This window comes from Polaromonas sp., assembly GCF_039930745.1.
In the GTDB taxonomy this organism is placed as follows: Bacteria; Pseudomonadota; Gammaproteobacteria; order Burkholderiales; family Burkholderiaceae_C; genus Polaromonas.
Map to the genome: position 1 here is coordinate 57672 of NZ_JBDTTH010000001.1, position 56040 is coordinate 113711.

The following is a 56040-nucleotide window of genomic DNA, read 5'->3' on the forward strand; positions in this document are numbered from 1 at the left end:
TCGCGATATCGTTCTGGCGTCCAAAGGCGTCCTTGCCACCCAGCCGGACGATGAAATTCAGCGACTTATTGGCCACCTGGGGGAAAGGATGGGAAGGGTCCAGCCCGACGGGAATAAGCAGCGGGCGAACTTCGCGTTCGAAATAGGCCTTGGCCCAGCGGCGCTGCGCCGCATCCCGGTCGCCGTGCGAAACAATCCGTATGCCGTGCTTGGCAAACTCGGGCATCAGCTCGTCGTTGTACAGCGCATACTGGCGCGCCACCATGTCGTGCGCGGCTGCCGACAGCGCCGTGAACGACTCTGCGGAGTAAGGTTCCTTCTGCTCCCGGTTCATCGCCGCCGTCAGGTGCAAGGCCGCGCGCACTTCAAAAAACTCGTCTAGGTTCGAAGAAACAATACACAGAAACCGCAGCCGCTCCAGCAACGGCACATCGGGCCGCTTGGCCCAGTCCAGCACCCGCTCATTGAAGGCCAGGATGCTGTGGTCCCGATCCAGGAACTGGACCAGGGGCGTGGCGAACGGTGACGGCGGCAAGGCGGATGGATTGGACATGCGGAATCTTTATTTTTATTGTCATTGATCTGACTTGTCAGTGTGCGCAGGTTTGATGACAAATGCGTGACAACACCATGACAACCATTTCATGCGTGGGCCTGTGCGGCCACCAGCGTGCTGTCGGCCGTCCTGCGTACCGGCACCAGATGCCTCTCAAACAGCTGCGCCGCGTGCAGCCAGCTGAAATCCAGCGCGCGGGCGCGGGCTTCGTGGCGCGGCACCGCCATCGCGCTGTAACAGGCGTGTTTCAAGTCTTCGTGCATCACACCGCCGTGGCAACTTCCGTCGGGCTTGCCCAGCACCTCCAGCGGACCATCCACCGGGTAGGCTGCCACCGGCGTCCCGCTGGCCATGGCCTCCAGCATCACCAGCCCAAAAGTTTCGGACCGACTGGGGAAAACAAACACATCGGCAGCTGCATACACCCTGGCCAGCTCGTCCCGCGGCAGCACACCCAGCCAGCGCGCCTGGGGGTAACGCTCCTTGAGCGAAGCTTCCAGCGGCCCGACACCGCAAATCACCTTGGTGCCTGGAATGTCCAGCGCCAGGAAAGCCTCGATGTTCTTCTCGTACGACACCCGGCCCACAAACAGCGACACCGGCCGCACCAACGTTCCCATGCGGGGATAAAGCCGCGCCTCGGGCTGGAATGAAAACAGCTGGGTGTCCACACCATGCGTCCAGCTGCGCAGCTTGTGAAAACCGCGCTGCTCCAGCATGCGCAACACGCCCTGTGTGGGAACCAGAACGCCGGACGAAGCCTTGTGGAAATGGCGGAAAAGCGCGTAGCCCCAGGACAGAGGAATCTTCAGCGCGGCATGCAGGATCTCCGGAAACTTGGTATGAAAAGCGGTGGTAAAACGCAGCCCCCGTTTCAGGCAATAGCTGCGTGCCGCCCAGCCGAGCGGGCCTTCAGTGGCAATGTGGATGGCTTCCGGCTCAAACGCATCCAGCTTGCCGGCCAGCAGGGCTTTCGGTCGCACGGCCAGGTCAATGCCGGCATAACCCGGGCAAGGGCGCGTCTTGAACAGGCCCGGGTGGATCACCTCCACATGGTGCCCCAGTGCTTCCAGCTCACGAACCAGTTCCACCAGGGTGGTGACCACGCCATTGACCTGCGGCTGCCAGGCGTCGGTAACAAGTGCGATCTTCATGCGGCCACCGTGGCAGTTGCATGGTCGCGGCCGCGGGTTTCATGGGTCGGTGCCCAGTGCAGCAGCGCCAGTGTGCCGTCGTAGTGCTCGACCAGCGCGGTGCGGCTTTCGACCCAGTCGCCATCGTTGCAGTAAAGCACACCGTCGATGTCTCGCATCTCGGCCCGGTGGATGTGGCCGCAAACCACGCCCTGGTGGCCGCGCCGGCGCGCCTCGCTGGCGACAGCCACTTCAAAGTCGGTGACATAGTTCAGTGCGCTCTTGACCTTGTGCTTGAGGTAGGCCGAGAGCGACCAGTAAGGCAGGCCCATCCGCGCGCGCAGGCTGTTCAGGTGGCGGTTGAGCTTGAGCGTGAATTCATAGAGGTTGTCGCCCACGTAGGCCAGCCATTTGGCGCACTGCACGACGGCGTCAAAGTAGTCGCCGTGAACAATCCACAGGTGGCGGCCATCGACTGTGGTGTGCACGGCTTCCTCGACCACTTCAATGCCGCCGAACTGGTGGCCTATAAATTCACGCGCAAACTCATCATGGTTGCCCGGCACATAGACCACACGGCAGCCCTTGCGCGCGCGGCGCAGCAACTTTTGCACCACGTCGTTATGCGACTGCGGCCAATACCATTTGCGCCGCAGTTGCCAGCCGTCCACGATGTCGCCCACCAGGTAGAGATAGTCGCTCGGGTGCGCCTTGAGGAAGTCCAGCAGCGCCGTGGCCTGGCACCCGGGCGTCCCCAGGTGCAGGTCAGAAATGAAGATGCTGCGGTAACGCTTGCGCAGCTCGACGTCGTCAAGCTCATCGCCCTCGTCCGGCACGTGGCCCTGGTTCAAGGGCCCGAGTTTGTCAAACAGCGTGCGCATCAGTCCCCCTTGCCGGAAAAGTGCTTGCGGTAACGCGGCGGCAAATCGGCGATGCGCATCATCATGGGCAGGTCGGCCGAATTGAAATCAGGATCCCAGGCCGGCGCCCCCAGCACCTTGGCGCCCAGGCGCAGGTAGCCCTTGATCAGCGCCGGTGGCTCAACCTCCAGCGAATCGTCGAGCTGTTCGACCGGCAGCGGCAGGCGCGGTGTGACGTGGTATTCAATCGGCGCCAGATGCGTCTGCCGAACCTGCCGCCAGATGCTGGCCGCTGCCTGCCCCATGGAGGCGCCGCTGTGATGCATCGGGATGCTTGCGCAGCCGATCATGGTATCGAGCTGGTTGCGTGCCATGAACTCAGCCAGCGCACCCCACAGCGCGAGGATCACGCCGCCATGGCGGTGATCAGCATGCACACAGCTGCGGCCCAGCTCGACCATGCGTGGCCGCAGAAATCGCAGGCGTGTCAGGTCGAACTCGGTGTCGCTGTAGGTGCTGCCCACGCGTTTGGCCTGAGTCGGTGTGAGCACGCGATAGGTACCAATGACCTCCTGGCTGGCGTCGTCGCGCACCAGCAGGTGCTCGCAGAAGTCGTCAAACAGGTCAATGTCATGGCCAGGCAAGGTGTTGGGCAGGGTCGCGCCCATCTCGAGTGCGAAAACCTGGTATCTCAGACGCTGCGCCTGCCGGACCTCATCCTGGTGCCTGGCCCAGCTGACCTGGATTTTCCCCAGGGCAGGCCTTTGAACAGCGGCACCGACAGCATGAGAGCTTTGATGAAGTGACCCCCGTGGCATGGCGACTGGCGACAATGCAAAGGTGGGGTTGGGCAGTTCTTTCATGATGGACTCCTGGTTGTCTTTCGCCAATGACGGGCGACTCTCAAACGCCGAAAAAAAGCCCCGTCGCCGGGGCTGTCGATAGTCATGTCCCGACGATGCCGCCATCCTTGCGGCGGATCACCACAGTGGCCGAACGCGGCCGGCCGCCCGTGGGGCCGTCGGGCCAGCTGCTCACGGCTTTCGGCTGGGTCGGGTCGCTGCGTTCACTGGCGGTTTCACCCGGGTGTTGGATGTTGATGAAAATCGCGCGGCGGTCCGGGGTGAAGCTCACCCCGGTGATCTCGCAACCCGCCGGGCCGGTCAGGAAACGTTTCGTCTCGCCGGTCACCGGGTCGGCACACAACATCATGTTGTTGCCCATGCCTTTGTAGGCACCCTGGTGCATAGCCGAGGTTGAAATGTCGGTCTGTATCCAGAGCAGGCCGCCGGCATCGAACTGCAGGCCGTCGGGGCTGCCGTACATGTCGCCCTTGATGGTGCCGCGGTATTCGGCCTTGTCGGCATTCGGGTCGCCTGCCAGCGCAAAATGCATCCAGCGGAATTCGGTGGCGCTGGCGTCGCCGTCCAGGCGGTTCGCGAACGCACCCTGCCCCTTGCCTTCGCGCCAGCGGATGATGTGGCCCATGATGTTGTCATTGCGCGGGTTGGCTGCGCCGACCAGACGGCCGTCTTTACCGCGGTTGCTGTTGTTGGTCAGCGTGACAAACACCTCGCCGGTGTTGGGGTGCACCGCCACCCATTCGGGGCGGTCCATTTTGGTGGCCCCCACGAGGTCGGCGGCCTGGCGGCACCTGATCACCACATCGGCCTGGCTGGAAAATCCATTGGCGACAGTGAGACCATCTTCGCCATGCACCAGCGGCAGCCAGCGGCCGTAGCCCTGCTCGTCAAAACGCGTCACATACAGCGTGCCGTGGTCCAGAATGTTCTTGTTGGCACGGTAGCCACCCGGCTTGACCCTGTCACGGCTGACAAACTTGTAGATGTATTCAAACCGCTCGTCGTCACCCATGTAGACCACCGCGCGGCCGTCGCGGCTCAGGGTCGTGGTAGCGCCCTCGTGTTTGATGCGGCCCAGTGCCGTGCGCTTGATCGGGGTTTGTGTCGGGTCCTGCGGATCGATCTCGACCACCCAGCCAAAACGATGCGGCTCGTTCGGGTGTTTCACCGCGTCAAAACGCTCGTCAAATTCGTGCCAGCGATAGCCAAAGCCCTTGGCACGCAGGCCGTAACGCGCCTCGTCGGGGTTCGGCTTGTCCTGCGCCGAGAAGTAGCCGTTCCAGTTTTCCTCGCAGGTCAGGAAGGTGCCCCAGGGCGTCTGGCCTGCAGCGCAGTTGTTCAGCGTGCCCAGCGGCCGCATGCCTTCGGGGTCGGCTGCGGTTTTCAGCAGCGCATGCCCTGCCGCCGGGCCGCTGAACTGCATGGGTGTGTTGCTGGTGATGCGGCGCGCATAGCGCGAATTGGGCAGCACACGCCAGACGCCGGCACGTTCCACAACCTCGATCACGCTGACGCCGTGCGCCGCCTGCGACTTGCGCACCTTGTCGGCCGTCCAGGTCTTCATGCCGTCGCTGTGCAGCAGACCGTCGTCGGTGTATTCGTGGTTGATGGCCAGCAGGCCGTGCCGCGGGTTTTTGTCGAGCGGGAAAAACTCCATGCCGTCGTGGTGCATGCCCGACTGCAGCAGTTGCTCCTGCCAGCTGTTCGATGCATCTGCGGTGAAGGCCGGCGCCGCAGCTCCGGCAACGCCTGTCGCGTCGCCCCAACGGTACAGCACCTGAGCCTCATATTCCGACGGCACCACCAACGTGTCGGCACTGGAAACCGGCACGCCGGTAAAACCGAGCGGTTTGCCTTTGGCGAGCGGCGCGGCGCTGGCCGTGAGCGTGTGCGAGCCCATCAGCAGCGCTACCGCCGCCGTCGTGCAGCGCAGCACATGGCGGCGTTCGCTGTCTACTTCGTGAATGAACGGATTGGACGTCGTGTTGACGCCTTCGCCCTGCTCGTAATCCTTACCGAATCCCTGACCCATGAATCACTCTCCATCGTGTTTTTGACTGATGAATGGATTCTGGAAGTCGAGAGTGACGTGTTCATGTCACTTTGATGGCGGTTTGATGACAGCCGGCGGCGCTCACCGATAGCTATTAAATCAGTAGCTGCCTGCGCTTGTTGGATAAGGGCTAGAGGCCGAATCGAGCACTCGATCCGGCATCCACCCACCACGGATAGCGCACCTCCGCGGTTCCCGTTTGCCAGGGCGGCTACCAGAGGGCGGAGTCGCGCAAGCTTTCGATTTGCTCGCGCTCGCGCCCGAGCCGGCGCCGGCGCCACCACTCCAGAAGCACCACGATAGCTGCAGTCACAACAAACGTTTCCCAGAGACTGAGGAGGCGGCCAATAAAGACGGGTGCCACCACCCAGAGCAAAGCGCCCAGCAAGACTGCAAGGACAAAGGTGCCGATAGGCGTGAAGAGCAAGGTTCGAATAGCCACACGCCCATTTTCCACGCAGGAAGCGTCAAATCGTTGGGGAAAACTCTGTTCGTGGCCTGGGCACAACGCCAATGGGCAGATGTATCCAAAAGTTTTTTCAACCAACTTACGCTACGCGTGAATTCTCCATCAGGCAAAGGATTCGACTATCGGGCCGATGCGCTGTTCAGCGCCGCGGCAGCGCTTATGAGCGCCTTCAACGCCTTTTCATCCATCTTGTCGCCTTCATGAAAATCAATGGCGCGCCGGGTGTTGCCTTCGAGGCTGGCGTTGAAAAGGCCTGAAGGGTCTTCCAGCGAGGCGCCTTTGGCGAAAGTCATCTTCACGGCAGTCTTGTACGTCTCACCGGTGCAGATGATTCCGGCGTGCGACCAAACCGGTACCCCTCTCCACTTCAACTCCTCGACCACGTCAGGGACGGCTTGCTTGACGAGCGTTCGGACGCGGGCCAGCGTCTCGCCGCGCCAGTCACCCAGTTCCCTGATTTTTTCGTCTATCAGCTGGGAGGCAGAGGCGCCTTCCTTTTCTTTCGTCACGCCGCTCTTGTTGATGCTCTTGCTCTTGTCCATGTTTGCTGCTCCTTTCTTCGTAGTTGTTTTCGCATACGCTCACATCCGTTCACCGGGCAACTGGCTGGCCTGCTTCACCCAGGCGGCGAGCTGCGCTTCGTCAAACGGGTCGTCCTCGTGGATGTCGAGGTAGCGCACTTCCTTTTGTTTGGACTCGCCGGGAGGAACAGGACGCAGTGACGTACCGCGAAAGAACGCCACTTTGACGTACTTTGTGAAGACATGGATGCTGAGGAACCAGCTCTCGTCCTCGACACCATACAGCGGCGAGTTCCATTTGACCGCCTTGCGCACACCCGGGACGGTGCGCACGATGAGCGCGTCGAGGCGGCGCCCGACCTCGCTCTTCCAGCCAGGCATGGCCGCGATGTAGGCCTGCACAGGGGCGTCGCCGTAGCCCTTCGCAATCTGGGGGTTGCCGCCTGAGAGGAGGGCCGGCTTTGCAGCCTCCGCCGACGTCTTGGTCGTACTTTTAGCCATTGCGTTCACTCCACGATGTGGCTTTAAATGGGGCGCCAAGTTTCAATCTACCCGCGCCAATACCTGCTCCAGCTTGCCAAAGAACTGCTGCCAGCCGTGCTTCGCACCCTGGAAGGCCTGCTGCTGATCCGACCTGAAACCCGACTGCTCCATGCGCAGGCGCGTGCCCGCGTCCGTCGGGGTGAGCGTCCAGGTGACGACGCTCTCGAGACCATAAGCGGCCCAGGTGTAAGACAGCGTCTTGTTCGGCTCGATGGCCTGGACCTGGCAGTCAACAGCGCCCCAATCCGCCCGAAGACTGAAACCGTGGCCCACGACAGGCTTGAAGTCATTCTTCATGAGCCACTCTTCGATCAGTTGCGGCTGCGTGAGCGCGCGCCAGATTTTTTCCGGCGGATAAGGTATTTCCCGTTCGACAACGACGGAGCGTATTTCGGTTGAAGTCGTGGTCATTGGTCCATCCTTTTCAAAAGTATTTCAAGGTTATCGAGGCGGTCGTTCCAGAACGCGCCATAAAGGCTCATCCAGTCGCGTAGGGGCGCCAGGGCCAGCGGTTGGGCGCTGTAATGCGTTTCGCGCCCATCGCGTCTGTCGTTGACCAGCTTCGCCTGCTTCAGAAGGCGAAGGTGTTTGGACACCGCAGGCTGCGACACGCCAGCAAGCTCAGTCAATGCGCGCACAGTCTGCGCCCCATCACGGGCCAGGCGTTCAAAAATCGCCCGACGTGTCGGGTCGGCCAGGGCCTTGAAAACCTCGTTCGCGACTGCTTGCATGACAGAAGCATAACCCGATGGTTATTCGTTTGTCAACTTCCAGTCCCGCGCTTTTCACCGGAAGCCGCGTGGGCCTGCAGTGCTTGCTGGCCGTTGGAAACACGCTATTGGCGCCGCGCAATGCCCGGATGTTTGGCTGGAAGAAATCGAGGGAACCGCGTTTTTCAGCTCCGGGTCACCGGATGCAGGCGGGAACGGGCCCATCTCACCCTCATCGAAAAATGCTGGTTCGGTGGAGCGGAGTATTTATTTAACTAGGCCCGAACCACGTTTGCAGTGGTGAAAAAAGGCGCAGCCACGCGCTACCAATTCAATAGCTGGCTTCGCCCGCCACCAAAGGGCTAGAGGTCGATTTGGCTCATTATTGATGGTTTCGCAATTCATCATGACGAACAACGTGCTGCCACCCAGAACAGGCGGCTCAGCCCGAACGGTGTGCTGTCATGACTTGGGGAAGTCGCCATCATTTCCCAATTCCGCCTCAAAGCGCGCCAGCTCTTCGTCCAGTGTCCCGCGGCTACGGAAATGGCGGCCGGCCTTGCCGTACCAATATTCGGCGTCCTCCAGATCGCCCTCCTGAATGTGCAGGATGCCGTGCAGCCATGCGCCCAGAAGAGATTCATCGCTTTGCACAAGATTATGTGCCTCGCGCCAGTTGCCTGAGCGCATGTGAACCAGCACCTGCTGGAGTATGTTCATCGCGGTATCTCCTTCTGCAACCATCACCCCCGCTCAGACCGAAGCGATCTGACTGAGCAGGCTGTCAAAACTGCCATAGAGCGCGTTGCCGCGCAGCAGCCGGCTGCCCCGGCCATCCGTGATCACCAGGGCCGGCACACCCTGTGCGCCCAGGGTCTGCATCAGCCCCAGCGACTTCCGGATGCGCGCAGCGTTGGCTGCCATCAGCGCTGCGTCGCCAGCGGCCAGGCGGTCTGCGGCGGCACTCCGCCCCGCGTCGCGCAACAGTTTCTCCACCACGGGCACGGCAGTGGTATCCAGTGCCTGCACATAGCGGGCTTCCTGCAAGATCTTCAAGGTGTCCAGCTCGTGTTGCGGCTCTGTCAGAGCGACGGCCGTCAACGCAAGCGTAGTAGCGGCGGAGTCAAACAGGCTGCCAGACTTGCCCAGCACCTGCGTGCGATAGGCCTCGGTGAAGCGCTGGCCGGTGAGCTTTTCAATGCGCATGTCGTTGGACCACGCGTAGTCTGCAAATGCCGCATCCATGGCGCGCGCGCCGCTACCCGAAAACAGCCCCGTGGGGGCGATCTTCAGCTGGATGGTGTTTTCATGCCCCAGGCGCTGGATCGCGGGCGATGCGCCGTAGCACCAGCCGCATAGCGGGTCAAAAAGATAAGTGACTGTGGTTTTCTGAAAGGTGTTCTGCATGGTTGTGTTGCCTTGGTGATTCGAATCGCCTTGCTTCAGCTCATCGCCTGCGCCACGAGCAAGGTGTCGGTGAACTGCTCGAACTGCACAATTTTTCCGGCTTCCAGTCGCCAGACATGCGCCACGCGCGCCTGCATGGATTTTCCGGTTTTAGCGTAGGTGCCGTGGTACAGGCCAAGCGCGATGACCCGGTCACCGGCGTCTATCAACTCCTGCAGTTCAAACCGGTAGCTGCTCCATTCGGCGCCCAGGGCGTGGAAGACCTGTTTGGTGACCTGTTCCGGCCCGACCCAGGTGCCCGCACACGGAAAGCCGGCCATCTCGGTCCACCGCACGTCCGGGGCCACATCGGCCATCATGGCGGCCATGTCCTGGCGTGTCGATGCGGCGTAATGGTCCGCGATGATGTTCAGGTTGGTACGCATGTTCTGTTCTCTTTCCAATCAATGACTCTGCACCCGGCAAAGTTCACCGGATGCAGAGGAATGCCGACGGACTGTCCAGGCTTTGCGGGGCCTGGTCAGCCTTGTTGAATTACCACTTCATTTCGCCCTTGTTGACCTTGGCGCCGATGTCCAGCGACATGGCGCCGTCCGTTACCTGCGGGTAGGCCTGCTTCATGGCATTGACCAGCTCTGCGCCGGTCTTGCTGGCGGCCAGGTTTTTCTCGAAAGTCTGCAGGTAGTCTTTGGTGAAAGCAATGGCGCTCGCGTCCACCTTGGTACCGGACTTCATGTGGCCAGGAATCACCAGTTCGGGCTTCAGCGCCGCCATCTCGTCCAGCTGCGCCACCCATGCGGCACGTTCGGCGGCGGTTTGTGTATCTGCAGTCCACACATGCATGTTGCCGAACACGCCGATATTGCCCACGATGGTCTTGATCGACGGAATCCAGGCATACGGCCGGTGCGCGAGCGGGCCCTGGGTGCCGCGGATCTCGATGGTCTGGCCTTCCAGCGTCAGGGTGTTGCCTTGCAGCGCGCGGGGTGTCACTGGCTTGCGCGGTGCGTTGGCACCCATTTTGGGGCCCCAGAACGCGACCTTGCCCGCCATCTTGGCCGTCAGTTTTTCCAGCACGGCGGCGCTGCTCACCACCTCCGCCTGGGGAAAAATTTCTTTCAAGGTTTCAACGCCAAAGTAGTAGTCGGGGTCGGCCTGGCTCACATAAATGGTGGTCAGCTGTTTACCGCTGTCCAGCACGTTGGCAGCAATGCGCAACGCGTCGGCGCGCGTGAAGCCGGCATCGATCACGATGGCTTCTTTTTCGCCATAGACCAATGTGGAGTTGACATTGAAGCTGTTGCCGTCGGCGTTGTAGACCTTGACGGTCAGTGGCTGGGCGGCTTGGGCGCTGGTGAAAGCAATGGCCAGAGATGCGGCGATAACGGTCGTGCGGATCATGGTGAACTCCTGGTTTTGGGTGGTAGAAAAAGACGCCTTGCAGCGTTGAAATGAACTGTAGTTTCAATAAACGATCAGATAAACCCCATAATCTACGCATTACTGTTTCAATATTCGAGCAATTCATGGACCGATTGACCGCGATGCAGGTCTTTGCCGAAGTGGCGCTCAGCGGCAGCTTCAGCGCCACTGCAGACAAACTCGACATGTCCCGAGCCATGGTCACGCGTTATGTGGCAGAGCTGGAGCAATGGCTGGGCACGCGCCTTCTGCAGCGCACCACCCGCAGCGTCACGCTCACCGACGCGGGTGAAAATTGCCTGCGGCGCAGCCAGCAGATGCTGGCCTTGATGGAAAACGTGGAAGAAGAAACCAGCAGCCAGGGTGGCGCCTTGCGCGGGCAACTGCGCATCACCTGCAGCATGTCGTTTGCTTACGCGCAGATGGCGGCGGCCGTGACAGATTTTTTGAAGCTGCAACCGCAGCTCAAGATCGACCTGAATGCCAGCGAAGGCGCGCTGAACCTGGTGGAGGCGCGCATCGACCTGGCCATTCGCATCAGCGCGCAACCTGACCCTGCGCTCATAGGCCGTGTGCTGGCGCCCTGCGCCTCGGTGCTGGTTGCCTCACCCGCCTACATCAGCGCGCATGGCATGCCACAGGTTCCTGCCGACCTGGCCACGCACCGCTGCTTGAGCCATGCCAACTTCGGCAAAAGCGTGTGGAGTTTCAGCCGGGGCGATGAACATGCCGATGTCAGCGTAGGGAGCCACTTCAGCGCCAACGAAGCAACAGCCCTGTTACAAGCTGCTTTGGCAGGAGGCGGAATCGCCCTGCAACCGACCTACCTGGCCAACCCGCATCTGGTTGACGGCAGCCTGCAACTGCTGCTGCCGGAGTGGAAGCCGTCCGACATGGCGATTTACGCGCTGTACCCGTCACGCAAGCATCTGTCACCCGCCGTGCGTGCGTTTCTGGATTTTCTGGTGGAGCGGTTTGCTGGAGTGCCCTGGTAGTTGGCAGCTAAACCGTTTCGTCTTCGGTGACGCGAATGCGCTGGCTTGAGGCATTCAGTCGCGCTACTAATTCAATAGCTGTTCGCGCTCACCCAGAAAGGGCCTCTGCCCCGCAAAGATACCTATGCATTATTTGTGGGGGTGGCCGGAAAACTGCTTCGCATCATCGCAGATGCTGTACCAGTTTGGCTTCTCGCTCACAAACTCGTGGAACAGGTTTGTTGTAGGGATTTCTTCGTCAAAGCAATTGGCCGCAACAGGAAAAGACTCGTCGGGTGAATTGATCTCGCCAAGCGCTGTGCCGCACTTGCTGCAAAAACATCGCTTGAATTTGTAAGGTGACTCGGGAGCGTAGGTGGCAACACACTCCGCTCCGGCATCCAGCGTGAAAGCCTCTCGTTTAACAAACACAAAGGTGCTGGCCCCTACCTTTCGGCACCGGGTGCAGTGGCAAGTGCCCATCATGGTGGGTGGGACCATCAGAGTGAAGCGTATGGCGCCGCAGCAGCAACTTCCTTTGAACATTTGTTTCCTCGTTTGTAATTCCAGGGACAACAGTGCACCCAGTCACGATACTGTATATAACTACAGTTATCCGTGCAAACTGCTGCTGCACTAGCGCAAACGGTCTTTGCCAATGTTGGGAAGATCGTCAAGCGCCGACAACACGCTCCCCCTTGTCGTTGATAACCTGCTCGCCGTCTTCCTTGGTGAAGGCGCCCTGCTGCGGCGCTGGCAGGATGTCGAGCACGGCTTCGGACGGCCGGCACAGGCGGGTGCCCAGTGGCGTCACCACGATGGGGCGATTCATCAGGATGGGGTGGGCGAGCATGGCGGCTAGCAGTTGCTCGTCGCTGAGTGCGGGGTCGCTGAGCTTCAGTTCTTCGTAGGGCGTGCCCTTTTGCCTGAGTAGCTTACGCACGGGAATGCCCATGTCTGCCACGAGCTGCTTCAGGGTTTCACGGTCGGGCGGCGTCTTCAGGTATTCGATCACTTCGGGCTCCTCACCGCTGTTGCGGATCAGCGCCAGGGTGTTGCGGGAGGTGCCGCACTGGGGGTTGTGGTAAATCTTGATGTCGGCCATGCTTTTTTTCCTTGTTTGCTTGTTTCAATTTAATAATTCAATTATATTTGAATTATGAAAACAAAATCTCTGGACGAAACCGCTGCAGTAAAAGCCCTGGCCGCGCTGGCCCAGGCCCAGCGCCTGCGCACTTTCCGCGCGCTGGTGGTCGCCGGGCAGGACGGACTGACGCCGGGTGTCATTGCCGAGCAGCTGGAGGTGGCACCCAGCGCGCTGTCTTTTCACCTCAAGGAACTGGCAAATTCCGGCCTGGTCAGCAGCGAGCCGCGCGGCCGCAACCTGATTTACCGCGCCAACTTCGGCCACATGGTGGCGCTCATGAACTACATGACGGAGCATTGCTGCCAGGGCGAGGCCTGCGAAGTGGCCGACAGCGCTTCCTGCGCTGCCTGCTGACCGGGGCGCGTCATGAACCTCGCCGAAACATTGAACCTGGGCTGCCTGTGCCGCACCCTGAGCCCCGACCGCCTGCGCAAGCAGCTGGAAACCGACCCCTGCCTGCAAGGCATGCTGGACGGGCTGGCCACCACCCACCCGCACCTGTTTTCTGAAACCGCGGTGTTTGTGGACCCTGGCATGCGCGCCACCCTGGGCCAGACGATTGCGGCCATCGAACGCGTGGTCGCCCTGCCCGCCTACCAGCAGCTCGCGCTGGCCCATGCCCCCGAAACCGCCCAACACGACTTCGGGCCCACGGGCGTTTTCATGGGCTACGACTTTCACCTGGGTGAAGACGGCCCGCGGCTGATCGAGATCAACACTAACGCGGGCGGCGCGCTGCTTAACGCTGCACTGGCGCGCGCCCACCGCGAATGCTGCGAGCCGATGCAGGGCCTGATGGATGCGTCCGGCGACCTGCCGCAAATCAACCAGACCTTCGTGGACATGTTCCGCGCCGAGTGGCGGGCGCAACGTGGCACGCAGCCACTGCGCACCGTATTGATCACCGACGACGCGCCGGAAGCGCAATACATGGCGCCTGAATTTGCACTGGCCCGGCAATTGTTCATCGCGCATGGCATCACGGCTGCTGTGGGCGACGCACGCGATCTGCAATGGAAAGACGGCGAGCTGTGGCACCCGGCCCTGCCGGGCATCGCGGTCGATCTGGTCTACAACCGCCTGACGGACTTCAGCCTTTCCGATGCAAGCCACGCGGCCCTGCGCAGCGCCTATGTGGCCGGCGCGGCCGTGGTGACGCCGCACCCGCGTGCACACGCGCTGTTTGCCGACAAACGCAATCTCATCACTCTGGGCAACGATGCGCTGCTGGCCTCGTGGGGCATCAGCGACGAAGACCGACGCATCCTGCAAGCCGTGGTGCCGCACACCGAACTGGCAACCGCAGAGCATGCCGATGAACTGTGGGCCCGGCGGCGCCAGCTCTTCTTCAAGCCGGTGGCGGGTTACGGCGCCAAGGCCGCCTACCGCGGCGACAAGCTCACACGCGGCGTGTGGGCCGACATCCTCGCCGGCGGCTTTATTGCGCAGGCCCTGGTGCCACCCAGTGAACGCCTGGTCGATGTGGATGGCGTGCCGACCCGCCTGAAACTGGACCTGCGTGCCTACACCTTCCGCGGCCAGGTGCAGTTGCTGGCCGCGCGCACCTATACCGGCCAGACCACCAATTTCCGCACGGCCGGTGGCGGCTTTTCGCCGGTAGTGGTGTTGCCTGCACCGCCAACGGTCGTGCCGGGCGGCGCAGGCCCCCGCGCCATGCCAGCTGGTGCAGTTTGCTAAACCCCAGGGCGGGCCATGTACGCACGGACACCGCGCGACCATGAAAAGACCGCTCATGCTTGCCATGACGGGCCTGCCCGCAATCCATGACCTGCCATGAACCCCATCAAACCAGAGACATCTTTTGTGCAAACCTTCATCCTGACCTTGCTGTTGCCCATCTCCATCCTGATCAGCGTCGGCAGCTTCCTGCATGCACGCCACACCGGGGGTGACCTGGAACTGGCGATCCTGATTGCCAACATGGCCACCCTGCTGGTGGCCATGGCGCTGGAACGCCTTATGCCGCACCGCCCGTCCTGGAACCAGGGCCGCAGCGACGGCTGGACCGACTGGCTCAGTTTCGGTTTTCTGGCAGGCCTTGTGCAACCGGCGCTGAAAGTGCTTTCGCCGCTGGTGGTGATCTGGGCATGGGATGAGGCTGCGGGGCCGGCGGCTGGCTGGCTGTATGGCATGCCGTTTGTGCTGCAGGTGTTGCTGGCAACCCTGCTCGCAGAGCTTGGCAAATACTGGGCGCATCGCTGGCACCACAGCAGCCCGCGCCTGTGGTGGTTGCATGCCCTGCACCACAGCAGCGAGCGTTTGTACTCGGTCAACAATTTCCGTTTTCATCCGCTCAACTACCTCATCAATCACTGCATGAGCATCATCCCGCTGATGTTGCTGGGTTTCTCTGCGCAGGCTTTGCTGGCTTATGTGGCCTTCAGCCAACCCATCCTGATGCTGCAGCACGTCAATCTGGATTTGCGCCACGGCTGGCTCAACTACTTCATCAGCACCAACCAGTTGCACCGCTGGCACCATTCAAGCAGGCGCGAAGAAGGCAACACCAACTACGGCAGCGCCCTGATCGTCTGGGACCTGGTGTTCGGTACTTTTCACCACCCGAAGCAGTCCGCCGAACCGCGCGTCGTCGGCTTGTATTCCGGCAGTTCTTACCCCTCGCACAAGCCCTACTTCGCACAGATGCTTTCTATGTTCAGCCCCGCATGCTGCAAATCGTGACACCGGGAACATCAGCGCCGGCCAGGCTTGGGTACCCGCAACAAAAGAAAAGGTAAAAGAAAAATCATGGGATTGTTTGAACGTTATCTGACCGTCTGGGTGGCGCTGGGCATTTTTGCCGGCGTCGGGCTGGGCCTGCTAGTGCCGGCAGCCTTCCAGGGCATTGCCGGACTGGAGATCGCGCATGTGAACCTGGTGGTGGCGGCGTTCATCTGGGTGATGATTTACCCGATGATGATCCAGATCGACTGGACCGCCGTGAAAGACGTGGGCAAGAAGCCGCGCGGCCTGATCCTCACGCTGGTGGTCAACTGGCTCATCAAGCCCTTCACCATGGCCGCGCTGGGCGTGCTGTTTTTCCAGTACATTTTTGCGCCCTGGGTGGACCCGCAGTCCGCCAGCGAATACATCGCCGGCATGATCCTGCTGGGCGTGGCGCCCTGCACGGCCATGGTGTTTGTCTGGAGCCAACTGGTCAAGGGCGACGCCAACTACACCCTCGTGCAGGTGTCCGTCAACGATCTGATCATGGTGGTCGCCTTTGCGCCGATTGCCGCCTTTTTGCTGGGCGTGACCAACATCACGGTGCCGTGGGAAACCCTGGTGCTTTCCACCGTGCTGTACGTGGTGCTGCCGCTGGCAGCCGGTATGGCGACGCGGCATGTGCTGCAGCGCCGCTCCACCCACGCGGTGGCCGACTTCGTGGCAAAACTCAAGCCGTGGTCCGTCATCGGGCTGATTGCCACCGTGGTGCTGCTGTTCGGCTTCCAGGCCGAAACCATTGTGGCCAGGCCGCTGGTGATTGCCATGATCGCGGTGCCGCTGATCGTGCAGAGCTACGGCATTTTCATCATCGCCTACGTCGCGGCCAGGGCGCTCAAGCTGCCGCACAACGTGGCTGGCCCTGCCTGCCTGATTGGCACGTCCAACTTTTTCGAGCTGGCCGTCGCGGTGGCGATTTCGCTGTTCGGCCTGAACTCCGGCGCGGCGCTGGCCACGGTGGTCGGCGTGCTGGTCGAGGTGCCGGTGATGCTGTCACTGGTGGCCATCATCAACCGCACGCCGCACTGGTTTGCGCTGCGCCATGCATGAAATCGGCCTCCAGCCCTTTACCTATGGGCGCCAGAAGCTATATTTTTCATAGCACTTCTGCACCGGTCTGACGGGAAGGAGCTTCCTCAGGCCAGCCACTTCTGCAGAAACTGCGCCTGGCCCAGGGCCGGGTCCAGCTGGTAGCCGGCGAAACCGATGCGTTCGTAGAGCGTGATGGCGCTGCGGTTGCCCTGCAGCACTTCCAGCGTCAGCTTGCAGGCGCCGCGTTCACGCGCGATCTCTCCAACCAGCGCCAGCATCTGCGCGCCGACACGCCGGCCACGGTGGCTGGCCAGCACCACCACGTCGTGCGCATTCACCAGCGGCCGGCAGGCAAAGGTGGAAAAGCCCTCGATGCAGTTGACCAGCCCGACCGGCTGCGCACCGTCAAAGGCCAACACGCTGAAGGCCTGCGGCCGCGCAGCAAGCTCCTCCACCAGATGGGTTTTTACAAACTCGCTCAACGGTTTGCCGCCGCCGGCAGTATCGCGCGCATAGGCGTCGAGCAGGAACACCAGCGCGTCGGCATGCACGGAATGGTGGTAGTCAGCGCGGCAGATGCGCAGGTCGGGGGCGGCGGTATCGGTCACGTGGGAGGCCTTGGAAGAACAGGAGGGAGACCGGATTTTAAGCACGGCATCACCCTCCGCTGCAGGCCGGCGCCGCGGTTTCATGCATCAAATCGGCCTCCAGCCCAGGCGGAACGGGCACAAACGGCTATGAATGTGATAGCAATGTGGTTTACCCCACGGTCATGGGCCGGGGCTTCACCTCCCCTTGGCGGGCGCGCCGCTTCTCTTTACAGGACCTTTACTTGGCTCTTTCGAGCCCTACACCTGCCCATGAAAACTAGCAGTGATAATTCCTGACGCTGGCTGAAGATACGCGCCGGCACCGTGCAAACGGCGCTGGCGCCATCATCCATCAAAACACAACAATGCCGCGCTCCCCAGCGGCAGGCAACAAGGACAGCTGATGGACTCGAAACTTGAGGCACCGCCCCCTGGCCCCGACACTCCCCCACGCAAACACCTGAGCCGCCGCGCCATCTTTATCGGCAGCGTCATCGCCGTGCTGGTCCTGGCCGGTATCGGCTGGCTGGCCTGGCACCTGACCCGCCCTGCATCCGACACGGCCAGCGCCACCGGCCCGGGTGCACCCGGCGGCGGCGGCCGCCGCGGCGCACCGGCCACCACGGTCGGCGTTGCCACTGCCGAGAAAACCAGCATTCCCATCCTCCTGGACGCGCTGGGCACCGTCACGCCGCAGGCCACGGTGCGGGTGCGCCCGCAAGTCACCGGGGTGATGCAGAAGGTGCTGTTCAAGGAAGGCCAGATGGTCAAGGCCGGCGAACTGATGGCCATCATCGACCCGCGCCAGTTCGAACTCGCGCTGCAGCAGGCCAGCGGCCAGCGCCAGCGCGACGAGGCACAGCTCGACAGCGCCCGTGTCACGCTGCAGCGCTTCAGGACGCTGCTGGGGCAGGACTCGATTGCTCGCCAGGAAGTGGACTCGCAGGCCGCCCTGGTCAAACAGCTCGAAGGCACCGTTGTCATCGACAAGGCCAACGAGGGCGCTGCCCGCCTGAACCTCGGCTACACCCGCGTGGTGGCACCGGTCAGCGGCCGCGTTGGCCTGCGTGCGGTGGACATCGGCAATGTGGTGAGCCCCAGCGATGCCAATGGCATTGCCCTGATCACCCAGGTCATGCCGATCGACGTGGTGTTTTCCATTCCGCAGGACCAGGTGGGCGAGCTGCAGCAAACCGCCGCCTCGGGCGCCCAGATGAGGGTCAGCGCGCTGGACCGCACGCGCGCCACCGTGCTGGACACCGGCGTGTTCGCCTCACTCGACAACCAGGTGGACACGACCACCGGCACGGTCAAGGCCAAGGCGCGTTTTGCCAACAGCAAGCTCGCTCTTTTTCCCAGCCAGTTTGTCAACGTGCAGTTGCTGGTGCGGACGATTGAAAACGCTGTGGTGGTGCCAGTAACTGCGGTGCGCCTGGGCGCCAGCGGCGACTATGTCTATGTGCTCAACGCGGCTGAACGCACAGTGAGCCTGCGGCCGGTCAAGCGCGGCCCGGCCACCGTGGACAAGATCGTGATCAGCTCCGGCCTGGCTGCAGGCGAGCGCGTCATCACCGAAGGGGCCGACCGCTTGAAAGACGGGGCGCGCGTGGTGCTACCGGGCGATGCACCGGGCGGCGCTGGCGCCCGCCAGGGGGGGCGCCGGCCCCAGGGCGCAGCATCCGCGCCACGCGGGGACACTGCCACGCCAGCCAGCGCGGCACCTGCCGCCGGGGCCTCTGCACCCGGCCCGGCAGCCCAGGCGCCTGCTGCCGCATTCGAAGCTCCCACGGCGCAGCAGCGTCAGCGCTTCCTGGACCAGGTCAAGGACGACCCGGAAGCCTTGGCCCGACGCAAAACCCTGCTGGAGCAGATAGACCGCGGCGACGCCGCGGCCATTGCGCGCTGGCAGCAGATCAGGGAGCGGCGGCGCCAGGGTTCCGCCGCGCCTGCCCAATGACGGTTGCCGGGCGGCCGCACCCATGAGCCCATCCAGTCCGTTCATCCTGCGTCCAGTAGCCACCGCGCTGCTGATGGTCGCCATCGTGCTGGCCGGCCTGGTCGGCTTCAAATTCCTGCCGCTGTCAGCGCTGCCGCAAGTGGACTACCCGACCATCCAGGTGCAGACGCTGTATCCCGGCGCCAGCCCCGAGGTGATGGCGCAAACCGTCACCGCGCCGCTGGAGCGCCAGTTCGGCCAGATGGCCGGCCTGCAGCGCCTGAGCTCCACCAGCGCGGCCGGCGTCTCCATCGTCACCCTGCAGTTCGGCCTGGGCTTGGCGCTGGATGTGGCCGAGCAGCAGGTGCAGGCCGCCATCAACGCCGGCGGCTCGCTGTTGCCGGCCGATCTGCCGGCGCCGCCGGTTTACGCCAAGGTGAATCCGGCCGACGCGCCGGTGCTCACGCTGGCCATCACCTCCGACAGCCTGCCGCTGACAGAAGTGCAGAACATCGTCAACACCCGGCTGGCGCTCAAGATTAGCCAGGTTAACGGTGTGGGCCTGGTGTCGCTCAGCGGCGGCCAGCGCCCGGCGGTGCGCATCCAGGCGGACACGCGTGCGCTTGCCTCTTACGGCCTCGGGCTGGACTCGCTGCGCACCGCCATCAGCGCCGCGAATGCCAACGCGGCCAAGGGCAGCATCGACGGGCCAACGCGTTCGTATTCCATCAATTCCAATGACCAGCTGCTGGCAGCGCCCGACTATAAAAACCTGATCATCGCCTGGCGCAACGGCGCGGCGGTGCGCGTGACCGATGTGGCCCAAGTAGTGGACAGCGCCGAGAACGTCAAGCTCGGTGCCTGGTCTGGACTGAAACCCGCGATCATCCTGAACGTCCAGCGCCAGCCCGGCGCCAACGTGATTGCCACAGTGGACGCCATCAAAGCGCGCCTGCCCGAGCTGGAGGCCGGCCTCCCGACCTCAGTGAACATCGATGTGCTGAGCGACCGCACCACCGGTATCCGCGCCTCGGTGCTGCATGTCGAGATCGAACTGCTGCTGGCCGTGGTGATGGTGGTGCTGGTTATTTTTGCCTTTTTGCGCAACATCCGCGCCACCGTGATCGCCAGCCTGGCGGTGCCTATCTCGCTGATAGGCACCTGCGGCGCGATGTATCTGCTGGGCTACAGCCTGAACAACCTGAGCCTGATGGCGTTGACGATTGCCACCGGTTTCGTCGTGGACGATGCCATCGTGATGATAGAAAACATCTCGCGCTACATTGAAAAAGGCGAGGCACCCATGGCCGCTGCGCTCAAGGGGGCGCAGCAGATCGGCTTCACCATCATCTCGCTAACGGTCTCGCTGATCGCGGTGCTGATTCCGTTGCTGTTCATGGGCGACGTGGTCGGGCGGCTGTTCCGCGAGTTTGCCGTCACGCTGGCCATCACCATCCTGATCTCGGCCGTCGTTTCGCTCACGCTGGTGCCGATGATGTCGGCCAGATGGCTCAAGCACGAGCCGGAAACCGACAGCAGCCCGACCGGCGCGAAGCTGCAGAAATTTTTCGAAGGCGTGATCACGCGTTACGACCAGTGGCTCAGCTGGGTGCTGCGGCACCAGGGCGCCACGCTGGTGGTGGCATTGGCCACCCTGGTGCTCACCGTGCTGCTGTATGTGCTGATTCCCAAAGGCCTGTTCCCGACACAGGACACCGGTCAGCTGCAGGCCCGGATAGAAACCGCCCAATCGGTCTCTTATGCGCGCATGGCCGAGCTGCAACAGGCGGCGGCCCGTGCCATCCTGGAAGACCCGGATGTGGCCAGCCTGAGTTCTTTCATCGGCGTGGACGCGGCCAACAACACCATGCTGCACACCGGCCGTATGCTGATCAACCTCAAGAGTGAGCGCACCACCAGCCAGCAGGAAACCATGGACCGGCTGCAGCGCCGCGCCGCCACGGTGGCCGGCGTCACCATGTACCTGCAGCCCACGCAGGACCTGACCATAGACGCCGAAACCGGGCCGACGCAGTTCCGCGTGTCGGTCGAAGGCTCTGACAATCCCACGGTGGCCCTGTGGGCCACCAAGCTGGCGCAGCGCATGCAGCAGTTGCCGGCCCTGCGCAACATCGCATCGGACGCTGGTGCCACGGGAGCCTCGGCCTATATCTCGGTAGACCGGGACACCGCTTCGCGCCTGGGCGTGACCACCTCATCGATTGACGACGCGCTGTACAGCGCCTTTGGCCAGCGCATCGTCTCGACCATTTTTACCGAGACCAACCAGTACCGCGTGATCCTGGAAGCCATGCCCGACCCGCTGATGACGGCGGCGTCGCTGGGCAACCTGCCGCTGAAAACCGGCTCGGGTACCACCACGCCGCTGGCCAGCATCGCCACCATCACCGAGCAGCCCGCGCCGCTCCAGATCACCCGCGTGGCCCAGTACCCGGCCACCACGCTGGGCTTCGACACGGCGCCCGGCGCCTCGCTCGGCAAGGCAGTGAACGAAGTCAAACAGGCCGCCAGGGACATTGCCCTGCCCGCCAGCGTGAGCATCACCTTCCTCGGTGCAGCGGGGGCGTACCAGTCCTCGCTGTCCAGCCAGCTCTGGCTGATCCTGGCGGCCGTGGTCTGTGTCTACATCGTGCTCGGCGTGCTGTACGAAAGCTACATTCACCCGCTGACGATTCTCTCGACCCTGCCCTCGGCCGGCGTGGGCGCGCTGTTGATGCTGATGATCAGCGGTTCCGACCTCGGCGTGATCGGCATCATCGGCATCATTTTGCTGATCGGCATCGTCAAGAAAAACGCGATCATGATGATCGACTTCGCCATCGACGCCGAACGCAGCGAAAGCAAGTCGCCGCAGGAGGCGATCCACCAGGCGGCCCTGCTGCGCTTCCGGCCGATTCTCATGACAACACTGGCCGCACTGTTTGCCGCCGTGCCGCTGATGCTGGGATGGGGCGAAGGCGCCGAACTGCGCCGGCCCCTGGGCCTGGCCATCTTCGGCGGCCTGATTGTCAGCCAGGTGCTCACGCTGTTTACGACGCCGGTGATTTATCTGGCGTTTGATCGGATGGGACAGAGGTTTGGGCGGAGGGCTTCGGTGTGAACGCCCTCCTCTTCCGGCGGGTTGTCATCCCGGACCTGATCCGGGATCCATGGTTGATGACTCGCGCTGTGTGGTCTGCCAACAAGCCGGGTCTCGCCCCGGCGGGCGAGGCACTTTTCTTTGCGTCGCCAAAGAAAAGTACCCAAAAGAAAGGCGACCCGATGGTCTGGGTCCCTCCGCTTCGCTGCGGGCAACCTCCGGTGCTCGCCGAAAACGGGGTCAAGCTCGAACTCGCTTCGCTCAGACAATCGCTCGCCCTGATCCGCTTTCGGCTGCGCTCCTCGGCCCAGCCCGACGGGTGGAAGAAGGAAACCGGATTCGGGGAGGCGAGGACGCGCAAAGCGCGTCTTCGCCGGAGCCCATTGGCGATTGCGCTCCCGATCCCGAATCCGCTCCCGCCCCCACCGCCCTTCTGTATGCGCCGAGGAGCGGAGGTCCAGACGGATCAGGGCGAGCGATTGTCTGAGCCGCAGGCGAGTTCGAGCTCGACCCCGACTGGACCGAGCACCGCAGGTTGCCCCCGTAGCGCCAGCGAAGGGGGTCGCAGACAGCAGGGTCGCCTTTTTCTTTGCTTACTTTCTTTTTGGCGACGCAAAAAGAAAGTGAGTTGCCGCCGGGCAACCCCCGGCTTGCCACACCAACCACCGCCATCGCGAGTTAGCAACGTTCATCAAACGCCCGCCTTCGGAGGAGGCGAAAAGTGAACCTCTCCGAACCCTTCGTCCGCCGCCCAGTAGCCACCGTGCTACTGACCATAGGCCTGGCCCTCGCCGGCATAGGCGCGTTCTTCGTGTTGCCGGTTTCGCCGCTGCCGCAAGTCGATTTTCCTGTCATCTCAGTCAGCGCCTCGCTGCCCGGCGCCAGCCCTTCCACCATGGCCAGTAGCGTTGCGATGCCGCTGGAGCGGCGCCTGGGCACGATTGCCGGCGTCAACGAAATGACCTCCACCAGCGGCACCGGCTCAACCCGCATCAGCCTGCAGTTCGACCTGAACCGCAAGATCGACGCAGCGGCGCGCGAGGTGCAGGCGGCCATCAATGCCTCGCGTGCCGACCTGCCCGCCACCTTGCGCAGCAACCCGACCTACCGCAAGGCGAACCCGGCCGCGGCGCCCGTGATCATTCTGGCGCTGACCTCCAAAACACGTTCGCCCGGACAGATTTACGACGAGGTGTCCAACCTGGTGCAACAAAAAATTGCGCAGGTTCAGGGCGTGGGTGACGTTGAACTGGGCGGTGGTTCGCTGCCGGCCGTGCGGGTGGACCTGCTGCCCTTTGCGCTGAACCGCTACGGCGTCAGTATGGAAGATGTGAGGGCGGCACTGCAGGCCTCCAACGCCAACCGGCCCAAGGGCGCGATTGAAGGCAACGGCCAGCGGTTGCAGATTTATTCGGGCGCCAATACCGCCAGTGGCGGCCGCAAGGCAGCAGACTACCGCGACCTGGTGGTGGCTTGGCGCAACAACGCGGCCATCCGGCTCAGGGATGTGGCCGAGGTGGTGGACGGCGTGGAGAACATCAACACGCTGGGCCTGTTCAATGGCGAGCCGGCCGTCATTGTGCTGGTCACGCGCCAGCCCGACGCCAATGTGATTGCCACAGTGGATGGTGTGCGCGACCTGCTGCCCGAATTGCAGGCCCAGCTGCCGCAGGACGTGGTGCTGCATGTGGCCTCGGACAGCACCAACTCCATCCGCGCCTCGCTCAAGGAGATCGAGATCACACTGCTGATCTCGATTGCGCTGGTGGTGCTGGTGGTCAGCGCTTTTTTGCGCAGCGCGCGTGCCACCGTCATTCCCGCGGTGGCCACCGTGGTCTCGCTGCTCGGCACTTTCGGCGTGATGTATTTTCTGGGCTTCAGCCTGAACAACCTGAGCCTGATGGCACTGACCGTGGCCACCGGCTTTGTGGTGGACGACGCCATCGTGGTGCTGGAAAACACCAGCCGGCATATCGAGGCCGGCATGGACCGCTTCAAGGCCGCATTGCTGGGTGCGCGCGAAGTGGGTTTTACCGTGCTGTCCATCAGCCTGTCGCTGGTGGCGGTATTCATTCCGCTGCTTTTCATGGGCGGGCAAACCGGGCGCCTTTTCCGCGAGTTTGCCGTCACGCTGTCGGCGGCGGTGCTGATTTCGCTGCTGATTTCATTGACCACCACACCCATGATGTGCGCCTGGTTGCTCAAGCCCGACGCGCACACCAAACCGCCGGGGCGGCTGGCGCGCTGGTTCGAAGGCGCTTTCAGGCGTCTGCACCGCGGCTACGAGATTTGCCTGGACTGGGCGCTGGCCAGCCGCGTCATCGTGATGCTGAGCCTGGTGGCGGTGATTGCGCTCAACGCCTACCTGTTTGTCTCGATTCCCAAGGGCTATTTCCCGCAGCAGGACACCGGGCAGATCAGCGGGGGCATACGCGCTGACCGCAGCATTTCCTTCCAGGCCATGCAAAGCAAGCTCAAGGCCATCGTGGACATCATCCGTGCCGACCCGGCCGTCGACACCGTGGTTGGTTTCACCGGCGGCTCGCGCGCCGGCGGCGGCTTCATGTTCATCAACCTCAAGCCGGTGAACCAGCGCACCGACAAGGGCCAGGCGGTGATCGCGCGGCTGCGCCCGCAGCTGGCGCAGATCACCGGCATCAGCATTTTTCTCAACCCGGTGCAGGACTTGCGCGGCGGCGGGCGTTCGAGCAATTCCACCTACCAGTACACCTTGAAAAGCGACAACAACAACGACCTGAAAGTCTGGGCCGTGCGCCTGGCCGAGCAGATGAAACTGCAGTCCGCCCTGACCGATGTGGACACCGACCAGCAGGAAAACGGCGTCGAAACCATGGTTACCGTGGACAAGGAAAGTGCGGCCCGGCTGGGCATCAGCTCGCGCGATGTGGACAACGCACTCTACAACGGCTTCGGCCAGCGCCAGGTGGCCACCATTTACGCCGACCTGAACCAGTACAAGGTCATCATGGGCGTGGCGCCGCGCTACATCCAGAGCCCGGAATCGCTGAAAGACATTTATGTTCCTGCCAAAGGAGGTGGCGGCACGACTCTGGCGAGTGCGGCGCCGGCCACGGCGACCACGGTGGTGAACCCGGCCCTGCGCGACCCCTCTTCCGGCCAGGCGCTGAGCGCATCGGTGACCACCATGGTGCCACTCTCAAGCATTGCACGTTTCAGCGAGAACCCCACGGCCGCATCCATCAGCCATGAAGACGGCGAGCTGTCGACCACCGTGTCGTTCAACCTGGCAGAAGGCATTCCGCTCAGCGAAGCCCAGGATGCGGTGAAACAGGCCGAGGCGGAAATCCGCTTGCCGGCCAATGTGCGCGGCAGTTTTTCCGGTACGGCGCGCAACGCGCAGCAGACGCAGCAGGAACAGCCGCTGCTGATCCTGGCCGCCCTGGTGGTGATCTATATCGTGCTGGGCATCCTGTACGAAAGCCTGGTGCACCCGGTCACGGTACTGTCTACCCTGCCCTCGGCCGGCGTGGGTGCGGTGCTGGCGCTGATGCTGTTCAAGATGGATTTTTCCATCATCGCGCTGATCGGTGTCTTTCTGTTGATCGGCATCGTCAAGAAAAACGCCATCCTGATCATCGACTTCGCCATCGAAGCCGAGCGATCGCGCGGCCTGTCGGCTGTGGAAGCGGTGCGCGAGGCCTGCCTGCTGCGGTTTCGACCGATCCTGATGACCACACTGGCCGCCATGCTGGGCGCGCTGCCGCTGGCCATTGGCTTTGGCGAGGGCGCGGAGCTGCGCCGCCCGCTGGGCATTTCCATCATTGGCGGGCTAATTGCAAGCCAGCTCCTCACCCTGCTGACCACGCCGGTGGTTTACATCCTGCTCGACAAGCTGCGCAGGCGCAGCCCATCCGAGCGCCAGCTCAGCCGCCACCCTGACGATTCCGGCGCGCCGCCCCCCGGTGCGCCGCTGCAACTGCAATGAGGCCAGCCATGCAAACCAGATTGACCTTCTACCCCATCGCCGCCGCGCTGGTGGCAGTGCTCGGCGGCTGCGCCGTGGGCCCCAACTACCAGCGCCCGTCCACACCCGAAGTCAGCCGCTACAAGGAGGCCGAAGGCTGGGTGCCGGCCGCACCGGCCGATACGCTGGAGCGTGGTCCCTGGTGGTCGCTGTTCGGCGACCCGGTACTTGACGGGCTCGCCGCACGCGTTGAGGTGTCCAACCAGAACGTGGCCGTGGCCGTGGCGGCCTACGCCCAGGCACGCGCCCTGGTGCGCGAGCAGCGCGCATCCATTTTTCCGACGGTCGCGCTGAACGGCGGTGCCAGCCGCTCCGGCAGCGGCGGCAGCAGCAGTACCGGCAGCACAACAAGCACCGGCGGACGCACGGGCAACAACTACCAGCTCAGCATAGGCGGCAGCTGGGAGCCTGATGTGTGGGGCCGGCTCGGCCGTGCGGTGGACGGCGCAAAAGCCGGCGAGCAGGCCAGCGCCGCCGACCTGGCGTCTGCCAGGCTCTCGGCACAGGGCGAGCTGGCGACCAATTATTTTTCATTGCGCCAGACGGATGCACAGAAAGCGCTGCTCAGGGACACCATTGACGGCTACGCGCGCGCACTGGAGATCACGCAGAACCGCTACACCGCCGGCATCGCTGCCAAAACCGACGTGCTGCAGGCGCAAACACAACTCGCGAATGCCCAGGCTGACGATGCCGGCCTGGTGCGCCAGCGCGCCCAGCTGGAGCACGCCATTGCCGTGCTGGTCGGTGTAGCGCCGGGCAATTTCTCGATTGCGCCCATGGCCTGGAATCCTTCGGTGCCTGAGGTGCCGCTTGGCATACCTTCGGAGTTGCTGCAGCGCCGCCCCGATATTGCCGCCGCCGAGCGCCGTGTGGCTTCGGCCAACGAACAGATCGGCATCGCCAAGAGCGCTTATTACCCCAGCCTTTCGCTGAGCGCCTCTGCCGGCTCGAGCGCCAGCCGCGTCGCCGACCTCTTTCTGGCTTCCAGCAACGTCTGGTCCATCGGCATCTCGGCCGCGCAGGTGCTTTTCAACGCAGGAGCCACGGGTGCCCGCGTGGAAGGCACCGAGGCTTCCCACCAGCAGGCGGTGGCGCGTTATCGCCAGACCGTGCTGGCTGCTTTCCAGGACGTGGAAGACCAGCTGTCGGCAACCCGCGTCCTGCTAACTCAGCAGGAGCTGCGCCGCCAGGCCTCGCAGGCGGCCGACCAGGTCGAGCAGCAGGTGCTCAACCGCTACCGCAGCGGCCAGGTCGGCTACACCGAAGTGATTGCCGCCCAGGCCACTGCGCTGAGCGCGCGCCGCGCGCTGGTGCAGGCCATGGCTGACAGGCAAACCACCGCCGTGGCACTGATCCAGTCGCTGGGTGGCGGCTGGCAGGCCGGTTCGCCGCCCTGAGTGATCAGGCACCACGCCGTTTCTGGCAACGTCCCGCGCAGCTGTTGCGCGGACAAGGCCCGCATCGTGCGCGACACTCTGGCCATCTTCGACTGGGAGCGCTGCATGTTCGCCAGCAATTCCCCGGTGGCTGGTTTGCCAATAAGCTTTCAGCCCCGGGTGAATGCCTTCTGGCGTATGCTGGGCGGTCTGCCCGCCGATCAACAGCAGGCCGTGATGAGCGGCCATGCCCCGCGTTTTTACCGCATTGATCTTTCACCCCCCCCCTTCGGAACCACATCCATGAACGACTTCAAGAACCTGATCAATGGCCAATGGCTTGCCGGTACCGGCACCAGTGCCAACCGCAACCCTTCCAACATCGCCGACGTGATCGGCGAATACGCCCAGGGCGATGCCGCCCAGGTGGACGCCGCAGTGGCCGCGGCCCAGGCGGCTTTTCCCGCCTGGAGCACAGGCTCCATCCAGGCCCGCTCGGACGCACTCGACAAGATTGGCACGGAAATCCTGGCGCGCCGGGAAGAGCTGGGCACACTGCTCTCGCGCGAGGAAGGAAAAACAAAGGCCGAAGGCATGGGTGAAGCCACTCGCGCCGGCCAGATTTTCAAGTTCTTCGCGGGCGAGTGTCTGCGCCTTTCTGGCGAAACGCTGCCTTCGGTACGCCCCGGCATCGGCGTGGAAATCACGCGCGAACCGGTCGGCGTGGTCGGCCTGATCACGCCCTGGAATTTCCCGATCGCCATTCCGGCCTGGAAAATCGCGCCGGCGCTGGCCTTCGGCAACTGCGTGGTGTTCAAGCCCGCCGACCTCGTGCCGGGCAGCGCCTGGGCGCTGGCCGAAATCATTTCGCGCTCGGGCATTCCGGCCGGCGTGTTCAACCTGGTGATGGGCCCGGGCCGCGTGATCGGCGATGCGTTGGTCAACCATGCTGGCATCCACGCCATCAGCTTCACCGGCTCGGTCGGTGTGGGCAGCCGCATTGCCGAGATCTGCGCCAAAAGCCTCAAGAAGGTCCAGCTCGAAATGGGCGGCAAAAACCCGCAAGTCATCCTGGACGATGCCGACCTGGCCCAGGCGGTGGAGCTGAGCGCGCAGAGCGCGTTTTATTCCACTGGCCAGCGCTGCACGGCTTCGAGCCGCCTGATCGTGACCGAGGGCATCTACCCGGCGTTTGTCAAGGCGCTGCAGGAACGCATGGCGCGCATCAAGGTCGGCGACGCGCTGGCGGCCGGCACCGACATCGGGCCGGTATCTTCACAGGCTCAGCTCGAGCAGGACCTGGGCTACATCGAGATCGGCCAGTCCGAGGGCGCGACCCTGGCATTTGGCGGCGACCGCGTGCAGTGCCACACCGCCAGCGGCGCCGAGGGCTACTTCATGTCACCCGCGCTGTTCACCGACAGCACGCCCGCCATGCGCATCAACCGCGAGGAAATTTTCGGCCCGGTGGCCAGTGTGATCCGCGTGAAGGACTACGAGGCAGCGCTGGCCACGGCGAACGACACACCCTTCGGCCTGTCGGCCGGCATTGCCACCACCTCGCTGAAATACGCCACCCATTTCAAGCGGCACAGCCAGGCCGGCATGGTCATGGTCAACCTGCCGACGGCGGGTGTGGACTACCACGTGCCTTTCGGCGGTCGCAAGGGCTCGAGTTATGGCCCGCGCGAACAGGGCCGCTATGCGCAGGAATTTTTCACCACCGTGAAAACGGCCTACACACTGGCCTGAATCTGACGAGGCGAGGCAGCCGCCTGCTATTCAATCGATAGCTGGCGGTGCCCAATCCTATTGGGGGAAACCGTGATTTACCTGTGAATGTGAGGCGAAAAGCCCTCACATCGCCATGTAGCGGCCGGGGCGGTGGTTGATCGCCAGCGCCAGGTTCAGCACCACCGCACCCAGCACCGACAACGCAACGCGGTCCCAATCGGTAACCCACAGGGCGCCCAGCACAATCAGGCCGTCCATTGCCATCTGCACCTTGCCGGCGCGCCAGCCGAAGCGCTCCTGCAGGTAAAGCACCACGATGTTCAGGCCACCCAGGCTGGCGCCATGACGGAAGACGATGAGCATGCCCGCGCCGCACAGCAGGCCGCCCAGCACGGCAGCCAGTGCCGGCGACAAGTGGCCAAAGGCGAGGCCCTGCGGCAGCAGCCAACTGAAAAGCGACAGCAGGCCCACGGCGGCAAACGTCTTGAGAGTGAAGGCCGGTCCCATGCGCCGCCAGGCAAACGCGTAGAACGGCAGGTTCACGGCAAAAAATGCCAGGCCGAAGCTCAGGCCGGTGGCATAGTGCACCAGGAAGGCGATGCCGGCCGTGCCGCCCGTCAGCAAGCCGGCATGGCCGAACATCACCACGCCCACGCCACGAACAGGGTGCCCGTGCTCAACGCCTGGATGTCCTGGTGCAGGCGATGGCGCAGTACGGCCGGTGCGTGGACGCCGGGCACAGTACTGGCCGGCGCGGAGTTCATGCCGCCTGGGCAGTGGGAACGGCGGGCTCGGGTTGTGCGTCGTCGGAGCAGCTGGCGCCGCCGCAACCGTGAATGATGTCCCGGGGCAAAGCCTCGGGCATGCTCACCACACCGGTGGCCGGGTCGTACCCCGTGCCGCGCAGGTGCAGCGCGAGCGCGGCGTCCATGGTCTGCGCATGCTGGGGGAACCAGAGGGCCAGCTCGCGCGCCATATGGCGCAGCGTCTCCAGCTTGCCCGCCTCGGCAGCCGACAGGCCTTCACGCATGACCTGCAGCACCACCTTGTGCTGCACGCTGTGGCAGTTGGTGGACGAAAAGCGTGTGTCCTGCATCCAGCGGTCTTCCCGAGTGAAGTGTTCGCCAGTGTGGTCCAGCAGCACACGCCAGTGATCCAGCAGCGCGGAGTCCGCAGCCGTTTCCACTTGCGCCAGCAGCTCCACAAATTCACGGTGGGTGTCATCCATGGCGGGCAGCTCAAGCGCCAGCGCATCAGACCATTCAAGACTCGGCATGTTCAGGGCTCCTCAGGCAATGCACAAGCTTACGCAAAGCCGGTCTGAAAAAATTTGATCCATGTCATTCCATTTCTAAATCATCCGTGCACTTTGTCGGCTTCGCTAGCCGTACGTCTGTACTGTCGTCGCTTCGCCTTCGCGTTCACGAATGATGTAGAAAAGGAATCGTGGAGCCATGCCTTGAAGGCGATGGTTCCTGCACCTGTAGAAGGGACGAGTCACTATGTTTTTTATAGCTGTCTGCGCCCGCATGGATTGGGCTGGCGGCCTATTTCGCTGCAAAAATCGGCTAAACCGGCACCAGTGGCCGGTGCGGCGATGGCGGCAGCGCGATGCGGATGGCATCACCCGCGCCGACGTCTCCGCCGGCAAGCACCACGCCCATCACACCCGCTTTGCGTATCAGCTGGCCGCTGCTGTCGTGCTTCAGCACGGCGGCCATCAGGCCTTGCTGGAAGCGGTCAATCTGGCTGCAGGGGTTGCGCAGGCCGGTGATTTCCACTACGGCCTCGCTGCCCAGATGCAGCCGTGTCCCCGCAGGCAAGGCCAACAGGTCCACCCCACGCGTGGTGATGTTTTCGCCGAGGTCGCCGGGGCGCACGGTAAAACCGCCGGCCTGCAGCTCTTCAAACAGTTCGGCGTGCAGCAAATGCACCTGCCGCAAATTGGGCTGGCTCGGGTCACGCGCCACGCGCGAGCGGTGCTGCACGGTCACCCCCGCATGGGCGTCACCTTCCACACCCAGGCCGGCCATGAGTCTGACGGCGGCTTCTGGAAATTTGCTGAAATCGTGGCGGCTGCTGCGGTGAACCGCAAGCACCGCGGCCATGCCGGCAGCGCCACTCATTTGATTCAGCCGGCCTTGACCGCCGCCACCAGGCGCTCGGCGCAGGCTAGTGCCTGCCGCGCTTCGCGGGCTTCCACCATCACGCGCAGCAATGGTTCGGTGCCGCTGGCCCGGATCAGCACGCGGCCATGATTGGCAAGTTCTGCCTGCACGGCTTTGGTTTCCGAAGCCAGCAAGGTGTTGCTGGTCCAGTCCTGGCCCGGCTGCAGGCGCACATTGAGAAGGGTCTGTGGAAACAGCGTGACGTCGGCCAGCAGCTGGGCCAAGCTTTTACCGCTGCGCACACAGGCCTGCAGTACCTGCAGCGCACTGATCAGGCCGTCGCCGGTGCTGTGTTTGTCGAGGGCCAGCAGATGGCCGGAACCTTCCCCGCCGAGCAGCCAGCCCCTTTTTTCAAGCTCTTCGAGCACATAACGGTCGCCCACCTTGGCGCGGACGAACTCGACACCCCTGGCCTTCAGGGCCACTTCAACCGCCATGTTGGTCATGAGCGTACCGACCGCGCCAGGCACCACCTCGCCGCGCGCCAGACGCTCGGCCACCATCAGGTAGAGCACTTCGTCGCCGTTGAAAAGACGGCCTTCGGCGTCCACCAGCTGCAGGCGGTCGGCATCGCCGTCCAGCGCCACGCCGTAATCCGCGCCATGGGCCTTGACTGCCTTGATCAGCGCCTCGGGGTGGGTTGCACCGACCTCGTGGTTGATGTTCATGCCGTCGGGCGCGCAGCCAATGGCGATGACCTCGGCACCCAGCTCGTGAAAGACCTCGGGGGCAATGTGATACGCCGCGCCGTGCGCGGCATCCACCACGACCTTCATGCCCTTGAGCGTGAGGTCGCTGGCATAGGTGCTTTTGCAAAATTCGATGTAGCGGCCGGCAGCGTCGTCGAGGCGGCGCGTCTTGCCCAGATTGGGCGAGTCAGCCCACACCGGCGCTTCTTCCAGCACGGCTTCGACCTCCTGCTCCCAGCTGTCCGGCAGCTTGCAGCCCAGGGCGCTGAAAAACTTGATGCCATTGTCGGGGAAGGCGTTGTGGCTGGCACTGATCACCACGCCCAGGCTGGCACGCTGCGTGCGTGTGAGGTAGGCCACGCCCGGTGTCGGCAGCGGCCCGAGCAGCACCACATCCACCCCGGCGGAATTGAAGCCCGACTCGAGCGCGCTCTCCAGCATGTAGCCCGAAATACGCGTGTCCTTGCCGATCACCACCGTTGGCCGCGCTTCGGTTTTCTTGAGCACCCTGCCGACGGCGTGGGCCAGTCGCAGCACAAAGTCGGGCGTGATGGGCGCCTGGCCCACGGTACCGCGAATGCCGTCGGTGCCGAAGTATTTTCTGGTCATGAAGTTTTGTCCCTGCGAAGCTTGTTGTTCTGAAAATGTGGGCCTATTTTAGGTCGGCCTGCCCTGCTTTCGTGTCGGCCAAAGCCTCAGCGTGCGGCGCCCCAGACCTTCAAAGCCTGCACCGTCTCACGCACATCATGCACGCGCACCACCCGCGCACCGCGGTCCACGGCCAGCACGGCCGCCGTCACGCTGGGAACCATCCGGTCGGCAATGTCCAGCTGGGCGACGCTGGCCAGTGAGGTGCTGGTCACCGCGGCTAACGAGGACTTGCGCGACCAGCCGGCCAGCAGCGGATAACCGGCAGACAGCAGCTCGCGCTGGCGCGCCAGCAATGAAAAATTTTGCGCCACGGTCTTGCCGAACCCGATGCCCGGGTCCAGCACGATGCGGCCGGCGGCCACGCCCAGGGCCTGTAGCTCTGTGGCTACCTGCGCAAGGAAAGACAGCACTTGCGGCACCACGTCGCCCTCCATGGGCGCGACCTGCATAGTCTGCGGCTCGCGATGCATGTGCATCAGGCAAACGCCGCAGGCCGGGTGTGCCGCCACCACGGCGGCGGCTCCCGGCTGGCGCAGGGCCCAGATGTCGTTGATGATGTCGGCGCCCAGGTCGAGCACGGCTTCCATCACTTCGGGCTTGTAGGTGTCCACCGAGACCGGCACGCCCAGGGTGACGGCATGGCGCACCACAGGCAGCACACGCGCCAGTTCCTCGGCCAGTGGCACCGGCGGCGCGCCGGGGCGGCTGGATTCGCCGCCGATGTCGAGCATGTCGGCGCCGTCCTGAATGAGCCGGGCGCAATGGTCGAACGCGGCCCGTTCGCCGCTGCCTTTGGAAAAGAACTTGCCGCCGTCTGAAAACGAGTCAGGCGTGACGTTGACAATGCCCATGACGCGTGGCTGGGACAAGTCGATGGAAAAGCGTGAGGTCTGCCAGATCATCCGGTGCTCCCTGAAAAGGCCTGCCAAAGAAAAACCGGGGACGAGCCCCGGTTTTAGTGAGAAAGGGGGATCAGGCGGCTGTAGGCGCCGGATCCGTGCTGACCGCCGGGGTACCGCCGCTGGGGCCACCACCACCCACGGAGGGGTTGCGCGGCGTCCAGTCTTTCGGTGGCCGCGGATCCTTGCCCGCCATGATGTCGTCGAGCTGATCGCCGTCGATGGTTTCCCATTCCAGCAAGGCTTTGGCCATGGCGTGGATCTTGTCCTGGTTGTCTTCGATCAGCTTGCGCGCCTGGGCGTACTGCTGGTCGATGATGCGGCGCACCTCCTCATCAACTTTTTTCAAGGTCGACTCGCTCATGTTGTTGGTTTTGGTCACCGACCGGCCGAGGAACACTTCGCCCTCGTTTTCGGCGTAAACCATGGGGCCCAATGCCTCGCTCATGCCGTAACGCGTGACCATGTCCCTGGCCAGTGCCGTCGCACGCTCGAAGTCGTTGCTGGCGCCGGTGGTCATCTGGTGCATGAACACCTCTTCGGCAATGCGGCCGCCGAACAACATGCTGATCTGGCTGAGCATGTATTCGCGGTCATAGCTGTAGCGGTCTTGTGCCGGCAGGCTCATGGTGACGCCCAGTGCACGGCCGCGCGGAATGATGGTGACCTTGTGCACCGGGTCGCACTTAGGCAGCATCTTGCCAAGCAGCGCATGGCCGGACTCGTGGTAGGCCGTGTTGCGGCGCTCCGACTCGGGCATGACCATGCTCTTGCGCTCGGGGCCCATCAGGATCTTGTCTTTGGCTTTTTCGAAGTCCTGCATTTCCACAGTGCGCGCACTGCGGCGAGCGGCCATCAGGGCAGCTTCGTTGCAAAGATTGGCGAGGTCGGCACCGGACATGCCGGGCGTGCCGCGAGCGATCACGCTGGCATTGACGTCCTGGCCGAGCGGCACCTTGCGCATGTGTACGTTGAGAATCTGTTCACGGCCGCGGATGTCGGGCAGCGTCACATAAACCTGGCGGTCAAAACGGCCGGGGCGCAGCAAGGCGGCGTCCAGGATGTCGGGGCGGTTGGTGGCAGCCACCACGATCACGCCGACATTGGTTTCAAAGCCGTCCATCTCGACCAGCATCTGGTTCAGGGTCTGCTCGCGCTCGTCATTGCCACCACCCAGGCCAGCGCCGCGCTGGCGGCCAACGGCGTCGATTTCATCGATGAAGATGATGCAGGGGGCGTTTTTCTTGGCGTTGTCGAACATGTCGCGCACGCGGGCCGCGCCCACGCCGACAAACATTTCAACAAAGTCGGAGCCGGAGATCGAGAAGAAGGGAACCTTGGCCTCGCCGGCAATGCCTTTGGCGAGCAGGGTCTTGCCGGTGCCGGGAGGGCCGACCAGCAGCAGGCCGCGCGGAATGCGGCCGCCGAGTTTCTGGAATTTCTGAGGATCTTTCAGGAAATCGACAACTTCCTTGACCTCTTCCTTGGCCTCGTCGCAGCCGGCAACGTCGGCAAAAGTCACGGGATTGGTGGACTCGTCCAGCATGCGGGCCTTGGACTTGCCGAAGCTGAACGCCCCGCCCTTGCCGCCGCCCTGCATCTGCCTCATGAAATAGACCCAGACACCGATCAGCAGCAGCATCGGGCCCCAGCTGACCAGCAGGGTCATGAGCAGGGAGCCTTCTTCGCGCGGCTTGACGTCGAACTTGACGTCGTTGGCAATCAGGTCGCCGACCAGCCCGCGATCAAGGTAGGTGGCGGTGGTGCGGACCCTGCGGTCGTCTGTGGTGACGGCGGAGATTTCGGTGCCGCCCTGGCCTTCGGCGATGGTCGCGGATTTGATGCGTTTGCCGCGTACTTCCTCCAGGAACTCCGAATACCCCAGGTAATTGGTACCGGCGACACCGCGTGTATCAAATTGCTTGAAAACGGTGAAGAGCACCATGGCGATCACCAGCCAGATTGCAATTTTGGAAAACCACTGATTGTTCAAGGATGTCTCCGATAGAGGAACACAAGGCACATGCGCCTGATTTTAGGCGTTTCAAGGGCAAAAACCGCACGCGGTGTATGGGACATCCCTTGGTTTGAAGCGGGATTGCGGTATTTATTGCGTTTCAGCAAGCTCAGTCGCTTGGGAAAGCCTGCTTTTAAGACCCATGCCGACCAGAAAGGTTTCCGACGAATTGGAACGCGAGGCCTTCGGTTTGAAGGGCTTGACCACCTTGAAGGTTTCCTTGAACAGCTTGACCAGAGGGCTGTAGGCGCCGCCGTGGAACAGCTTGGCCACCAGCGCACCTTCTGGTTTGAGATGCTGCACGGAAAAATCCACCGCCAGCTCCACCAGATGGGCAATGCGGGCGGCATCTGCCGAGTCAATGCCAGAGAGGTTGGGCGCCATGTCGGAGATCACCACATCAACCTTGGTAAACCCTTGATCAGCGGACAAAGTCTGCTCCAAAATCTGTAGCACTTCGGGTTCCCGGAAATCGCCTTGGATGAAGGTCACGCCTTCGATCGGGTCCATCGGCAGGATGTCCAGCGCCACGATGCGTCCGTTCAGCGCACCCGCTGCCGCACCCGAAGGCGACAGCTTGCGCCGCGCATACTGGCTCCACGCGCCGGGCACACTGCCCAGGTCCACCACGCAGTTGCCGGGCCGGATCAGCCCCAGCGTCTCATCGATTTCCTTGAGCTTGTAGGCCGCCCGCGCCCGATAGCCCTCTTTCTGGGCCAGCTTGACGTAGGTGTCGTTGACGTGGTCATTCAGCCACGCTTTATTGACCTTTTTGCTTTGGGTTTTTACTTTCATGTCCGTATTGTCCTCTCACCAATCCTGGAAACCGCAGTTGAACGTGCCCGAGTGGGCCGTCCTGGGGTGGGCTGGGTAGGCAAGACGACGCAGCGGGCTGATGCCCGCAAGGAGGAGCAACGCCGCCAGCACGCGCCAGGGCGGCGCAATCGGGTGCGTAGCGCTCTCCCCCCAAAAGATGAATTTGTACGTGAGTGAGAAGAGTGCATCCATGTAGTTCGGCCTGCGTGAATGAGCGGTCAACTGCGGCTTCCAGGATAATCGGGGCATGGCTCAAATACTACTTACCCCCGCCCAACGCAAAGACCACCGCGCCGAGGCCCATCACCTTGATCCGGTTGTCATGGTCGGTTCGGACGGCCTGACCGCCGCCGTCAAAAAAGAAATCGACGCCGCGCTCAAGGCGCACGGCCTGATCAAGGTCCGCGTGCAGTCGGACGACCGCCCCGGTCGCGAAGCCATGTTCCAGGCCCTGGCCGACGAACTGGGTGCTGCGCCCATCCAGCACATCGGCAAACTGCTGGTGCTGTGGCGGCCCATGCCGGAAAAGGAAAAGAAGGTCAACGAAGACCGCATGCCCGGCCCGCGCGACGTCAAGGTGCTGAAAAACAGCGCGCGTTACGGACAGCGACCGGAAGTCAAAACCTTACGCGTGCTCGGCAACCAGCGCCTGACGCCGGGCGGCACGGTCAAACGGGCCAAGCCCAAAAAGCAGCAAAGCGCCAAGAAGCGCGCCCAGGGTTGAGCCATGCCGGGCCTTCTGGCCGGCTTTCCTTTTTTAGTCGCCACGTCTCATATCTCTTTAGATTCGGTGCCAGCGCCCATAGTTGATTGCCATGACCTCTACGCCCACCCCCAACCCGCTCCTCGATTTTTCCGACCTGCCACTGTTTGACCGCATCACGCCCGAGCATGTCGGCTCTGCGATCGACGTGCTGCTCGGGCAGGCTGAAACGGCCCTTGAGCAGGTCACGGCACCGGCCTTCCCGGCGCGCTGGACCGACATTGCCGGTGTGCTCGACATAGCCACCGAAAACCTGAGCCGGGCCTGGGGCGCTGTCAGCCACCTCAACGGCGTGGCCGACACGCCCGAACTGCGCGCCGCCTACAACGCGGCCCTGCCCCGCGTCACCGAGTTCTGGACGCGCCTGGGCGCCGACGAACGGTTGTACGCCAAGTACAAGGCCATTGATGTCGCCACGCTGAACCCCGAACAGCGCCAGGCGCACAAAAACGCCATGCGCAACTTTGTCCTTTCAGGCGCCGAGCTGGTGGGCGCGGCCAAGGAACGTTTTGCCGCCATCCAGGAGCGGCAGGCCGAGCTGAGCCAGAAGTTCAGCGAAAACGCGCTCGACGCGACCGATGCCTATGCCTACTACGCCCGGGAAGATGAACTGGCCGGCGTGCCGGACGATGTGGTGCAGACAGCCCGCGCACAGGCCGAGGCCGAAGGCAAGGGCGGCTACAAACTCACGCTCAAAATGCCCTGCTACCTGCCGGTCATGCAGTTTGCCGAGAGCTCCGCACTGCGCGAAACCCTGTACCGAGCCTACAGCACCCGCGCCAGCGACCAGGCCGCGCCCGAATTCAGCCGCTTCGACAACAGTGCCGTGATGCAGGAAATCCTGGCGCTGCGTCTGGAAGAGGCGCAATTGCTGGGCTACCGCAACTTCGGCGAGGTGTCGGTGGTCGCCAAGATGGCCGATTCGCCGGACCAGGTGATCAGTTTCCTGCGCGACCTGGGTCAGCGTGCCAAGCCTTACGGCCTCAAGGACGTGGCCGACCTGCGCACCTTCGCCGGGGAAAAGCTGGGCCTGAAGAACCCACAGCCCTGGGACTATGCCTTTATCGGCGAAAAGCTCAAGGAAGCGCGTTACGCCTTCAGCGAGCAGGAGGTCAAGCAGTATTTCACCGCGCCCAAGGTACTGGCCGGCCTGTTCAAGATTGTCGAAACGCTGTTTGAAGTGACAATCCACCCTGACAGCGCCCCGGTATGGAACCCCGGTGTCGAGTTTTACCGCATCGAACGCGATGGACAACTGGTCGGCCAGTTTTACCTGGACCGGCCGGCCCGCACCGGCAAACGCGGCGGCGCCTGGATGGACGACGTGCGCGCCCGCTGGCTGCGCCCGGACACGGGCAGGCTGCAGACCCCGGTGGCGCACCTGGTCTGCAACTTTGCCGACGGCGTGGGTGGCAAGCCGGCCCTGCTGACACACGACGACGTGACCACCCTGTTTCACGAATTCGGCCATGGCCTGCACCACATGCTGACGCAGGTGAACGAGCGCGATGTTTCGGGCATCAGCGGCGTCGAGTGGGACGCGGTCGAGCTGCCCAGCCAGTTCATGGAGAACTTCTGCTGGGAATGGGACGTGCTCAAACACATGACGGCTCACGTGGACACTGGTGAGCCATTGCCGCGCGCGCTGTTCGACAAGATGCTGGCCGCGAAGAACTTCCAGAGCGGCATGCAGACCCTGAGGCAAATCGAGTTTTCGCTGTTCGACATGCTGCTGCACACGCAGTGGCAGCCGGGCGGCAACGTGATGGCCCTGCTGACTGAAGTCCGCAAGGAGTATGCGGTGATCACACCGCCGCCCTACAGCCGCACCGCGCACACATTCAGTCACATTTTCTCGGGTGGCTACGCAGCGGGCTACTACAGCTACAAATGGGCAGAAGTTCTCTCGGCGGACGCTTATGCTGCCTTCGAGGAGAGTGCACAAAGCGCCACACCTGCAGGTATAAACACTGATGCCGGAGCCCTGCCCAGCACCGTTACGGTAGAAACTGGCAGAAAATACCGCCAGGCCATCCTGGAAGCGGGTGGCAGCCGCCCGGCGATGGAATCCTTCAAGGCCTTTCGCGGCCGCGAACCCTCGATCGACGCGTTGCTGCGCCACCAGGGCATGGCATGAGAAACCTCAACGGAGCTGGTATGACCTTATCGAACGCTATTAAATTTGCAGCAGTCAGCGCAGCAGTGGTGCTGGCTTCTGGCACTTTTTCCTCTATTTCCCAGGCACAGCAGGTTTACCGCATTGTCGGCCCGGATGGCAAGGTGACCTTCTCCGACCAGCCGCCGCCGGCTGCAAGCAAGGCCAAGGTCACAGCGGCCGGTGCCGGTGGCGCCGGGGGTATCTCGACCGCCTCGCTGCCTTTCGAGTTGCGCAAAGTGGTGGGCCAGTACCCGGTGACCCTGTACACGGGCGCGAACTGCGCCCCCTGCGGCTCGGCCCGCTCCATGTTGACCACACGCGGCATCCCGTTCGCGGAAAAAACCGTGACCACCAACGAAGACACACAGGCCCTGCAGCGCATCAGCGGCGACGCCTCCCTGCCCTTCCTGACCATCGGCAGCCAGCAGCTCAAGGGCTTCTCCGACGCGGAATGGACACAGTTTCTTGATGCGGCGGGTTATCCGAAATCATCGATACTGCCGTCCAGCTACATCCAGACCGCCGCCACGCCCCTGGTCATAGTCGCCGCCCCGGCTGCCGCACCCGCCACCGCCGCGGCGCGGCCGCAGGGGCCGGCCACACCTGCCACCCCGGCAGCTCCGCCACCGAGCAATCCCGCCGGAATCCGTTTCTAGGCCCAGACCCGATTGGACCATTGCCGTGCTCAGCGCGGCAGCCAGCCCAGCCCGGCGGAAGTACCGCCCGGCAACCCGCCTTTTTTCGGCCGGTACTCGCAGCCCAGCCAGCCATCCCAGCCGCAGGCCTGCGACACCTCGTCGATCACACCGAACAGATAGGGGTAATTGACTTCCCCGATGTCGGGCTCGTGCCGCTCCGGTACGCCGGCGATCTGGAAATGACCGACCCGCCCCGTGGGTAGGTACTGTCGGATTTTGGTCGCCACATCACCTTCGACAATCTGGCAGTGGTACAGGTCCATCTGCACCTTGAGGTTGGGCGCACCGACCTCGGCCACGATCTCGTGCGCATGGTCTTGCCGGTTCAGAAAGAAACGCGGCACGTCGCGCGTGTTGATCGGCTCGATCAGCACGTCCCGACCGTGTTTGGCGGCCTCGGCCGAGGCCCAGCGCAGGTTGGCGACGTACAGCGGCCGCAGTTCCTCGCGCTCGCTGCCTGTTGCCAGCAGGCCGGCCATCAGGTGGATGCGCGGGCACGACAGCGCTTCTGCATAGTCCAGGGCCAGCAGCACACCGGTGCGAAATTCCGCTTCGCGGCCAGGCACCGCGGCGGTGCCGCGAACGCCGGACTGGTCCCAGGCCTGGGCGATGGACGCCGCATCGGTGCCGCCCGGTGGCGCGTTGAACAACACCTGCTGCAGGCCGTTGCCCTTCAGGCGTGCGGCCAGCTCGTGCTTGCTGAACGCATAAGGGAAAAGAAACTCCACGGCCTTGAAGCCATCTTTTGCAGCGGCCTCGAAGCGGTCCAGAAAGGGCAGCTCGGGGTACATCATGGACAGGTTGGCGGCGAATTTCGGCATGGTGGCTTCTTTGAAATGCTATCGAATGAATAGCTGTTAGCGTAGTCAGATAAAGGGCTACAGGCCGATCTGACTACAAAAACCCGCTACCAGCGGGCGCCGAAGGTCTGGCGCAGTTCATCGATCTGCGCAGCGGTCAAAGGCTGCACGGTGGTGCCCGCCATACAGGCGAGCCTGGCGGTTTCCTCAAGTTCTTCCAGCACGGCCATGGCCGCGGCCGGGCTCTGGTGCCAGACATTGGGACCCAGCCGTGCGAGCATGACCGCGCGTATCGGCGTGCCTCGCTGGCCGTAAGCGGTGATAGCTTCGACCACCTGCCTTGCGGCAGCGGCATCGCCAGGGCGGTGGTAGTCGATCACTGGCACATGGCCGACCTTCATCACGAAATAAGGCGTGAGGGCCGGCAGCAACTTGTCGCCGGTGGCACGCAGGCTCAGCGCGACGCAATGGGTGGAGTGGGTGTGGATCACGCAGCGCGTTGCCGGGTCGAACTTCAACGCTGCCGCGTAGATGCCAGCATGCAACGCAATGGTCTTGCTGGCGGTGTCGCCGCTGACTTGTTTTGCATCGGCATCCAGCCGGGCCAACCGCGCCGGGTCCAGGAAACCCAGGCAGGCATCCGTGGGCGTGATCAGGAAACCGCCGCCCGCCGACTCATCCAGGCGAAGACTGATGTTGCCGGCCGTCGCATGCACGTAGCCGCGCTCGAACAGGCTTTTGCCCACGCGGCAGATCTCTTCTCTGGCCTGGTTTTCGGTGAGTACGGTCATGCCAGCATCGTAAAGGCTTTGATAAAGAAGTCGTCAGTGCCGAAGTTGCCGGACTTCAGCGCTAAGTGGAGGCCGTCATTGCCAGCCAGGGCCGACGACCGCCGGGCCGCCCCAAGGTCGGCGACGCCCCCTTGGGGGGCAGCGAGGATACGCAGTGCCGAGCGTGGGGGCTCTATTGCCGCATGACACCAGGGCACGCCAGGGTCGATCTGCGGGCCGATCTGCATCTGCGTGATGCCCAGCGTCTGCACGCAGGCGCCCGAGGTTTCACCGCCGGCCACCACCAGTTGCCGCACGCCCAGTTGCACCAGGCCGCGCGCCACCGCGGCCAGCGTGCGCTCGACCATGGCGCCGGCTTCTTCCACACCCAGACGGCTCTGCACGGATTTCACGTCGCCACTGTCGGCGGTGGAATAAACCAGCACCGGCCCATGGGCCAGCAGCGGCCGGGCCCAGGCCAGCACCTCGGCCACCACATCGGCGCCTGAGGCAATTCGCAGCGGATCAATCGCCAGCGCCGGGTGGCCCTGTTTCATGAAATCCAGCACCTGCCGGTTGGTTGCCAGCGAGCAGCTGCCCGACACCACCGCTTGCAGGCCGCTGGCAGCCGGCAAGCGGCTGGCCTGGTCTGAGGGCGTGATGCCGAAATTAGCAGGCAAGCCAATGGCCACGCCGGAGCCGGCCGTCACCAGCGGCATGTCCTTAAGTGCCGGGCCCAGGCGCAGCAGGTCCTCGTTGGACACCGCGTCCACAATCGCCACGCCCACACCTTCTGCCTGCAACTGCGCCATGCACTCGCGCACTGCAGCCGCGCCGCGCGCCAACACAGTGTGGTCGATCAGCCCGACACGCCGTGTCGTCTGCGCCTGCATCACCCGCACCAGATTCGCGTCCGCCATGGGTGTCAGCGGATGGTTCTGCATGCCGCTTTCATTGAGCAGCACATCGCCCACAAACAGGTAGCCCTTGAACACCGTGCGCTGGTTGTCGGGAAAAGCCGGGGTGGCAATCGTGAAGCCGGTCTGGAGCGCGTCCATCAACACTTCGGTCACCGGGCCGATATTGCCTTGCGCTGTGCTGTCGAAGGTCGAGCAGTACTTGAAATAAATCTGCTGCGCGCCTTGGGCTTGCAGCCAGGCCAAAGCGGCCAGCGATTCGGCAATGGCCTGGTCAGGCGACACGGTGCGCGATTTGAGCGCGACCACCACGGCATCCACCTCGGCGCCCAGCGGAGCATCCGGCACGCCAATGGTCTGCACCACACGCATGCCGGCGCGCACCAGGTTATTCGCCAGATCCGTTGCACCTGTGAAGTCGTCGGCAATGCAACCCAGACATAGAGCCCCCACGCTTGTCGCTTCGCGTACTGCGCTGCCCCCCGCGGGGGCGCTGCGCCTGCGGGCCGGCAAAGCCGGACCCGCGGCCCCGGCTGGGTTGAGAGGTTCCACCCTGCGCTCAGTGCTGCTCATGGTTTCTTGGGCAACTCGATGCCCGGGAAAATCTTGATCACTGCGCTGTCATCTTCTTTCGCAAAACCGGCCGTCGATGCCTGCATGAACATCTGGTGCGCGGTCGATGACAGCGGCAAGGGAAACTTGCTGGCACGCGCCATGTCGAGCACGAGGCCGAGGTCTTTCACGAAGATGTCTACCGCCGAGAGCGGCGTGTAGTCGGCCGCCAGCACATGGGCCATGCGGTTTTCAAACATCCAGCTGTTACCGGCGCTGTGGGTGATGACCTCGTACAGCGCGGCCGGGTCCACGCCTTCGCGCAGGCCCAGCGCCATGGCTTCGGCAGCTGCGGCGATGTGCACACCAGCCAGCAGCTGGTTGATGATCTTGACCTTGCTTCCGGCACCGGCCGCATCACCCAGCTTGTAGACCTTGGCGGCCATCGCGTTGAGCACGGGTTCCGCCTTCGCATACGCTGCCTGCGCGCCGGACGTCATCATCGTCATCTCGCCGCTGGCGGCTTTGGCCGCACCGCCGGAGATGGGCGCGTCGATGTAGAGTAGGCCCAGACCGTTCAGCCGTTTTTCCAGCGCCATCGACCAGTTCGGGTCAACGGTGGAACACATCACAAACACGCTGCCGGGCTTCATGGCCGCCGCGCAGCCGCCGGGGCCGAACAGCACGGCCTCGGTCTGCGCCGCGTTGACCACCACCGACACCAGCACATCGCAGGTGGCGCCCAGTTCGGCCAGCGAAGCGCAGGCCACACCGCCGCCTTCGGCGAAAGCTTCTGCCGCTTCCGGCCGCACATCAAACACGCGCACTTGGTAACCGGCGCGGCGCAGCGACTGCGCCATGCCGCTGCCCATGGCACCGAGGCCTATCACTCCTGCAACAAGGTTCATTTCACTCACTCCCGCGTCGGGTACCGTGCTTCAACATTTATTCATATTGTTATCATACGACTTACAAGGAAGTACTTCCATTATTTTGGGAGCAGCACCACCCAACGCGCAGGGCTTAGCAAGCGTTCAGTGCGGGATGGCCTGGGGTAGCAGTGCACTGGCCAGCTGAACACCCTCCTGCTGCCAGAAAGCCGGATCAGCCTGCTCGATGCGACGAATCGCGTTGTCCATATGGCGGGCCGCAGCCTGGCGCGCCTTAACGGCGTCGCCGGCCTCGATGGCCTGGACAATCGCTTCGTGTTCTGCCCGCACCTGCCTGGCAAAGTCAGCCCGGCGCGCTTCGTTGGCCCGGGTGACACGCGTGACGCCGCGCAGGAACTGGCGCAGGTAGTCCAGGGTGCTGATGAGAAACGGGTTTTGCGCCGAGTCTGCAATCGCGCGATGGTAGTTCACGTCTTCCTCGGCACCATCGCCGCCGGCCTTGACCGCCTTGTCAAGCGCAGCCATCGCCTGGCGGATGCGTTTGACGTCAGCTGCTGTGCGGCGCTGCGCGGCCAGCGCGGCTACTTCGGCCTCCAGTGCGCGGCGCACCTCCACCATCTGGACAACGGCCTGCTTTGACGCGGCGGAACGCATGTCGAAATTCAGCGGCGCAAACGCGGCACGACGCACAAACACCCCGCTGCCCTGGCGCGACTCCACCAGGCCCAGCGACTTCAGGCGCGAGACGGCCTCGCGCACCACCGTGCGGCTGACGGCGAACTGCTCGGCCAGCGCTGCCTCTGTCGGCAACTTGTCGCCCGCCGCGGGCCGCCCTGCGCGGATTTCAGCCGACAGCGCCTCGGCCACCCGTTCTGACAGATGAATACCGGGCGTGATGGACTGGAAACGATGCGTCATGGGGCCTGAAATTTGTCGTACAACTCTACAACATCCGGCCCGCCGCTTGCGGAGGTTTAAAACACCAGCGTCCTGACGCCAGTTTCCGTGCCCAGCAGGCAGACATGCGCTTTCTGAAAAGCAAACACGCCAACAGTCACCACCCCGGGCCACTGGTTGACCTGGGACTCGAAGGCCAGCGGCTCGCTGATCTTCAGGCCGGTCACGTCCAGAATGTGCTGGCCGTTGTCAGTGACCAGCGGCGTGCCGTTTTTCAGGCGCACGGTGGCCGTGCCGCCAAGTGCTTCAAACTGCCGCCGGATGCGTTGCGCCGCCATGGGAATGACTTCCACCGGTACCGGAAAGTGGCCCAAGGTCTGAACCAGCTTGGACTCGTCGGCAATGCAGACAAACTTGCGCGACTGGGCGGCCACGATTTTTTCGCGCGTCAGAGCCGCCCCACCGCCCTTGATCATGTGGCCCGCGTGGTCGATCTCGTCGGCGCCGTCGATGTACACCGCCAGCTCTTCCACATCGGCCGCCTCAAACACCGTGATGCCCAGCGCCTGCAGGCGCTCGGTAGAGGCCACCGAGCTGGAGACCGCGCCGGCAATCGTGTCCTTGATGCCGGCCAGCGCGTCGATGAACTTGTTGACGGTGGAGCCGGTGCCGACACCGACGATGCTGCCGGGCTCGACATAGCTGAGGGCGGCCTGGCCGACCAGTGTTTTGAGTTCGTCTTGTGTCATGGGTGATAAGGTTGGAAGCTTGCTGGGTTTTGCGACAATGCCAGGCGCACTGCACTATCGCCAAGAACAACTCAAATTATCCAATGTCCCTGCTGCCCTACGCCCTTGCCCGCCCTATTTTATTTGGGCTGGACCCGGAAACCGCCCACGAACTGACCATGGCCTCGCTGGCCCGCACCCAGGGCACACCGCTGGCATGGGCCTACTGCTCGGGCCGTGTTGACGATCCGGTCGAGCTGGCCGGGCTGAAGTTCGCCAACCGCGTGGGCCTGGCCGCCGGGCTGGACAAAAACGCGCGCTGCATCGACGGCCTGGCCGCCATGGGTTTCGGGTTCGTTGAGGTCGGCACCGTCACGCCCAAAGCCCAGCCGGGCAACCCCAAGCCGCGCATGTTCCGCCTGCCGCAGGCTAACGCGCTGATCAACCGCCTGGGCTTCAACAATGACGGGCTGGATGCTTTCATTGCCAATGTGCAGAAGTCCAGCTTTCGCCGCCAGAACGTCAAACACCCTTTGCTGCTGGGCCTGAACATCGGCAAAAACGCGGCGACACCGATTGAAAACGCGGTCGATGACTACCTGCTCTGCCTGGACGGCGTTTACCCGCACGCCGACTATGTGACCGTCAACATTTCCAGCCCAAACACCAAAAACCTGCGCGCGCTGCAAAGCGACGAGGCGCTGGACGCCCTGCTGGGCCGCATCGCCGAGCGGCGCGAAAGCCTGGTCAAAGAGCACAGCAAGCGCGTGCCGATTTTTGTGAAAATTGCGCCCGACCTCGACGAGGCCCAGGTGGACGTGATCGCCGCAACGCTCAAGCGCCACGGCATGGACGGCGTGGTGGCGACCAACACCACCCTGAGCCGCGAGGCCGTCAAAGGCCTGCCCCATGCCGAGGAAGCCGGCGGCCTGAGCGGCGCGCCGGTGCTGGCCGCCAGCAACCGCGTGATCGGCCAGCTGCGCGCTGCACTCGGCAAAGGCTTTCCCATCATCGGCGTGGGCGGCATCATGAGTGGCGCGGACGCGGTGTCCAAAATCCAGGCCGGCGCCGATGTGGTGCAGATTTACACCGGGCTGATCTACAAGGGGCCGGAGCTGGTCACCGAAGCTGCACTTTCGATCAAAAAGAGCCTCTAGCCCAATAGGTACAAGCGAAAGCAGCTATCAAATAGAGAGCAAATTGACAGGTCATCCTTGAAGATCAATTTTGCCCATCCTGCCTCCGTGCTGGTGCTGTCGTTTCTGGCGGTGATCATCCTCGGCACCGCCCTGCTGATGTTGCCACTGTCGCACGCCGGCAGCGAGGTTGCGCCACTGCTGACGGCGCTGTTCACGGCTACCTCGGCGGTCTGCGTGACAGGCCTGGTCCTGGTCGATACCGGCACCTACTGGAGCAGCGCCGGGCAAGTGATCATCATGGCCCTGTTTCAGCTGGGGGGCTTCGGCATGATGACCTCTGCCACCCTGATGGGCCTGCTCATCAGCGGGCAGATGCGCCTGCGCACCCGGCTTTTGCTGCAGGCGGAAACCCATTCACTGGCGCTGGGCGACGTCAAGAGCGTGGCCAAACTCGTGCTGTGGGTCACCCTGGTCATGGAATTGGCCGTGGCCGCCGCGCTGACCCTGCGTTTTGCGCTGAGCTACGGCATGCCCTGGGATGAGGCGGCATGGCATGGCCTGTTTCACGCGGTTTCCGCGTTCAACAACGCCGGCTTTTCCACCTGGGGCGACAGCGTGATGCGTTTTGTGAGCGACGCCTTCGTCCTCGGGCCGTTGATGGTCGCGATCATCGTGGGCGGCCTGGGCTTTCCGGTCTTGCACGAACTGATGGTCGAACGCGGCAGCCGCCGGCCGCAGTGGTCCATGCACGCTGTCCTGACCGTCTGGGGCTCCGTCGCGCTGATCGTGGCCGGGACGCTGATCATTTTCCTTGCCGAAATGAACAACACGAAAACACTGGCACCCCTGGGCTGGGCCGACAAGGGCCTGGCGGCGCTTTTTACCTCGGTGTCCGCACGCACCGCGGGTTTCAACGCCATTGATATCGGTGGCTTGAACACCGAGTCGCTGGCGCTGCACTACACGCTCATGTTCATTGGCGGTGGCAGCGCGGGGACGGCGGGCGGCGTCAAGGTCACCACCTTTTTCGTGCTGGTGCTGGTCGTCTGGAATGAAATCCGCGGCCATCGCGATGTCGAGTTTCGCGGCAGGCGCATTGCCACCTCGGTGCAACGCCAGGCACTGACCGTCCTGACCCTGAGCGCCGCCATGGTCAGCCTGGCCGTGCTGCTCATCCTGCCGCTGACGCCGCTCCCCTATGAAAAAGTGTTGTTCGAGGTGATTTCCGCCTTCGGCACCGTGGGCCTGTCTACCGGCATCACCGCGGATCTGGTGCCCGGCGCCCAGGCCATCATCATCGCGCTGATGTTCATAGGACGCGTGGGCGTGGTCACTCTGGCCGTGGCCCTAGCAACCAACCAGATGCGGCGCAATTATCGTTACCCTGAGGAGACACCCATTGTTGGATAAACAGAAGAAAACTGCATCAGGCAGTGTTGCCGTCATCGGGCTCGGCCGGTTCGGAACCGGCGTGGCCAAATCGCTGGTGGCGCTGGGCCACGATGTGCTGGCCATCGAACACGATGCCGACACGGTCCAGACGCTTTCCGATGTCCTGCCGCACGTGGTTCAGGCGGACGCCACCGATGTGGAAACCTTGAGGCAACTGGGTGTTCAGGATTTTTCGCACGCCGTGGTGAGCATCGGCGACAACCTGGAGGCCAGCGTGCTGACGGTTCTCAACCTCAGCCAGCTGGGCGTCAAGGACATCTGGTGCAAGGCAAACAACCCGCAGCACGGCCGGATCGCGGAACGTGTGGGTGCCCACCATGTGGTTTACCCCGAGGCAGACATGGGTGAACGGGTGGCCCATCTGGTGACCGGCAAGATGATCGACTTCATCGAGTTCGACGATGGTTTCGCTATTGCCAAAACCCGCGCTCCCATGGAAACGCACGGCAAAACCCTGGCGCAGTCCGATGTGCGCAAGCGCCACGGGATCACCGTGGTAGGCATCAAGCGCCGCCACGAGGATTTTGTCTATGCCAAGGCAGACACCGGGGTCAAGCCGGGCGACCACCTGATCGTGGCAGGCCCGACACGCATGGTGGAGCGTTTCGCCGCGCTGTACTGACCGGCCGCCGATGCCTGTGCAGCTTGACTACCCAGCCAGCAGCTTGGCTGCTTCCTGCTTGCCCATTTTCCTCAGGCTGGCAATCGCCGGCAGCTGGCTGGCCCGGGGGCGGGTCTTGCCGTCTTCCCATTTGTAGACGGACTGCGCCGACACGTTGAGAATTTTCGCCACAGCCGCGGCGGACAGGCCGAGCCGCTGCCGCTGGGCGGCAAATCCTTTGGCGCTGAAACGCAGGCCGCTGCCGGTTTTTTCTTCCGGTTCGGCGGAGGCAGGCCCCCTTTTGCCCGATTTGAGCAGGCGGTTGAGCTGTTTTTCGAGGGTCAGCACACGCCTTTTCAGGGCGGCGATATCGGTGCGGTATTGCGAAGACGCCTTTTTCAGCGGCTGCGATTCGGCGCGTGCATCCTTGCGCGCGACGCGCGAGATTTCTGCCTTCAGAACGGTTGCGATATTGGGCACGTCAATAAACTCCTGATGGAATGGGCAAATGGCTTCTCCTCCAATTGTAGGAGGCGCGAACCGTGGGCAGCATAGCAGGCCAGATCCGCTGCACTGGCTCCCACCCGAAAATACTACACAATTGATAGCTGCTTGCGCCCGCCGGGTCTGGGCTGGAGGCCAATTAAGTCATTAATCGGGCGCCGCCACATACAAGCACTCAATCGGGCACAAAACGTTCCTTGAACCTCAGCTCGTCTTCAAGCAGCTCCAGCGTGACGAGTTGCCCCATCTTGTTGTCGGCCAGCCGGCAGGCTGCAAACAGGCTGTGCTTGCCCTTCAGGTTGTAGCTGTCCATGTCAATCAGCATGTAGGGGTAAGGCACAAACACCCGGTGCAGGAAGATGGTGCGGTGCCGGTTGCGCGGTGACGGGAAAAGCTTGTAGTCGTCGGTAGTGATGCTTTTTGCGGTGGCCATGCGTTGTGTTGCCTGGAAGGCGTTCAGTAATGCGGCGGCAGGTCGTCGCCGGGGCGGGCCAGCGGGCCGGGGCCTGCCTCGGGCAACTGCTCGCGCAACTGGCCGACTTCGCGCATCAACAGGTCAATTTGCTGCTGCTGGCGGACGATGACCTGATTCAGCTCGTCCAGCAGGTCTTCGCTGAAGCTGGCCTTGATTTCCAGCTCGGTCAGGCGTTTTTCAATCTCTTGTTCGGTATCCATGGTCTGTATTGGACACGAGTTTCGCCGGTGCCCTGCTGCTTTCCTACATGCGAACACGCTGGTGTCCTCTGCTGGCGACCGGGGTGGCACTGCATCATCAAACCCTTTCACCAACAGGACAAAGCTCATGGGTATTCTCTGGACCATTCTGATCGGATTCATCGTCGGCTTGGTCGCCAAGTTCCTGATGCCGGGGCGCGATCCCGCAGGCTTCATCATCACGGTGCTGATCGGCATTGTGGGATCGGTCATCGCGACCTATCTGGGCCGCGGCCTGGGCTGGTACCAGGTGGGCGAATCGGCGGGCTTCATTGCGGCCGTGCTGGGCGCCATGATCCTGCTTTTCATCTACCGCCTGGTGACCGGCAAACGCGGCTAACCCTGAGCCTTACCTGCGCTTCGCAGCCGCTGCCCGACCAGCCGGTGCGTCCAGCGTCACCCACACGGGCGCATGGTCGCTCGCATGTTCCTCGCCACGCACCCAGCTGTCCACGCCGGCCGCCTGCAGGCGCGGCGCGAGTCCTGCGTTGAGCAGCACATGGTCGATGCGCAGCCCGGCATTGCGCTTCCAGTGCTGGCGAAAATAATCCCAGAAGGTGTAGATGCGCTCATCGGGATGCAGGTGACGCAGGCTGTCCACCCAGCCCTGTCCCAGCAGTTCCTCATAGGCGGTCCGGCTTTCGGGTTGCAGCAGCGCGTCTTTTCGCCAGGACTTCGGGTCGTAGATATCGAAGTCAGTCGGCACCACATTGAAGTCGCCGGCCAGCACCGCCGGATGGCCTGAGCCGTACAGCGCTTGCGCATGCTGCTGCAGACGCTTGAACCAGGCCAGCTTGTAGTCGAACTTCGGGCCCGGCTGCGGATTGCCGTTGGGCAGGTAAAGGCAGGCGACGATGATACCGTTCACCGCAGCCTCCAGGTAGCGGCTCTGCTCGTCCTGCAGGTCGCCCGGCAGCTCGCGCCGTATTTCGAGCGGCGCTGCATCTTTCGAAAGAATGGCCACGCCATTCCATGAACGCTGGCCTTTCCACAAGGCGTGGTAGCCGGCCTCGCGCAGCTCGGGATGGGGAAAGGCGCAGTCCAGCGCCTTGAGTTCCTGCAGGCAAACCACGTCGGGCGCGGCCCGGTGCAGCCAGGCCAGCAAGTTGGGCAGACGTGCCTTGATGCCGTTGACGTTGAAAGTGGCCAGCTTCATCGGCACGGCCTGCGGCTATTTGCCGGGCTGGCGGCGGAAGGCCTCGGCGCCACCGCTGCCGCCGCCGTCTGCAAAGTCGTGGTGTTCGAGCTTGCCGTCACCGGGTCGCAGCGGAACTTCGATCAACGTGCTGGCGCTGTTCTCTCCAATATCGCTGGGCGCTGGTGCGGACGCGGTGGGTGCGTCGCCGGTTTTGGCATGTTTGGCGCGCGTGGGGCTGGTCTTGCTGTTGGGCATGGCGGTTCCTTCGTTCGATGCCTGTCACTGCCTGCGACCTTAAACCCGGCACCTGGGCCGCTTTGTCGGACAAGGCCGCAAGCTGCGGCCCCGCCCCTTGCAGCCCGCGCGAGCTTCTTCCTGTTGGTCACTCAAAATCAAATGAAAAATGCCTGCAGCCCTTATGCAACGGGCGCAGACAGCTATGCTTTTTGTAGCAGCTCGCCGACATGGCGGCCAATGGCCAACGAGCTCGTCAAGCCGGGCGACTCGATGCCGAACAGGTTGACCAGTCCCGGCACGCCATGCACGGCCGGGCCCTGGATCAGGAAGTCCCGGGCAGCCTCGGTGGACGACTGGATCTTCGGGCGGATGCCGGCATAACCGGGGATCAGCGCGCCATCGGGCAGGTTCGGCCAATATTTGCGCACCTCGGCGTAAAACGCTTCGCCGCGCCGCGGGTCCACCACCAGGTCGTCGGGCGAGTCCACCCACTGCACGTCGGGCCCGAACTTGGCCTGTCCGCCCAGGTCAATGGTCAGGTGCACGCCCAGCCCCGCCGCCTCGGGTACCGGGTAGATCAGCCGGCTGAAAGGCGAACGCCCGGACAAGGTGAAGTAGTTGCCCTTGGCGTAGTGGCTGGGCGGCACATGCTGCACGTCAAGCCCCTCGAAACGCCGCGCCAGCGCCTGCGCATGCAGGCCGGCGGCGTTGACCACGGTTCGGGCCGCCAGCTCGGTGCCGTCTTCTGCTATCAGAACCATAGCTGATGGCGCGCATACCGCCTGGGCCAGCGGTGAATTAAGCACTACGATTCCGCCTGCGTTCTCCAGGTCGCCCTGCAGCGCCAGCATCAGCGCGTGGCTGTCCACAATGCCGGTGCTCGGCGACTGCACCGCCGCCACGCAATCCAGTGCGGGCTCCAGCACCTGCGCCTCTTCGCGCGTGAGCAGCACCAGGTCATGCACGCCATTGGCTGCCGCCTTGCCGATGATGGCCTGGAGCTGGGGAATCTGCGATGCATGCGTGGCAACAATCAGCTTGCCGCAGCGGCTGTGGCCGACGCCACGCTCCGCGCAATAGCTGTACAGCAAGCCTTTGCCTTCCACACACAGCCGCGCCTTCAGCGAGCCCTGCGTGTAATAGATGCCGGCGTGGATCACCTCGCTGTTGCGCGAGCTGGTGCCCGTGCCTATGCCGTCAGCGCTTTCCAGCACCATCACCTCGCGCCCCTGCAGCGCCAGCGCACGCGCCACCGCCAGCCCGACGACGCCCGCACCTATCACCACCACGTCCACGCGGTCCATCAATAGCCCTGTTCAAAACCGTCGATGACCTGGACCGCATTGCTGCCCAGCGCCTCGGCCGCGTAGCCGCCCTCCAGCACAAACACCGTCGGCAAACCGAGCGCGGCCAAGCGCCGGCCCAGCCGGTAGAAGTCGGCCGGCCGCAGCGTAAAGGTGGAAATCGGGTCGTCCTCGAAGGTGTCCAGCCCCAGCGACACCACCAGCGCCTGGGCGCCGTGTTTCGCGATGCGCAGGCAGCCCTGCTCCAGCGCGTCAAACCACACACCCACCGAGGAGCCCGCGGGCAGCGGCAGGTTGACGTTGAAGCCCTGCCCGGCGCCCTCGCCTGTTTCATCGGCATGGCCCAGGTAAAAAGGGTATTCAGTGCGCGGGTCGCCATGCAGGCTGACAAACAGCACGTCGGCGCGATCGTAAAAAATGCTTTGTGTGCCGTTGCCGTGGTGGTAGTCCACGTCAAGCACCGCCACACGGTCTGCACCGCCGTTGCGCAAGGCCTGCGCCGCGACGGCGGCATTGTTCAGGAAGCAGTAACCCCCCATGAAGTCGGCGCCGGCATGGTGGCCGGGCGGACGGCTGCAGCAGAACACTGCCGCAGCGCCCTCCGACAGCAAGGCCGCCGCACTGGCAGCCGCGTCCGCCCCGGCCTTGGCGGCGGCCCAGGTGCCGGCCGTCAGCGGCGAGCCGTTGTCCATCGAGTACAGCCCCAGGCGCGCGGTGAAGTTGGCGGGCTCCACATCGCTGCGCAGGGTGCGCACAGGCCAGACCGAGGGAAAGGGCTGGCGCGCGGCATTGGCGGCGTCCTGTGCCAGCCAGTCGCCCCAGGCGTTTTCCAGAAAGGCCAGGTAACGCGCACTATGCACCTGGCCCAGCAGCGCGCGGCTGTCGGCATGCGGCTCGCGCAGCGCGTGGCCGCCCTGCAGCAGGCACTCTTTCACAAACGCGGCACGCGCCGGGGTCTCGAAACAGGGCACACGTTCGCCGCGGAAAAACTCAAAAGCCGGCGCATGAAGCGCGTGGCGTTCGCTGAAAAGGGTAATCATCGCCGGGATTATCCGCGAGCCCTGCCAGGACTTACAGCTTGCGTGGATCGGTTTGCAGCAGCAACTGCACCAGCGACAGCAGGCTGGCTTTCAAAGGTACGGCCCCCTCGTGCATTTCCAGTGTCTGCTCGTCCATGTAGAGCTTGCGATTGATCTCAACCTGGATGCTGTGGCGCTGCTGCAGCGGCTCGCCATAGCGGCGCACCAGTTCCACGCCCTTGTAGGGGTGGTTGAGAGAAACGCTGTAACCCCGGCTTTCGAGGTGCGCACATACCAGTCGGGCCAGCGAGCCGCTGGAGGTGGAGCCGTCGCGGTTGCCGATCACGAAGTCGGCATGCACCTCCCCGGGAAATTCGGTGGCGTGGCTGGACGCCACGGCCGGCATCGAGTGGCAATTGAGGTGAATGGTGTAGCCGTGCCGCTGGTGCGCACTGTCAATCGCCTGCGCCACAGCTGCGTGGTAGGGCTCCCAGCAGCGCGCAATACGCGCCTGCACTTCGGCCACGCTGAGCTTGCGCTGGTAGATCGGCACGCCGTCGTCTGTGGTGCGCCAGACCAGCCCTTTGCCGAGCCGGACTTTGCCCATCACCTTGGCGTCGGTGGCCACGGCTTCGGGCCAGGCTTCGTCAAACAGGCTGACGTCGATCTCGGTGGTGTCGCGGTTGGCGTCAAGGTAGCTGCGCGGGAAAAAAGCCTCCACCCAGCTTGTGCCGAGCGCGGGCGCGAAGTCGTACAGCTTTTCGACATGCGTGTCCTCGGCTCGGCGCAGGGTCTGCAGTTCGCAGGCATGGCCAAAGTCGTCGGGGTAGGCGGTCCCGCTGTGGGGTGAATCGAGCACCAGGGGTGTGGTGCCGGGCAGGTAGCGGAGAAATGGAGTCATGCTTCGATTGTGATCGGGTCGGCACCCGCGGGGTCGGCCATCTCGGCCAAGGCCACATTGCGGCCGGGGTGCATGGGAGACGGCCGCACCGCGATGGCGGGTGCGAACCGGCTGGGCGTCAGATCAGTCGAGGCTGATTTTTGCGAACTTCGCGATGCGCTGCATCTTGTCGATTTCCTTCCCGATCTGGGCCGCAAATGCGGCCGGCGAAGACCCGGAAGCAAACAGGCCTTGGGCCGACAGCTTGGTGCTGACACCCGGCTCCTGCAGGGCCTTGACAACCGCCTGCTGGAGGCGGCTGGTCACCGCGGGTGCGGTGCCCGCGGGCGCGACCAGGCCGAACCAGGACGGGTCGTTGCTGGACGGCAGGGAGAGTTCGGCATAGGTCGGCGTGTTCGGCAGCACCTCCAGGCGCTTGTCCCATGACACCGCGATGGCGCGCAGCTTGCCGGACTGAATGAAAGGCAGCGAGGCGGCCACCTGGTCGAAGTACACCATCACCTGTCCGCCGACCACGTCGTTGAGGGCCGGGCCGGCGCCGCGGTAGGGAATGTGGACCATGAAGGTGCCAGTCGCGCTCTTGAACAGTTCGCCCCACATATGGCCGATGGTGCCATTGCCCGGCGAGGCGTAGCTGAGCTTGCCAGGGTTGGCCTTGAGGTAGGCGATCAGTTCGGCGTAGTTTTTGACCGGCAGGGCGGCGTTGACCACCACCACACCGGGCGCCTTGACGAGCTCGGTAACGGCAACGAAGTCCTTGATCGGGTCATAGGGCAATTTCCGGTAGACGGCGGGATTGACACCGTGCGTCGAGAGGGTTGCCACACCCAGCGTCAGGCCGTCGGGTGCGGACTTGGCCACTTCGGCCATGCCAATGGAACCGCCGGCACCACCGCGGTTTTCAACAATGACGGGCTGGCCGAGAGCGCGTGCCAGTGGTTCGGATAGCACCCGCGCCGTGATGTCGGTTGCACCGCCCGGAGGAAAAGGGACCACAAGCCGCACGGGCTTGCCGGTTTGGGCCCAACCCAGTCCCGGGAGTAATGAGGTAACCGTCAATGCCATCAGGTGTCGTCGTTGCATATGAACTCCAAAAATTAAATTCTCGAATGATTGTGAACGATAGAACGTGATAGAACACCTTGGAGCCCCTGAAGTATTCGACTCAACCCATTCCACCACGGACTGAACCCGGCGATAGAATCGAGCCATGAAATGCCTGCAACCGCCGATTCATCTGCTCAAGGCCTTCACGGCCACCGCGCGTTTCGGCAGCGTTTCGCGCGCCAGCGAGGCGCTGCACCTGACCCAGAGCGCGGTCAGCAAACAGATCAGCGAGCTGGAGCAGATGACCGGCGTGCTGTTGTTTGAACGGATACGCCAGCGCCTGACACTGACACCTGCCGGCGTGCGCTATGAAGCGGCCATCCGGGCCCTG

57 protein-coding genes (2 of these 57 running past the window's edge) are annotated in these 56040 nt (G+C 63.4%); 18 read left to right on the plus strand and 39 right to left on the minus strand.

Features of this window, described 5'->3' with window-relative positions; all coding sequences use genetic code 11:
- The 14 genes from ppk1 to ABI660_RS00325 all read right to left on the minus strand — a co-directional run.
- Positions 1-553 carry the start of a polyphosphate kinase 1 gene (gene ppk1, locus ABI660_RS00260; RefSeq protein ID WP_348063763.1) on the minus strand. The gene continues 1553 nt to the left of window position 1, outside the view, so the window shows 553 of its 2106 coding nt (coding positions 1-553); its start codon is at positions 551-553; the stop codon falls past the left edge of the window.
- Between the two features lie 89 nt (positions 554-642).
- The gene (locus tag ABI660_RS00265) at positions 643-1710 is read right to left on the minus strand and encodes a glycosyltransferase family 1 protein (protein ID WP_348063765.1); all 1068 of its coding nucleotides are present in this window, start codon (positions 1708-1710) and stop codon (positions 643-645) included.
- Complete coding sequence (locus ABI660_RS00270) at positions 1707-2570, minus strand: UDP-2,3-diacylglucosamine diphosphatase (protein ID WP_348063767.1); 864 nt, start codon at positions 2568-2570, stop codon at positions 1707-1709. The genes ABI660_RS00265 and ABI660_RS00270 overlap by 4 nt, the downstream gene beginning before the upstream one ends.
- Positions 2570-3412 carry a GNAT family N-acyltransferase gene (locus tag ABI660_RS00275; protein ID WP_348063769.1) on the minus strand — a complete coding sequence of 281 codons (843 nt, stop codon included), beginning with the start codon at positions 3410-3412 and terminating at the stop codon, positions 2570-2572. Before ABI660_RS00275 ends, ABI660_RS00270 begins: the two co-directional genes overlap by 1 nt.
- 82 nt (positions 3413-3494) lie before the next feature.
- On the minus strand, positions 3495-5444 hold the full coding sequence (locus ABI660_RS00280; protein WP_348063771.1) for a PhoX family phosphatase: 1950 nt from the start codon (positions 5442-5444) through the stop codon (positions 3495-3497).
- A 232-nt stretch (positions 5445-5676) separates the two neighbouring features.
- Complete coding sequence (locus ABI660_RS00285) at positions 5677-5907, minus strand: hypothetical protein (RefSeq protein WP_348063773.1); 231 nt, start codon at positions 5905-5907, stop codon at positions 5677-5679.
- A 146-nt stretch (positions 5908-6053) separates the two neighbouring features.
- A complete protein-coding gene (locus ABI660_RS00290) occupies positions 6054-6476 on the minus strand; it encodes a DUF1801 domain-containing protein (protein ID WP_348063775.1) in 423 nt (140 codons plus the stop codon).
- Positions 6477-6515: 39 nt separating this feature from the next.
- Positions 6516-6956 (minus strand): DUF1801 domain-containing protein, encoded by a 441-nt coding sequence (locus tag ABI660_RS00295; protein WP_348063776.1) that lies wholly within the window; start codon positions 6954-6956, stop codon positions 6516-6518.
- 42 nt (positions 6957-6998) lie between these two features.
- Entirely contained in the window at positions 6999-7409 is a 411-nt protein-coding gene (locus ABI660_RS00300) for an SRPBCC domain-containing protein (RefSeq protein ID WP_348063777.1), read from the minus strand.
- The gene (locus ABI660_RS00305; protein ID WP_348063779.1) at positions 7406-7729 is read right to left on the minus strand and encodes a metalloregulator ArsR/SmtB family transcription factor; all 324 of its coding nucleotides are present in this window, start codon (positions 7727-7729) and stop codon (positions 7406-7408) included. Before ABI660_RS00305 ends, ABI660_RS00300 begins: the two co-directional genes overlap by 4 nt.
- Before the next feature lie 441 nt (positions 7730-8170).
- Entirely contained in the window at positions 8171-8428 is a 258-nt protein-coding gene (locus ABI660_RS00310) for a hypothetical protein (protein WP_348063781.1), read from the minus strand.
- 33 nt (positions 8429-8461) lie between these two features.
- The gene (locus tag ABI660_RS00315; RefSeq protein WP_348063783.1) at positions 8462-9115 is read right to left on the minus strand and encodes a DsbA family protein; all 654 of its coding nucleotides are present in this window, start codon (positions 9113-9115) and stop codon (positions 8462-8464) included.
- Positions 9116-9150: 35 nt separating this feature from the next.
- Positions 9151-9540, minus strand: coding sequence for a nuclear transport factor 2 family protein (locus ABI660_RS00320; protein WP_348063785.1), 390 nt, complete (start codon positions 9538-9540; stop codon positions 9151-9153).
- Between the two features lie 109 nt (positions 9541-9649).
- The gene (locus ABI660_RS00325) at positions 9650-10516 is read right to left on the minus strand and encodes an MBL fold metallo-hydrolase (protein WP_348063787.1); all 867 of its coding nucleotides are present in this window, start codon (positions 10514-10516) and stop codon (positions 9650-9652) included.
- Between the two features lie 125 nt (positions 10517-10641).
- Between ABI660_RS00325 and ABI660_RS00330 the strand changes: the two genes are divergently transcribed.
- Complete coding sequence (locus tag ABI660_RS00330) at positions 10642-11532, plus strand: LysR family transcriptional regulator (protein WP_348063789.1); 891 nt, start codon at positions 10642-10644, stop codon at positions 11530-11532.
- Positions 11533-11661: 129 nt separating this feature from the next.
- Here the strand turns inward: ABI660_RS00330 and ABI660_RS00335 are convergent, their stop codons facing one another.
- On the minus strand, positions 11662-12057 hold the full coding sequence (locus ABI660_RS00335) for a GFA family protein (protein ID WP_348063791.1): 396 nt from the start codon (positions 12055-12057) through the stop codon (positions 11662-11664).
- A gap of 127 nt (positions 12058-12184) precedes the next feature.
- Positions 12185-12616: an arsenate reductase (glutaredoxin) gene (gene arsC, locus ABI660_RS00340; RefSeq protein WP_348063793.1), complete on the minus strand. Its 432-nt coding sequence runs from the start codon at positions 12614-12616 to the stop codon at positions 12185-12187.
- Between the two features lie 54 nt (positions 12617-12670).
- On the opposite strand from arsC, the gene ABI660_RS00345 reads away from it, so the two are divergent.
- The 4 genes from ABI660_RS00345 (at position 12671) to arsB (ending at position 16453) form a co-directional block, all read left to right on the plus strand.
- Positions 12671-13012 carry a metalloregulator ArsR/SmtB family transcription factor gene (locus tag ABI660_RS00345; protein WP_348063795.1) on the plus strand — a complete coding sequence of 114 codons (342 nt, stop codon included), beginning with the start codon at positions 12671-12673 and terminating at the stop codon, positions 13010-13012.
- Positions 13013-13024: 12 nt separating this feature from the next.
- The gene (locus ABI660_RS00350; protein WP_348063797.1) at positions 13025-14356 is read left to right on the plus strand and encodes a hypothetical protein; all 1332 of its coding nucleotides are present in this window, start codon (positions 13025-13027) and stop codon (positions 14354-14356) included.
- A gap of 96 nt (positions 14357-14452) precedes the next feature.
- Positions 14453-15361, plus strand: a complete 909-nt coding sequence (locus ABI660_RS00355) for a sterol desaturase family protein (RefSeq protein WP_348063799.1) — start codon at positions 14453-14455, stop codon at positions 15359-15361.
- Between the two features lie 66 nt (positions 15362-15427).
- Positions 15428-16453 (plus strand): ACR3 family arsenite efflux transporter, encoded by a 1026-nt coding sequence (gene arsB, locus ABI660_RS00360; protein ID WP_348063801.1) that lies wholly within the window; start codon positions 15428-15430, stop codon positions 16451-16453.
- An 86-nt stretch (positions 16454-16539) separates the two neighbouring features.
- On the opposite strand, the gene ABI660_RS00365 is transcribed toward arsB, so the two are convergent.
- Positions 16540-17043 (minus strand): GNAT family N-acetyltransferase, encoded by a 504-nt coding sequence (locus tag ABI660_RS00365; RefSeq protein WP_348063803.1) that lies wholly within the window; start codon positions 17041-17043, stop codon positions 16540-16542.
- A 385-nt stretch (positions 17044-17428) separates the two neighbouring features.
- On the opposite strand from ABI660_RS00365, the gene ABI660_RS00370 reads away from it, so the two are divergent.
- From ABI660_RS00370 to ABI660_RS00390, 5 genes are all read left to right on the plus strand, one after another.
- A complete protein-coding gene (locus ABI660_RS00370) occupies positions 17429-18982 on the plus strand; it encodes an efflux RND transporter periplasmic adaptor subunit (RefSeq protein WP_348063805.1) in 1554 nt (517 codons plus the stop codon).
- 22 nt (positions 18983-19004) lie between these two features.
- The gene (locus ABI660_RS00375) at positions 19005-22082 is read left to right on the plus strand and encodes an efflux RND transporter permease subunit (protein ID WP_348063807.1); all 3078 of its coding nucleotides are present in this window, start codon (positions 19005-19007) and stop codon (positions 22080-22082) included.
- Positions 22083-22782: 700 nt separating this feature from the next.
- On the plus strand, positions 22783-26028 hold the full coding sequence (locus ABI660_RS00380; protein ID WP_348063809.1) for an efflux RND transporter permease subunit: 3246 nt from the start codon (positions 22783-22785) through the stop codon (positions 26026-26028).
- Positions 26029-26036: 8 nt separating this feature from the next.
- Positions 26037-27467, plus strand: coding sequence for an efflux transporter outer membrane subunit (locus tag ABI660_RS00385; RefSeq protein ID WP_348063811.1), 1431 nt, complete (start codon positions 26037-26039; stop codon positions 27465-27467).
- Positions 27468-29198, plus strand: coding sequence for an aldehyde dehydrogenase family protein (locus ABI660_RS00390; protein WP_348063813.1), 1731 nt, complete (start codon positions 27468-27470; stop codon positions 29196-29198).
- A gap of 105 nt (positions 29199-29303) precedes the next feature.
- Here the strand turns inward: ABI660_RS00390 and ABI660_RS00395 are convergent, their stop codons facing one another.
- The 7 genes from ABI660_RS00395 to ABI660_RS00425 all read right to left on the minus strand — a co-directional run bounded on the left by ABI660_RS00395 (position 29304) and on the right by ABI660_RS00425 (position 36399).
- The gene (locus tag ABI660_RS00395) at positions 29304-29834 is read right to left on the minus strand and encodes a YitT family protein (protein ID WP_348063815.1); all 531 of its coding nucleotides are present in this window, start codon (positions 29832-29834) and stop codon (positions 29304-29306) included.
- Between the two features lie 106 nt (positions 29835-29940).
- Positions 29941-30456, minus strand: coding sequence for a hemerythrin domain-containing protein (locus ABI660_RS00400; RefSeq protein ID WP_348063817.1), 516 nt, complete (start codon positions 30454-30456; stop codon positions 29941-29943).
- A gap of 292 nt (positions 30457-30748) precedes the next feature.
- A complete protein-coding gene (locus tag ABI660_RS00405; protein ID WP_348063819.1) occupies positions 30749-31306 on the minus strand; it encodes an MOSC domain-containing protein in 558 nt (185 codons plus the stop codon).
- 5 nt (positions 31307-31311) lie between these two features.
- Entirely contained in the window at positions 31312-32646 is a 1335-nt protein-coding gene (glmM, locus tag ABI660_RS00410) for a phosphoglucosamine mutase (RefSeq protein ID WP_348063821.1), read from the minus strand.
- Positions 32647-32732: 86 nt separating this feature from the next.
- The gene (folP, locus tag ABI660_RS00415) at positions 32733-33590 is read right to left on the minus strand and encodes a dihydropteroate synthase (RefSeq protein ID WP_348063823.1); all 858 of its coding nucleotides are present in this window, start codon (positions 33588-33590) and stop codon (positions 32733-32735) included.
- Between the two features lie 70 nt (positions 33591-33660).
- A complete protein-coding gene (ftsH, locus tag ABI660_RS00420) occupies positions 33661-35580 on the minus strand; it encodes an ATP-dependent zinc metalloprotease FtsH (RefSeq protein WP_348063825.1) in 1920 nt (639 codons plus the stop codon).
- Between the two features lie 114 nt (positions 35581-35694).
- The gene (locus ABI660_RS00425; protein ID WP_348063827.1) at positions 35695-36399 is read right to left on the minus strand and encodes an RlmE family RNA methyltransferase; all 705 of its coding nucleotides are present in this window, start codon (positions 36397-36399) and stop codon (positions 35695-35697) included.
- Positions 36400-36667: 268 nt separating this feature from the next.
- On the opposite strand from ABI660_RS00425, the gene yhbY reads away from it, so the two are divergent.
- From yhbY to ABI660_RS00440, 3 genes are all read left to right on the plus strand, one after another.
- Entirely contained in the window at positions 36668-37144 is a 477-nt protein-coding gene (gene yhbY / locus ABI660_RS00430) for a ribosome assembly RNA-binding protein YhbY (RefSeq protein ID WP_348063829.1), read from the plus strand.
- A gap of 91 nt (positions 37145-37235) precedes the next feature.
- A complete protein-coding gene (locus tag ABI660_RS00435) occupies positions 37236-39320 on the plus strand; it encodes a M3 family metallopeptidase (protein WP_348063831.1) in 2085 nt (694 codons plus the stop codon).
- Positions 39321-39340: 20 nt separating this feature from the next.
- Positions 39341-39997, plus strand: a complete 657-nt coding sequence (locus ABI660_RS00440; RefSeq protein WP_348063833.1) for a glutaredoxin family protein — start codon at positions 39341-39343, stop codon at positions 39995-39997.
- Positions 39998-40026: 29 nt separating this feature from the next.
- On the opposite strand, the gene otnI is transcribed toward ABI660_RS00440, so the two are convergent.
- The 6 genes from otnI to rpiA all read right to left on the minus strand — a co-directional run bounded on the left by otnI (position 40027) and on the right by rpiA (position 45614).
- On the minus strand, positions 40027-40860 hold the full coding sequence (gene otnI, locus ABI660_RS00445) for a 2-oxo-tetronate isomerase (RefSeq protein WP_348063835.1): 834 nt from the start codon (positions 40858-40860) through the stop codon (positions 40027-40029).
- Positions 40861-40946: 86 nt separating this feature from the next.
- The gene (locus ABI660_RS00450) at positions 40947-41630 is read right to left on the minus strand and encodes an aldolase (RefSeq protein WP_348063837.1); all 684 of its coding nucleotides are present in this window, start codon (positions 41628-41630) and stop codon (positions 40947-40949) included.
- The gene (gene otnK, locus ABI660_RS00455) at positions 41627-42979 is read right to left on the minus strand and encodes a 3-oxo-tetronate kinase (protein WP_348064083.1); all 1353 of its coding nucleotides are present in this window, start codon (positions 42977-42979) and stop codon (positions 41627-41629) included. Before otnK ends, ABI660_RS00450 begins: the two co-directional genes overlap by 4 nt.
- Positions 42980-43095: 116 nt before the next feature.
- Positions 43096-43986, minus strand: a complete 891-nt coding sequence (ltnD, locus tag ABI660_RS00460) for an L-threonate dehydrogenase (protein ID WP_348063839.1) — start codon at positions 43984-43986, stop codon at positions 43096-43098.
- A 126-nt stretch (positions 43987-44112) separates the two neighbouring features.
- Positions 44113-44886: a FadR/GntR family transcriptional regulator gene (locus ABI660_RS00465; protein WP_348063841.1), complete on the minus strand. Its 774-nt coding sequence runs from the start codon at positions 44884-44886 to the stop codon at positions 44113-44115.
- 56 nt (positions 44887-44942) lie between these two features.
- The gene (gene rpiA, locus ABI660_RS00470) at positions 44943-45614 is read right to left on the minus strand and encodes a ribose-5-phosphate isomerase RpiA (protein WP_348063843.1); all 672 of its coding nucleotides are present in this window, start codon (positions 45612-45614) and stop codon (positions 44943-44945) included.
- 83 nt (positions 45615-45697) lie between these two features.
- Here rpiA and ABI660_RS00475 point away from each other — a divergent pair, with 83 nt between their 5' ends.
- The 3 genes from ABI660_RS00475 to ABI660_RS00485 are packed head-to-tail and all read left to right on the plus strand — an operon-like array spanning position 45698 to position 48806.
- A complete protein-coding gene (locus ABI660_RS00475; protein ID WP_348063845.1) occupies positions 45698-46750 on the plus strand; it encodes a quinone-dependent dihydroorotate dehydrogenase in 1053 nt (350 codons plus the stop codon).
- Between the two features lie 57 nt (positions 46751-46807).
- On the plus strand, positions 46808-48142 hold the full coding sequence (locus ABI660_RS00480; protein WP_348063847.1) for a potassium transporter TrkG: 1335 nt from the start codon (positions 46808-46810) through the stop codon (positions 48140-48142).
- Positions 48132-48806: a TrkA family potassium uptake protein gene (locus ABI660_RS00485; protein ID WP_348063849.1), complete on the plus strand. Its 675-nt coding sequence runs from the start codon at positions 48132-48134 to the stop codon at positions 48804-48806. Before ABI660_RS00480 ends, ABI660_RS00485 begins: the two co-directional genes overlap by 11 nt.
- A 27-nt stretch (positions 48807-48833) precedes the next feature.
- On the opposite strand, the gene ABI660_RS00490 is transcribed toward ABI660_RS00485, so the two are convergent.
- The 3 genes from ABI660_RS00490 to ABI660_RS00500 form a co-directional block, all read right to left on the minus strand.
- Positions 48834-49265 (minus strand): helix-turn-helix domain-containing protein, encoded by a 432-nt coding sequence (locus tag ABI660_RS00490; protein WP_348063851.1) that lies wholly within the window; start codon positions 49263-49265, stop codon positions 48834-48836.
- A gap of 199 nt (positions 49266-49464) precedes the next feature.
- Positions 49465-49722, minus strand: a complete 258-nt coding sequence (locus tag ABI660_RS00495) for a hypothetical protein (protein WP_348063853.1) — start codon at positions 49720-49722, stop codon at positions 49465-49467.
- A gap of 23 nt (positions 49723-49745) precedes the next feature.
- Complete coding sequence (locus ABI660_RS00500; RefSeq protein WP_348063855.1) at positions 49746-49964, minus strand: SlyX family protein; 219 nt, start codon at positions 49962-49964, stop codon at positions 49746-49748.
- A 127-nt stretch (positions 49965-50091) separates the two neighbouring features.
- Between ABI660_RS00500 and ABI660_RS00505 the strand changes: the two genes are divergently transcribed.
- Positions 50092-50343 (plus strand): GlsB/YeaQ/YmgE family stress response membrane protein, encoded by a 252-nt coding sequence (locus tag ABI660_RS00505; RefSeq protein WP_348063857.1) that lies wholly within the window; start codon positions 50092-50094, stop codon positions 50341-50343.
- Between the two features lie 9 nt (positions 50344-50352).
- Here ABI660_RS00505 and xth read toward each other — a convergent pair whose 3' ends face one another.
- The 6 genes from xth to ABI660_RS00535 all read right to left on the minus strand — a co-directional run bounded on the left by xth (position 50353) and on the right by ABI660_RS00535 (position 55685).
- Positions 50353-51159 carry an exodeoxyribonuclease III gene (gene xth, locus ABI660_RS00510; protein ID WP_348063859.1) on the minus strand — a complete coding sequence of 269 codons (807 nt, stop codon included), beginning with the start codon at positions 51157-51159 and terminating at the stop codon, positions 50353-50355.
- A gap of 15 nt (positions 51160-51174) precedes the next feature.
- Entirely contained in the window at positions 51175-51396 is a 222-nt protein-coding gene (locus ABI660_RS00515) for a hypothetical protein (protein ID WP_348063861.1), read from the minus strand.
- Between the two features lie 182 nt (positions 51397-51578).
- Positions 51579-52682 carry an NAD(P)/FAD-dependent oxidoreductase gene (locus tag ABI660_RS00520; protein ID WP_348063863.1) on the minus strand — a complete coding sequence of 368 codons (1104 nt, stop codon included), beginning with the start codon at positions 52680-52682 and terminating at the stop codon, positions 51579-51581.
- The gene (locus ABI660_RS00525; protein ID WP_348063865.1) at positions 52682-53722 is read right to left on the minus strand and encodes a histone deacetylase family protein; all 1041 of its coding nucleotides are present in this window, start codon (positions 53720-53722) and stop codon (positions 52682-52684) included. Before ABI660_RS00525 ends, ABI660_RS00520 begins: the two co-directional genes overlap by 1 nt.
- A gap of 31 nt (positions 53723-53753) precedes the next feature.
- The gene (locus tag ABI660_RS00530; protein WP_348063867.1) at positions 53754-54602 is read right to left on the minus strand and encodes an N-formylglutamate amidohydrolase; all 849 of its coding nucleotides are present in this window, start codon (positions 54600-54602) and stop codon (positions 53754-53756) included.
- Between the two features lie 123 nt (positions 54603-54725).
- Complete coding sequence (locus ABI660_RS00535; protein ID WP_348063869.1) at positions 54726-55685, minus strand: tripartite tricarboxylate transporter substrate binding protein BugE; 960 nt, start codon at positions 55683-55685, stop codon at positions 54726-54728.
- Positions 55686-55812: 127 nt separating this feature from the next.
- Here ABI660_RS00535 and ABI660_RS00540 point away from each other — a divergent pair, with 127 nt between their 5' ends.
- Positions 55813-56040: the 5' end (the start) of a LysR substrate-binding domain-containing protein gene (locus tag ABI660_RS00540; protein WP_348063871.1), read on the plus strand. Its footprint extends 669 nt past the window's final position; only the first 228 of its 897 coding nucleotides appear in the window; it begins with the start codon at positions 55813-55815; the stop codon falls past the right edge of the window.

Excerpts from the sequence above, each read along its gene's own strand:
- ABI660_RS00335 (WP_348063791.1), bottom strand. The coding sequence starts at position 12,057 with ATGTTCAAAGGAAGTTGCTGCTGCGGCGCCATACGCTTCACTCTGATG.
- rpiA (WP_348063843.1), bottom strand. The coding sequence starts at position 45,614 with ATGACACAAGACGAACTCAAAACACTGGTCGGCCAGGCCGCCCTCAGC.
- ABI660_RS00425 (WP_348063827.1), bottom strand. The coding sequence starts at position 36,399 with ATGAAAGTAAAAACCCAAAGCAAAAAGGTCAATAAAGCGTGGCTGAAT.
- ABI660_RS00315 (WP_348063783.1), bottom strand. The coding sequence starts at position 9,115 with ATGCAGAACACCTTTCAGAAAACCACAGTCACTTATCTTTTTGACCCG.
- ABI660_RS00295 (WP_348063776.1), bottom strand. The coding sequence starts at position 6,956 with ATGGCTAAAAGTACGACCAAGACGTCGGCGGAGGCTGCAAAGCCGGCC.
- ABI660_RS00375 (WP_348063807.1), top strand. The coding sequence starts at position 19,005 with ATGAGCCCATCCAGTCCGTTCATCCTGCGTCCAGTAGCCACCGCGCTG.
- ABI660_RS00310 (WP_348063781.1), bottom strand. The coding sequence starts at position 8,428 with ATGAACATACTCCAGCAGGTGCTGGTTCACATGCGCTCAGGCAACTGG.
- ABI660_RS00305 (WP_348063779.1), bottom strand. The coding sequence starts at position 7,729 with ATGCAAGCAGTCGCGAACGAGGTTTTCAAGGCCCTGGCCGACCCGACA.
- glmM (WP_348063821.1), bottom strand. The coding sequence starts at position 32,646 with ATGACCAGAAAATACTTCGGCACCGACGGCATTCGCGGTACCGTGGGC.
- ABI660_RS00270 (WP_348063767.1), bottom strand. The coding sequence starts at position 2,570 with ATGCGCACGCTGTTTGACAAACTCGGGCCCTTGAACCAGGGCCACGTG.
- otnI (WP_348063835.1), bottom strand. The coding sequence starts at position 40,860 with ATGCCGAAATTCGCCGCCAACCTGTCCATGATGTACCCCGAGCTGCCC.
- ABI660_RS00280 (WP_348063771.1), bottom strand. The coding sequence starts at position 5,444 with ATGGGTCAGGGATTCGGTAAGGATTACGAGCAGGGCGAAGGCGTCAAC.
- ABI660_RS00385 (WP_348063811.1), top strand. The coding sequence starts at position 26,037 with ATGCAAACCAGATTGACCTTCTACCCCATCGCCGCCGCGCTGGTGGCA.
- ABI660_RS00325 (WP_348063787.1), bottom strand. The coding sequence starts at position 10,516 with ATGATCCGCACGACCGTTATCGCCGCATCTCTGGCCATTGCTTTCACC.
- yhbY (WP_348063829.1), top strand. The coding sequence starts at position 36,668 with ATGGCTCAAATACTACTTACCCCCGCCCAACGCAAAGACCACCGCGCC.
- ABI660_RS00440 (WP_348063833.1), top strand. The coding sequence starts at position 39,341 with ATGACCTTATCGAACGCTATTAAATTTGCAGCAGTCAGCGCAGCAGTG.
- ABI660_RS00345 (WP_348063795.1), top strand. The coding sequence starts at position 12,671 with ATGAAAACAAAATCTCTGGACGAAACCGCTGCAGTAAAAGCCCTGGCC.
- arsB (WP_348063801.1), top strand. The coding sequence starts at position 15,428 with ATGGGATTGTTTGAACGTTATCTGACCGTCTGGGTGGCGCTGGGCATT.
- ABI660_RS00525 (WP_348063865.1), bottom strand. The coding sequence starts at position 53,722 with ATGATTACCCTTTTCAGCGAACGCCACGCGCTTCATGCGCCGGCTTTT.
- ABI660_RS00495 (WP_348063853.1), bottom strand. The coding sequence starts at position 49,722 with ATGGCCACCGCAAAAAGCATCACTACCGACGACTACAAGCTTTTCCCG.
- ABI660_RS00535 (WP_348063869.1), bottom strand. The coding sequence starts at position 55,685 with ATGCAACGACGACACCTGATGGCATTGACGGTTACCTCATTACTCCCG.
- ABI660_RS00475 (WP_348063845.1), top strand. The coding sequence starts at position 45,698 with ATGTCCCTGCTGCCCTACGCCCTTGCCCGCCCTATTTTATTTGGGCTG.
- ABI660_RS00465 (WP_348063841.1), bottom strand. The coding sequence starts at position 44,886 with ATGACGCATCGTTTCCAGTCCATCACGCCCGGTATTCATCTGTCAGAA.
- ABI660_RS00370 (WP_348063805.1), top strand. The coding sequence starts at position 17,429 with ATGGACTCGAAACTTGAGGCACCGCCCCCTGGCCCCGACACTCCCCCA.
- ABI660_RS00500 (WP_348063855.1), bottom strand. The coding sequence starts at position 49,964 with ATGGATACCGAACAAGAGATTGAAAAACGCCTGACCGAGCTGGAAATC.
- folP (WP_348063823.1), bottom strand. The coding sequence starts at position 33,590 with ATGATCTGGCAGACCTCACGCTTTTCCATCGACTTGTCCCAGCCACGC.
- xth (WP_348063859.1), bottom strand. The coding sequence starts at position 51,159 with ATGAAGCTGGCCACTTTCAACGTCAACGGCATCAAGGCACGTCTGCCC.
- ABI660_RS00515 (WP_348063861.1), bottom strand. The coding sequence starts at position 51,396 with ATGCCCAACAGCAAGACCAGCCCCACGCGCGCCAAACATGCCAAAACC.
- ABI660_RS00275 (WP_348063769.1), bottom strand. The coding sequence starts at position 3,412 with ATGAAAGAACTGCCCAACCCCACCTTTGCATTGTCGCCAGTCGCCATG.
- ABI660_RS00400 (WP_348063817.1), bottom strand. The coding sequence starts at position 30,456 with ATGCCGAGTCTTGAATGGTCTGATGCGCTGGCGCTTGAGCTGCCCGCC.
- ABI660_RS00450 (WP_348063837.1), bottom strand. The coding sequence starts at position 41,630 with ATGACCGTACTCACCGAAAACCAGGCCAGAGAAGAGATCTGCCGCGTG.
- ABI660_RS00300 (WP_348063777.1), bottom strand. The coding sequence starts at position 7,409 with ATGACCACGACTTCAACCGAAATACGCTCCGTCGTTGTCGAACGGGAA.
- arsC (WP_348063793.1), bottom strand. The coding sequence starts at position 12,616 with ATGGCCGACATCAAGATTTACCACAACCCCCAGTGCGGCACCTCCCGC.
- ABI660_RS00355 (WP_348063799.1), top strand. The coding sequence starts at position 14,453 with ATGAACCCCATCAAACCAGAGACATCTTTTGTGCAAACCTTCATCCTG.
- ABI660_RS00320 (WP_348063785.1), bottom strand. The coding sequence starts at position 9,540 with ATGCGTACCAACCTGAACATCATCGCGGACCATTACGCCGCATCGACA.
- ABI660_RS00290 (WP_348063775.1), bottom strand. The coding sequence starts at position 6,476 with ATGGACAAGAGCAAGAGCATCAACAAGAGCGGCGTGACGAAAGAAAAG.
- ABI660_RS00520 (WP_348063863.1), bottom strand. The coding sequence starts at position 52,682 with ATGGACCGCGTGGACGTGGTGGTGATAGGTGCGGGCGTCGTCGGGCTG.
- ABI660_RS00330 (WP_348063789.1), top strand. The coding sequence starts at position 10,642 with ATGGACCGATTGACCGCGATGCAGGTCTTTGCCGAAGTGGCGCTCAGC.
- ABI660_RS00530 (WP_348063867.1), bottom strand. The coding sequence starts at position 54,602 with ATGACTCCATTTCTCCGCTACCTGCCCGGCACCACACCCCTGGTGCTC.
- ABI660_RS00405 (WP_348063819.1), bottom strand. The coding sequence starts at position 31,306 with ATGAGTGGCGCTGCCGGCATGGCCGCGGTGCTTGCGGTTCACCGCAGC.
- ABI660_RS00350 (WP_348063797.1), top strand. The coding sequence starts at position 13,025 with ATGAACCTCGCCGAAACATTGAACCTGGGCTGCCTGTGCCGCACCCTG.
- ABI660_RS00505 (WP_348063857.1), top strand. The coding sequence starts at position 50,092 with ATGGGTATTCTCTGGACCATTCTGATCGGATTCATCGTCGGCTTGGTC.
- ABI660_RS00435 (WP_348063831.1), top strand. The coding sequence starts at position 37,236 with ATGACCTCTACGCCCACCCCCAACCCGCTCCTCGATTTTTCCGACCTG.
- ABI660_RS00265 (WP_348063765.1), bottom strand. The coding sequence starts at position 1,710 with ATGAAGATCGCACTTGTTACCGACGCCTGGCAGCCGCAGGTCAATGGC.
- ltnD (WP_348063839.1), bottom strand. The coding sequence starts at position 43,986 with ATGAACCTTGTTGCAGGAGTGATAGGCCTCGGTGCCATGGGCAGCGGC.